Genomic DNA, 57671 nt, shown 5'->3' on the forward strand with positions numbered 1-57671 from the left:
GGACAACCTGCAGTATTTCCACGCCTTTATGCCCAACCAGCGCGAGGCCATGGCCTTCACCGGCAGGGACACGCCGTGGGCGGCACTGTATGCGCTCGCCGACCGGGTTCCCGTGGCGGTGGTGACCCTGGGACCGCAGGGCGCCATGGCCGTGGACTCCGAAACGGGGGAGGAGGAATGGGTGCCGTCGCTGCCCGTCTCGGCCTATGACCCGACCGGGGCCGGGGACTGCTTCGGCGCGGCGTTCATCGTGGGCAGCCTGGCGCGCTGGCCGCTGGCGGACCGGCTCCGGTTCGCGAACCTGTGCGCGTCCCTGGCGGTCCAGGAAGTGGGCGGTTCCCTTGCAGCGCCGGGCTGGGGCGACATCGCCGACTGGTGGAAGCGGGCCAACGCAAGGCCTGAACGGCAAAGCAGCCAGTGGCTGCGGCGCTTCAGCTTCCTGGAGGAGATCGTGCGCGATGTACCCTCGCAGGCGCTGCGCCGGGCCACTGCCACAATCGCCCACCTCTCGGACGCCTAGGCCAATTAAGCCGCCCGGCCCGCCGCCACTAGAATCACTAGGGTGACTTACCAAGCAGCAGCCGGCGACGTCAGGCCCGTCCCGGACTCCGCGTCTGGCCCCGCCAACGAACGCTCAGCAGTAATCGACCTGGACGCTATCCGGCACAACGTCCGCCACGTGGCGGCGGTGGCGTCGCCGGCCAAGGTCATGGCCGTGGTGAAGGCGGATGCCTACGGGCACGGTGCCGTTCCCGTGGCCCGGGCAGCCCTCGAGGCAGGCGCCCGCTGGCTTGGTGTTGCGCATATTTCCGAGGCGCTGGCCCTGCGGGCTGCGGGCATCGAGGCCCCCCTGCTGGCCTGGCTGCACACCCCGGAGAGCAACTTCAGTGCCGCTGTTGCCGCCGGAATCGACATCGGCTGCTCCGGCTGGGAACTGGACAAGATCGTCCTGGCGGCCCGGGAGCAGGAGCGCCCCGCGCGCGTCCACCTGAAAGTGGACACCGGCCTGGGCCGCAACGGCGCAACGCTGGAGGCGTGGGACAGCCTGGTGGGCGAAGCAATGGAGTACCAGGACGAGGGCCTGCTCCGTGTGGTGGGAATCTTCTCCCATCTTGCCGTGGCGGACGAACCGCACCGCCCGGAAACGGACGAGCAGCTGAAGGCCTTCCGCGAAGTCCTGGCAATCGCCGAGGACGCCGGGGTGGACCCCGAAGTCCGGCACCTGGCCAACACCCCCGCCACGCTTTCCCGCCCGGACACGCACTTCGACCTGGTCCGCGTGGGCCTCGGGATCTACGGTCTCTCACCCTTTGAGGGCCAGACCCCGGCCGAGCTGGGACTCCGCCCTGCGATGACCGTCCGCACCAAGGTGTCGCACTGCAAGGACGTCCCGGCCGGCCAGGGTGTCTCCTACGGACTCAATTACCACACCGCAGGCGCCAGCACCCTGGGGCTGATCCCGATGGGCTACGCCGACGGCGTGCCGCGGGTAGCCACGGGCGGTCCCGTCCGTGTGGAGGGCCGCAACTACCCGGTGGTGGGCAGGATCGCCATGGACCAGATGGTGATCGACCTCGGACCCCGCGGTGTGGCGTCCGGCGGAGCCAGCGTGTTGGGAGCCGAAGCGGTCCTGTTCGGCGACGGCGCCGACGGCGGGCCGACGGCGGATGACTGGGCCCGCGCTGCCGGCACCATCAACTACGAGATTGTGACCCGGATCAGCCCGCGTGTTCCGCGGCACTACATCAACGAGGGCCAGGCTGAGGGGCAGGGCGGGGCCGGATGAGCGATCCGCAGTGGGAACTGTCCCTGGCAGTACAGAGCGCCGAGGAAACCCATGCCCTCGCGGCGGCCCTCGGCTCCGTCCTCGAGGCGGGCGACCTGGTCATCCTGACGGGCGAGCTCGGTGCCGGCAAGACCACCTTCACCCAGGGCCTCGGCGAAGGCCTGGGCGTGCGGTCCGGCATCATTTCCCCCACGTTTGTCTTGGTCCGCATCCATCCCAGCCTTCCGGACGGGCCGCGCCCCGGGGGACCCGATCTGGTGCACGTGGACGCCTACCGGCTGGAGTCCGCGGCGGAAATCGATGACATCGACCTGGAAAACACCATGGACAGCACCGTAACGGTGGTGGAGTGGGGCCGGGGCCGGGTGGAACACCTCAGTGACAGCCTGCTCGACGTCGAACTGCACCGGCCGCTGGGCGGCGCCGCCCTACCCGGTACCTCCACCCCGGACGGCGCGGACGGCGCGGACGGTGTTCTGGACTTCGACACGGACGACGACGACGAGCCCCGCACCATCGTGATCCGCGGCTTCGGCCCGCGCTGGGCTGAGCAGCCCCTGCTGCCTGCCGCCTTGAAAGGGAGCCCCTGATGCTCATCCTTGCCATCGACACTTCAGCCGTGGCCAGCGCGGCGCTGGTTTCGGACGATGCGCCCGAAGGAGTGCTGGCGAGTTTCTCCACCGAGGACACCCGCAGCCACGCCGAAGTGCTGGCCCCCGGCATCGACGCACTCCTGGCCGACGCGGGGATCACGGGCTCGGACATCGACGCGATCGTGACCGGCGTGGGCCCGGGGCCGTTCACGGGACTGCGGTCCGGGATCGCCACCGCACGGACCCTGGCCTACGTGTGGGGCAAACCCCTGTACGGCATGATGAGCCTGGACGCCATGGCACTGGAAGTGGCGGAATCCACGTCCGCCGTGCCGGAATTCCTGGTGGCCACCGACGCCCGGCGCAAAGAGGTGTACTGGGCCCGCTACTCCCTCGCTGACGGCCAGCTGCCCCGCCTGGTGGACGGACCGCACGTGGGGTTCGCGGCCGACCTGCCCGACCTCCCGGCTTACGGCGCCGGCGCGGGCATCTACGAAGACGTCCTCCGCGCCGATCCGGATTTCAGTTCCGAACAGCCCGATGCGCTCTACCTGGGGCAGTTCGCCCTGGCCAGGCTCGCCGCGGGGGAGCAGCTGCTGGACTCCACGCCGCTGTACCTCCGCGAGTCCGACGCCCAGGTGCCCGGACCCCGGAAGCGTGCACTGTGAACGGCATCGCTGGCGGCGCAGCCGGCACCGCCCCGGCCGGTGTGACGCTGCGCGCCATGAACGGGGCAGACATCCCCGCCGTGCACATGCTCGAACGCAGGCTGTTCCCCGTGGATGCGTGGCCGCTCCAGATGTTCCATGACGAATTGGCACAGGCCCAGACCCGCCATTACCTCGTGGCCGAAATTGCCGGCGAGATTGTGGGCTATGCCGGGCTGATGTGCATCGAGCCGATTGCGGACGTGCAGACCATCGCGGTGGTACCCGAATGCGAGGGCAAGGGTATCGGCTCGGCCCTGCTGACCGAGCTCATTGCGGAAAGCGCGCGGCGCAGCGCGGCGGACGTGCTGCTGGAAGTCCGGGCGGACAATCCCCGCGCCCAGGGCCTTTACCGGCGCTTCGGCTTCGAACAGATCCACGTCCGGCCGAGGTACTACCGGGACGGCGTTGATGCCCTGATCATGCGGCTCCAGCTGCAGGACTCCAGCCCTGTGTCCGGCCTGGCATCCGGACAGGGGAGCACACAGGCGGCCACAGACCACTTGCCGGCAACGAAGGCAGACACACCATGAACCGAACGCAGCCCCTTGTCCTGGGGATCGAGTCCTCCTGCGATGAAACGGGTGTGGGTATCGTTCGCGGAACCGCCCTGCTCAGCAACACCGTCTCGTCCTCCATGGATGAGCATGTACGGTTTGGCGGCGTCATCCCCGAGATCGCGTCCCGTGCGCACCTGGACGCCTTCGTGCCCACGCTGCAGGAGGCCCTGGCAGACGCCGGGGTAACCCTCGACGACGTCGACGCGATCGCCGTCACCTCCGGGCCGGGGCTGGCCGGGGCGCTGATGGTGGGCGTGTGCGCCGCCAAGGCGCTCGCCGTGGCCACGGGCAAGCCCCTGTATGCCATCAACCACCTGGTGGCGCACGTCGGTGTTGGACTGCTGCAGCCGGACGACGGCGGCCCGCGCCCGTTTACCGGTTCGTCGCCGGAGAACGCGTCGCCGGCCAACCCGCTGCCGGAGAACCTGGGCGCCCTGCTGGTCTCCGGCGGGCACACCGAAATCCTCCGGATCAGGAGCATCACGGACGACGTCGAGCTGCTGGGGTCCACGATTGACGACGCTGCCGGGGAAGCCTACGACAAGGTCGCACGCCTCCTGGGGCTCGGCTATCCGGGCGGACCGGCCATCGACAAACTCGCCCGGACCGGCAACGCGAAAGCCATCCGGTTCCCGCGCGGACTCACGCAGCCCAAGTACATGGGCACCGCGGAGGAACCCGGCCCCCACCGCTACGACTGGTCCTTCAGCGGACTGAAGACCGCCGTCGCCCGCTGCGTGGAACAGTTCGAAGCCCGCGGGGAAGAGGTGCCGGTCGCGGACATCGCGGCCGCCTTCCAGGAGGCAGTGGTGGACGTCATCACGTCCAAGGCTGTGCTCGCCTGCAAGGAAAACGGCATCACCGAACTCCTGTTGGGTGGCGGCGTCGCGGCGAATTCGCGGCTGCGCCAGCTCACCGAACAGCGGTGCAGCGCGGCCGGGATCCGGCTGACCGTTCCGCCGCTCGAGCTGTGCACTGACAACGGTGCCATGGTGGCCGCCCTGGGGGCCCAGCTGGTCATGGCGGGTATCGACCCCAGCGGGATCGGCTTCGCCCCGGATTCGTCCATGCCGGTCACCACGGTTTCGGCGTAGCCCCGGGCAAGGCCGGAGCGCGGCACTGCTTCGCGGCGCCGCCTCAGGGTCGAATGGAGGCGCTGCGCCTCAGGCGGTGGGGCCGTTCCGCATCTGCCTGACGAGGTCGAGCACCACGGCCTGGAGGTTGCCGCCGTGCTCCGCGGCCACCCGGCGCTGCCGCTGGTAGCCGGCTCCACGGCTGATGATCTTTTCCACGTCGGCGAGCTCGTCCGAGCAGCCGAGTTTCGCGGCCACGGGTTCGAGCCGGTTCAGGGTTTCAAGCAGGTGCTCGGTGACCAGCTTCTCGTTGCCCTGGGCATCGAGGATGATGATCGCCTCGAGGCCGTACCGGGCCGCGCGCCATTTGTTCTCCTGGACATGCCAGGGCGGCATGGTGGGAATCGTGCCGCCGTTATCCAGCGTGGTGGAGAATTCGTCCACCAGGCACTGGGTCAGGGCTGCGATGGCGCCGACCTCCTCCAGGGTGGCCAGGCCGTCGCAAATGCGCATCTCGATGGTGCCGAGGTTGGGGACCGGGCGGATGTCCCAGCGGATCTCGGAGATAGTGTCGATCACTCCGGTAGTGAACATGTCCTCGACGTAGGACTCGTACTCCGCCCAGGTGGAGAACTGGAATGGCAGGCCGGCAGTGGGAAGCTGCTGGAACATCAGGGCACGGTGGGACGCATAGCCGGTGTCCTCGCCGCCCCAGAACGGGCTGGACGCGGACAGCGCCTGGAAGTGCGGGAAGTAGTTCACCAAACCGTCCAGCACCGGCAGGACCTTGTCCCGGCTGTCCAGGCCCACGTGCACGTGGACTCCGTAAATCACCATCTGGCGGCCCCACCACTGGGTGCGGTCGATCAGCTTGGCGTAGCGGGCCTTGTCCGTCACCGGCTGCAGCTGGGGAGGGCTGAAAGGGTGGCTTCCGGCGCAGAAGACTTCGACGCCCATGGGGTCGGTGACTTCCCGGACTGCCGCCAGGGAACTGCTGAGGTCGGCTTTGGCCTGGGCCACTGTTTCGCAGATGCCGGTGACGAGTTCCACGGTGTTCAGCAGGAGCTCCTGCTTGATGTGGGGGTGTTCGTCATCCTCGTTAAGCTCGGGATGATTGGCCGCCACACCGCGGAGCACCTCATTGGCCACCGAGGCCAGTTCGCCCGTCTGCGCGTTGACCAGGGCCAGCTCCCATTCCACACCAAGAGTTGATTGCCTGGATGAAGCGAAATCAATCTTCATGTGGTCCCTTCACTGTTCCGCCGTCACCTGCCGAAGCCGCCTGCGGGCGGGCAACGGGTGGTTCAAGTCTAGTGCAGGGGTAGCATCGAGGTGATGGCTTGGACTCAGGGACGCAGTGAAAGTGCTCACAGGAACACAGTGGCCAAAACAGCAGCCAAAACAGCAGCCGCCTTCGCGGTGACGGCGGCAGTGCTTGCATCCGTCTCCTGCACCGGCGTGCCCGCTCCGTCCGGGTCCGGAACGTCGCCGGACACTGCGTCGGCAACGCCGTCGGGTAGCGCCACCCGCTCCGGCCCCGCTGATTCGGGCCGCCCGGCAACCCCGAAACCTTCCACGCCCGCCCCGGGGGAGCGGCAACTGGGCTGGGGCCCGCAGCAGAAGGACGAAGACGCGGCGCGCGCAGCCGTCGCGAAAATGAGCGTTGAACAAAAGGCCGGACAGGTGCTGATGCCGTTCTTCGCCGGCACCGACTTCGCAGCCCACGCGGCCACCATGGAACGGCTGCACCTCGGCGGATCAATCGTCATGGGCGATAACGTGCCGCGCGCCGCCGACGGCACCGTGGACACCGCCGCCATGGCGGCTGGACTGGCACGCCTGCAGAAAGCGGCCAAGGCGGACGGACGTACCTGGCCGGCCATCATGGGTGTGGACCAGGAGGGCGGCGTGGTGGCCAGGCTCCGCGCTCCCTTGACGGAATGGCCGGCTCCCATGAGCTACGGCGCCGCAGCCAACCTCGCGCTGGCAACCGATGCCGGCAAGGCGTTGGCTTCCGAGCTGGCCGGGCTGGGATTCAACGCGGACTTCGCGCCTGCCACTGATGTCACCGCCGGGCCGCAGGATCCCACCATCGGCGCCAGGTCAATGTCCGGGAACGCGGACGCGGCGGCCAGCCTGGGCGCTGGCTTTGCCCAGGGGATGCTGTCGGCCGGGCTTCTGCCCTCGGCCAAGCACTTTCCCGGGCACGGTTCCGTAGCCGTCGATTCGCATGAGAGCCTGCCCGTGCAGAAGGCCACGGTGGAGCAACTCCGGGCGAAGGACTGGAAACCGTTCCAGGCCGCGATCGATGCCGGCCTGCCGATGATCATGACAGGCCACATTTCCGTCCCGGCATTGGAGCCGGGAATTCCTGCGTCGCTGTCCAAACCGAGCTACGCGGCCCTGCGCGGCATGGGCTTCAAGGGCGTTGCCGTGACGGACGCGCTCAACATGGGCGCGGTGCAAAAGCAGTTCCCCGATGAATCAGCCGCGCCACGGGCGCTGGCCGCGGGTGCGGACCTGCTGCTGATGCCCGGGGACGTGGCAGCGGCGCACGCGGCAGTGGTCAGTGCCGTCAAATCCGGCACGCTGCCTCTGCCGCGCCTGGAGGAGGCGGCCCAGCGGGTGGTGACGATGATGATGTGGCGCGCCCGGACCCCTGCGCCGCAGGGCGCCGCGCCGGGCAGCGGTTCCGCCCTCTCCCAGCGTGTTTCCGCGGCCGCAGTCACCGTCCTTGCCGGACCGTGCCGGGGTGCGATGGTGCCCGGCAGCGTCCGGCTGGCCGGAGGCAGTGAACAGGACCGGGCCCGTTTTGTCCAGGCCGCGCGTGCGGCCGGTATCACCGTCGGCGCAGGACCGCTTGTGACCTTGATCGGCTACGAAGAGCCGCCGGCCCAAGGCGACGTTGTGGTGGCCCTCGATGCGCCGTGGTCATTGGCGGGCTCGGCAGCACCGGCCAAGGTGGCGCTGTACGGACGCAGCCAGGAAGCCTTCAACGCCCTGGCTGCCGTCCTGGCGGGAAAGGCGACCGCCCCCGGAAAGCTGCCTGTCGCCGTCGGGCCCTTCGCCCCCGGCAGCGGTTGCTGAGCGCCGCCGCCCCTGAGCGCCGCCGCCCGGCTGCGTACTAATCCCGGCTGCGTAATAGTGCCGTCCCGTCCGTCTTAGTTCGCGACCTGCCCCCTCCTTAAGGGGGATCTGCGGCTGCCGGGCGTTTAATGGACCACGTGCCAATTCTGAATAAAGACATGACCCTGTGCATCTCCCTCTCGGCCCGGCCGAGCAACAACGGAACCCGTTTCCACAACCATCTGTATGAGCAGCTGGGCCTGAACTGGATCTACAAGGCCTTCGCGCCCACGGACCTGGCCCAGGCGATCGCCGGCGTCCGGGGACTGGGCATCCGGGGCTGCGCGGTGTCCATGCCGTACAAGGAAGACGTCATTGCGCTGGTTGACGTCATGGACCCCTCGGCCAAGGCCATCGATTCGGTCAACACCATCGTGAACGACGACGGCAAGCTCACGGCCTACAACACTGACTACACGGCGATCGAGCAGCTGCTGCAGCGCAACGCCGTCCCGACGAACTACTCGGTGCTGCTCAAGGGTTCCGGCGGCATGGCCAAAGCCACCGCCGCCGCCCTCCGCGACGCAGGATTCCGGGACGTCACCATCATCGCCCGCAACGAATCATCCGGTAAGCCGCTCGCGGATCTCTACGGGTTCAAGTGGAGCCCCGAGCTTCCCGCGGCGGATGCAGGCGGCACGGCGGACATGATCATCAACGTGACCCCGGTGGGGATGGCGGGCGGCCCGGATGTCGATTCGCTGTCCTTCCCGCCGGCGGCGGTGAACGCCGCGCAGGTGGTGTTCGACGTCGTTGCGCTGCCCGCCGAGACGCCCCTCATCAGGGCAGCCCGTGCTGCCGGCAAGACGGTCATCACCGGCGCGGAAGTAGCCACCATCCAGGCCCTGGAGCAGTTTGTGCTGTACACCGGCGTCCGGCCCACCGACGAGCAGGTCCGGGCGGCAGAAGACTTCATGCGGGCGCAGTAACGGAGAAGGCCAGGCAACGGAGAAGGCCCGGTAACAGGGCAGCGGGCTAGGCGCCGGGCTGTACCGGATCCACCGAGATGGCCACCCGGTCCTCGCCGATCCTGGTGAGGACCAGGGTGGCTGTCTTTTTGCCTTTGGACCCCTTGCCGCCGTTTTTGCCCCCGGCGAGAAGCTGCTTGCGGAGTTCTTCCGGGGTGACCGACGTGCCCCGCTTCTTGATGTCCAGCACGCCGATGTTGTGCTGCTTCACCCAGGCCTTGAGGGCCTTGACGTTGAAGGGCATGACCTCCAGGACCCGGTAGGCCCTGGCAAACGGCGTATCCACGAGTTCGGGCGCGCAGATGTAGGCGATGTGTTCGTCCAGGAGGTGGCCGCCGAGCCGGGCCGCGACGTCCGCCACGAGGCCGGCGCGGATAACGGCGCCGTCAGGTTCGTAGAGGTAGCCCTCCACCGGGCCCACGGGGGCGACGGGGCCGGCGTCGAACTCTTCTGCGCTGGTGATCTCCGCGGCGCCTTGCGGGCCGAGGAGAAGCGCCGCCCGCCGGATGCCCGGCCGGCTGACCGCGTTGAACCACAAAGTCACCTCGGTGACGTCGCCGCCCACGGAAACCCACTGCGCCTCGCAGCCTGCCGGGACGGAATCATGCGGAATGCCCGGTCCCATCTTCACGCCCACTGCCCGTCCCGACCCTGCAAGGGATTCCACGAAAGACAGCGGCGGGGAGAATTCCTCCGGATCCCAGATTCGCCGCGTCCCGGAACTGGAGGTGGTGCGGCGGGCCGGATCCAGCCAGACGCCGTCCACGCCGTCGAGGGGAACGGAGGTGGCATCGGAGTGAACCACGCTGGCGTGCGGGAAGGGAATCAGGTTCATGGTGGCGCAGGCGGCAGTGGTCTCGTCCATTTCCACGGCGGTGACCCGGATGTCCATCGAGGCCAGTGCCATGGAATCGGCACCGAGCCCGCAGCCGAGATCGGCCACATGTTCAATTCCGGCGGTCGCGAACCGTTCCGCGTGCCTGGCCGCGACGTTGAGTCGCGTGGCCTGCTCCAGCCCCGCCTGGGTGAAAATCATCTGGCGGGCAAATTCGCCGAACTTGGCTTCAGCCTTGGTCCGCAGCCGGGACTGGGTGAGGACCGCCGACACCAGGGCGGGGGAGTGGCCGGCCTTCCGGAGTGATTCATTGAGCCGGAACGCATCGTCCTCCCGGTACGGCCCCAGCGAGGCCAGCAGCTCCCAGCCTTCGCTGGTCAGGAGCGGGGCGATCAGGTCCTGCGGTGCGTCAGCCATGTCATCAAGCCTAATCGAGGCGGCGGACACGCACGGTGCGGATAGTGTGGGAAGCATGGAAGACAGTGCAGGGCCGCAGCCGGAGAGTAATGACCACCAACACCAAACGGGCCTTGCGAAGTACGCCAGGCCGGCGCTGATCGCCGGTTCCGCCATCGCCGTAGTCTGCCTGGCGCTCCTGGTGATCATCTTCGTCCTGGATTCCTTCAACGCGACCGTGTACTCGGTGGGCGGCAAGAACATCCAGGACGCCACCGACGAGGCGCGGCAAATCCGCGAGTCGTACACTGCCGTCCGCGCGGGCGGACTGGTGGTCCTGATTGCCTCGGTGGTCACGGCGCTCGCCGCCGCCGTCGTGCTTTACCGGAACCGCAACATTACGGGAGACGACGACACGGACGACGGCGACGACGTCGACTTTGAGGACCTGGCAGGGCGCTAACCGTTCACCGGGGACGAAATTCTGGCACTCGCCTTGACCGAGTGCTAACCACTTACATAGAGTCATCATTAGCACTCTCCCTAGGAGGGTGCTAACACATGGAGAACTGCCAGCCACGCTGCTGCCGGCACCGCGACGACGGTTTGCACGCCGAGGCGCAACAGTTTTCCAGTCCATGAATTTACTGACGTAGAAGGAGAGGTCCGAGTGTCGGTCTCTATTAAGCCTCTTGAGGATCGTATTGTTGTCCGCCCGCTCGAAGCCGAGCAGACCACGGCTTCCGGCCTGGTTATCCCGGACTCCGCGCAGGAGAAGCCGCAGGAAGGCGAAGTTGTCGCAGTAGGCCCCGGCCGCTTCGAGGACGGCAACCGTGTTCCGGTCGACGTAGCCGTCGGCGACGTTGTTATCTACTCCAAGTACGGCGGAACCGAAGTCAAGACCGGCGGCACCGAGTACCTCGTGCTGTCCGCCCGCGACGTTCTGGCGATCGTCGTAAAGTAACTCTTGGACCCCCGCGCCGCCGATCCGTCTGATGCATGTCTGACAGATCAGCTGCGCGGGGTTTCTGTCTTGAAAGGACAAAACCATGGCAAAGCAGCTTGCGTTTAACGACGCTGCCCGCCGGTCGCTTGAAGCCGGCATCGACAAGCTCGCCAACACGGTCAAGGTGACGCTCGGCCCGCGCGGCCGCAACGTCGTGCTGGACAAGAAGTGGGGCGCTCCCACCATCACGAACGACGGCGTGACCATCGCCCGTGAAGTCGAACTGGATGACCCGTTCGAAAACCTTGGCGCACAGCTGGCCAAGGAAGTCGCCACCAAGACCAACGATGTTGCCGGTGACGGCACCACCACGGCCACCGTCCTGGCACAGGCACTGGTCAAGGAAGGCCTGCGCAACGTTGCGGCTGGCGCCGCTCCGGGCCAGATCAAGCGCGGCATCGAGGTTTCAGTGGAAGCCGTTGCTGCCCGCCTGCTCGAGAACGCTCGCCCGGTCGAAGGCACCCAGGTTGCCAACGTCGCCGCCATTTCGGCACAGAGCGACGAGATCGGCGAGCTCCTGGCCGAGGCTTTCGGCAAGGTCGGCAAGGATGGTGTGATCACCATCGAGGAGTCCTCCACCACGCAGACCGAACTGGTCCTCACCGAGGGCATGCAGTTCGACAAGGGCTACCTGTCCCCGTACTTCGTCACCGACGCGGAACGCCAGGAAGCTGTCCTTGAAGACGCCCTCATCCTGATCAACCAGGGCAAGATCTCCTCGGTGCAGGACTTCCTGCCGCTGCTGGAGAAGGCGCTGCAGAGCTCCAAGCCGCTGTTCATCATTGCCGAAGACGTCGACGGCGAGGCACTGTCCACGCTGATCGTCAACCGCATCCGCGGCACCCTGAATGTCGTTGCCGTCAAGGCTCCGGGCTTCGGTGACCGCCGCAAGGCAATGCTGCAGGACATCGCCACCCTCACCGGTGCACAGGTTGTCTCCCCGGAACTGGGCCTCAGCCTGGACTCCGTTGGCCTTGAGGTGCTGGGTACGGCCCGCCGCATCACGGTCACCAAGGACAACACCACCATCGTTGATGGTGCCGGATCGGCAGAGGACGTTGCGGCACGGGTTGCCCAGCTGCGCGCCGAGCTGACCCGCACCGACTCCGACTGGGACAAGGAAAAGCTGCAGGAGCGCCTGGCCAAGCTGGCCGGCGGCATCGGTGTGATCAAGGTCGGCGCAGCCACCGAGGTTGAGCTGAAGGAAAAGAAGCACCGCATCGAGGACGCCGTGTCCTCCACCCGCGCTGCCCTCGAAGAAGGCATCGTTGCCGGTGGCGGTTCCGCCCTCATCCACGCCCTGAAGGCACTGGACGAGGACCCTGCCGTTACGGCGCTCGAAGGCGATGCAGCAGCAGCTGTGGGCATCGTGCGCCGCGCACTGGTCCAGCCTGTGCGCTGGATCGCCCAGAACGCCGGCTTTGACGGCTATGTCGTCGCTGCCAAGGTCGCGGAATCCGCCATCCACCACGGCTTCAACGCCAAGACCGGCGAATACGAAGACCTCATCGCTGCCGGAGTCATCGACCCCGTCAAGGTGACGCGCGCAGCCCTCCGCAACGCCGCCTCCATCGCAGCGCTGGTTCTCACCACCGAGACCCTCGTTGTCGAAAAGCCGGCCGACGAGGACGAGCACGCAGGCCACCAGCACTAGCTAGTAGCCAACTCGGCAAAAGCCGGTCCGGCCTCCGCCGGGCCGGCTTTTTCGTGCCCTCTTGACCGCTGTTCCCGGCCCCTTTGCAGTAGCTTGTGCCCCCGGCAGGCCCGGCGTACCGTGGCGCTTAGAGATGGGACGCGGACCGCGCCGGCGGGGCCGGCGGATCCGCGGGGAGGCATCATGGCAACATCAGAAGCCGGCCTTGACCGGGGCCGATCCGCCTTCGAAGAGCATCGCTGGACCGAGGCCTTCGAACACTTCCTGGACGCCGACCAGCGGGGAGGGCTACCTGCTCCCGACCTGGAGCGCCTGGCAACAGTGGAAATCCTGACGGGCAAGTCCGCCATGGGAATTGACACCCTCACCCGCGCGCACGAGGAGTACCTCGTCGTCGGCGATGTTGCCAGCGCGGCACGCTGCGCCGGGTGGACCGGCATACATCTCATGAACACGGGTCAGATGGCCCGCAGTTCGGGCTGGTTTGCCCGTGCCGGGCGGCTTGTGGCTGAGCTGGACGAGCCCTGCGCAGTGGAGGGCCTGCTGATGGTTCCCGCGGCACTGGGCATGCTGTACGGCGGCAACCCCGAAGGTGCCCGCGGCCTTTTCGCGGACGCCCTTGCCATCGGGGAAAGGTTCCAGGACAGGGATCTCATCTCACTCTCGCTGCTGGGTACAGGCCAGGCCAGCCTCATGCTCGGCGACACCAACACCGGCCTCGGGCTTTTTGATGAGGTGATGGTTGCGGTAACCGCTGGGGAGCTTTCGCCGGTCCCCTCGGGCATCATCTACTGCGCCGTGATCGGCAACTCTCACTTGGCCTTCGACCTGCGCCGCGCCCTGGAGTGGACAGCGGCGCTGGACCGTTGGTGCGGCGGACGGCCGGACATGGTCCTGTACAGCGGCCAGTGCCAGGCACACCGTGCCGAACTGTACCGGCTGCATGGGGCCTGGGATGACGCCATCAGCGCCGCTAAGAACGCGCAGGGCCTGTCCGCCGCCGGGGACTACCAGGCCCTCTACGGCGGCTACTACCAACAGGGCGAAGTGGAACGGCTGAGGGGTGAGTTCGCAGCGGCCGAGGAATGCTTCCGGCAGGCCGCGCGCAGCGGTTATGAGCCCCAGCCGGGACTCGCGCTGCTGAAGCTGGCCCGTGGAGACACCCCCGCCGCGCAGACCCTCATCCGCAGGGCAGCCGACGCCGCCGACCTCGCCACGCGCCGCCACCTGTTGCCGGCGCTCGTCGAAATCGAGCTTGCCGCGGGCGACGCGGCCGCTGCCCGGAGGTCCGCCGACGAACTGGCCTCTGTGGCGCAGGACTCCGCGATGCCCATGCTGCAGGCTGCCTCGTGCCAGGCCGGCGGCGCCGTCCTCCTTGCCGAAGGAGAACCCGCCCGGGCCCAGCCGGTCCTGCGGCGGGCGTGGACGCTCTGGCGGGAACTGGATGTTCCGTTCGAGGCAGCACGCTGCCGCACCCTCGTGGGCCTGGCGTGCCGCGCATCAGGCGACGACGATTCGGCGGAGATGGACTTCGAGGCGGCCCATGCCGAGTTCCTTGCCCTCGGCGCAGCCCCGGCGTCTGCCTGGGCCGCCTCGCTCCAGCAGGCGCGGGCGCAGGACAAGCACGCCGGACCCCTCACGCCGCGGGAGCTCGAAGTCCTCCGGCTCGTTGCGGCCGGAATGGCCAACCGTGTGATCGCCGGCGAGCTCTACCTGAGTGAAAAGACTGTTGCCCGCCACATCAGCAACATCTTCCTCAAACTTGGGCTGCAGTCCAGGGTTGCCGCCACCAGGTACGCCTACGACCACGGGCTCACGGGGTGAGCCGCGGGCTGCATACAACTACCCAGCCGGACCCGGGCAAGATGCATAATTCTGCCGACGCGGAGCGCGGGGACGCGGACCTACTGTCGAACTATGAACCTTCCCGTCCTGGCCGGCACGTTCTCGACCGTGCTGTTCGCCCTTGGAATGTTGCCGATGCTCCTCAAGGCGGCGCGGACCAAGGACCTGGCGTCGTACAGCCTCAGCAACCTGGTCCTGAGCAATGTGGCCAACGCTGTCCATTCTGTCTACGTGTTCCACCTGCCGGCCGGGCCGATCTGGCTGCTCCACGCGGTATACGTAGTGGCATCCGCACTGATGCTCGTGTGGTGGCTGCGCTACAGGAACGAGCGGCCCGGTCCTGGTGGCGGGCGGCCGGGAATCGGCGGGGCGCCCGGCAACTGACGGGACGGTTCATCGAATGAATCCGCAGCGCCTGAACAGGAGGCACCACAATGAACAACAGGAACGACGACGGCGGGGCACGCGAGGTACTCGACACCCTCGTCATCGGAGGGGGACAGGCCGGCCTTGCCATGGGGCACTACCTCAAGCGCCAGGACCGGAGATTCCTGATCCTGGACGCGAATCCGCGCATAGGCGACGCCTGGCGGCAGCGCTGGGACACCCTGAGGCTGTTCACACCGGCGAAGTACGACGGCCTGCCCGGTTTGCCGTTTCCGGGCGACCGGCTGTCCTTCCCAACCAAGGACGAGCTCGCGGACTACCTTGAAGCCTACGCCGCCACTTTTGACCTCCCGGTCCGTAGCGGCATCCGGGTCGAGAGGCTCTGGCGCGAACAGGGACGGTACGTGGCGGCCTCGGACGGCCGCCGGTGGGAAGCCAGCAACGTCGTTGTGGCCACCGGCTGCACCCAGGCGCCAAGGCTGCCGGACTTTGCGGCAGAGCTTGCGCCGTCCATAAATCAACTGCACTCCAGCGAATACCGGAACCCGGGCCAGCTCCAGGACGGCCGTGTCCTCATTGTGGGGCTGGGAAACTCGGGAGCGGAAATTGCCCTTGAAGTCAGCCGGACGCACCCCACGGTGATCGCGGGCAAGCCGGGCGGCGAGCTGCCGGTGCGGCACGGACGGGCCGCGGCGCGCTTCGCCCTCCCCGTGGTGCGTTTCCTCGGGCTCCATGTGCTCACCCTTGACACTCCGATTGGCCGTAAGGCTGCACCGCACAAGCTGTCCCATGCCGACCCCCTGATCAGGACCAAGAGCAAAGACCTGGCTGCTGCCGGCGTCGAGTTCGTCCCGAGGGTCACCGGTGTGAAGGACGGACAGCCCGTTGTGGCAGGCAGCCCCCTTGATGATGTGTCCAACGTGATCTGGTGCACCGGTTATCGTGAGTCGTTCGACTGGATCGAACCGCGGGTGTTCGACGGCGGCGGGCGGCCCAGGCAGCACCGCGGCGTGGCGACCGACGTGCCCGGGCTGTTCTTCCTGGGCGAGGAATTCATGTACGCCGCGGCTTCGGCTACCCTCCCCGGTTCATGCCGGGACGCCCGATACCTGGCCGGGAAGATCCCGGCCGCCGGCTAGCCCCGGGCACGCAGCGCCTGGTTCCTCAGCCGCCGGGCCATGTTCTCGGGCAGCCGCCTGGTGATCATGCGATAGAAAACCAGGACGGCCAGAGCCGAAGCCACGATTCCCACGAGGTTCAGCAGCAGCTGAACCGCCGATCCTGCCGCTTTCTGGTATTCGCCCAGGACGAGCGCAACTGCCACGAAGCCTGCAGCGGGAACGGTGGTCACGGAAATGAAGACCCCGATCAGGGCGGCCGAGCGGCGGCTGATCAGCGAGAGCATCCCGGCGGCGCCGGCCAGTACGGCAACGATCAGCGAGTAGGGGCCGGGATGGTAGATGAACTCGACGGCGGACCCGGTGTCGAGGGCATTGGCGGGAAAGAGCCCCAGCGGCACCGAAAGCCAGGCGCTGAGGGCAGCCAGGAGCATGGCTACCGGGAAGCCGACGCCCAACGCCAGGGCGGCACTCCGACCCAGCTTCCATTTGCGCTGGGCCAGCGCGACGGCCAGGGCTGCGAGCGGCCCGAACTCCGGCCCGACCGCCATGGCCCCGACAATGGCGATGGTCGAATTTGTGACGATGCCGATGGCGGCCAGCTGGGTTGCCAGGACAAGGAACGCCAAGTAGCTCCACGTGAGGCGCGCATCCTCGCCCGTCTGGCGGGTCACCTCGTCCCAGATCACGGCGTCGGCCCCGTCGCCGGGTGCCGCGGCTTCGGCCTGGTCGGCACGCCGGGAGAGCACCAGCTCCGGCATGGAGATGGAAATGGAACCCATCTCCTGCACCTTCAGGACATGCAGCTTTTCGAGCAGCTCCTCCACCGATTCCCTGGCGACGTGGACCACCACCACATCGCCGGGCGGCCGGATGGACGCACCTTTTTGGACGGCCACTTCCGCCGTCCCGGTTTGTTGTGTGCAGCTTTCCACCACAAGGTCTGAGAGCTCCGCGGGTATGCAGATGCGCACCTGAACGATCACGTTGGCCACTCCTCAGTGTCTGCCGGCTTCACGGTCCGGCCTCGCACCAGCCTAGTTTCCGGACCGGCCGACGGCCGTAGCGCTGCTCTGGAAACTCCCAGCTTGCAGTGACTTAATGGGAGGCGGGGCTCCTTCGCTGCGCCGCCGATTGGCGATGAACATTACGATTCGGTAACATGGATGCTTTGTCTATCCGCTTGAGGGGTTTTTCTATGTCTGTAGCGAGAGCCCTAGCCTCGCCGCGCCGCAATGGCGCCGGCGTTGAGCCGAACCGAAAATCAAAGTTCCGGCCCGAAATCCAGGGACTACGTTCCCTGGCCGTACTGATGGTGGTCAGCTACCACGTCTGGTTTGGGCGGGTGTCGGGCGGCGTTGATGTGTTCCTGCTCATCTCTGCCTTCCTCATGACGCTGCAGTTCGTAGGCAAGTACGAGCAGGGCCGGCCGATGGCCTTGATCAAGCACTGGCTGCACCTTTTCCGGCGTCTTTTGCCGGCGGCCGTCACGGCCATAACCGCCACCTTGGCGGCGAGCTACGTTCTCCTGCCGCGCACCCGCTGGCTGGACATCGTGGACCAGGCCTGGGCGTCCCTCTTCTATTATGAAAACGCATTGCTCCAGGCGCGTGCCGTCGACTACTACGCGACCGACCACAGCCTGGCCAGCCCATTCCAGCATTTCTGGTCCCTGTCCATCCAGGGGCAGGTCTTCATTCTTTGGCCGCTGGCGTTTGCCGGCGCCGCACTCCTCGCCACACGGTTCCGGCTGCACTACCGCATCCTGCTCTGCTACATCTTCGCCGGGGTCTTCCTGGTGTCCCTCACTTACTCGATCGTCTTCACCATCACCAACCAGGCGCAGGCCTACTTCGACACCGGTGCGCGCCTGTGGGAATTCGCGCTCGGCACCCTCGTGGCGCTGATTCTGCCCGGCCTTCGCATTCCCCGGACGGGACGCATCATCCTGGGCTGGGTGGGCATTCTGGCCATGCTCAGCTGCGGAATCCTGCTCAATGTCCAGGCGGCCTTCCCTGGCGTTGCCGCGCTCTGGCCAACGCTCGCGGCGGCCAGCGTTATCGCAGCGGGACAAACCGGAAGCCGGTTCGGTGTGGACAGGATCCTGAGCACCGGCCCGCTTGTCCGGCTTGGGGACAACTCCTATGCGCTGTACCTGTGGCATTGGCCCGTCCTGGTCATCGCCCTCGCCGCAACGGGCCGCGACCACGCCGGACCCCTCTCCGGTGCCGTCATCATCGTCGTGTCGATGGGGCTGGCGTACCTCACCACCCGCTTTGTCGAGAAGCCGTGGCGCGAGTGGAAATGGCCCGAGGTCAACCGCCGACGCGCAACTGTCTCTGTGGCCGCGTGCGTGCTCATCGTTGTGGTCCCCCTGACCGGAGTCCAGATGCAGCAGCATTTCGCGGCCGAGGCGGCGCAGGCCGCTGCCCAGCGGAACAACCCGGGCGCGCAGGCGCTGCTCCCCGGATTTATTGACAAGAGTGACAGCGACGCCGCGATACTGCCGGCCGCGGAGCAGCTGCCCGTGGACTGGGCAACTCTCTCCGGCCCCTGCACGGGTGCGCTGGAGCCTGCCGACGATGCAGTCCGGAACACATGCAGCCAAAGCCGGGAGTCCGACGACTCGTCGAAATCCGTTCTGGTGCTGGGCGATTCGCACGCGCAGCAGTGGCTCGCCGCCATCGCAGCCGTCGGGGAACAAAAAGATTGGACCGTCTACGCGATGCTCAAGGGCGGATGCCAGGTCCAGCCATCGACAGATGAATTCCGTGCAACTAACCCGGACTGCGCCACCTACAACGATGCGGTGCAGGAGCAGATTGCCAAGAACCCTCCCGACGCCATCATGCTGGTCGGAACCGCAGCGGCGCCTTCGTCCCCTGCCGAAGTCCTCACCCCCGGGCTCGAGGAACTGGCCACAACATGGACGGGCCAAGGTATCGACGTTGTTGCCATCCGGGACAATCCACGGTTCGACTTCAACATGGCCGACTGCGTGGTGACGAAAGGCAAAGACAGCCCGGATTGCCGGCCGGCCCAGGCCAACCTGCTGGCCACCGAGAGTCCGTTTGCACCACTGGAGGGAAAAGTCCGCGGCATGACCTTTATGGACATGACCGACCTGATCTGTGACGGCACCAATTGCCCGGGAGTCGTCGGAAACACCTTTGTCTATTTGGACAACAATCACCTCAGCCGCACGTACGTCGCCAGCATGTCATCCGCATTCGGGGATCGGCTGTTGGCGGCAACCGGCTGGAAGGAACAATGACGGCGCAAACACTGACGGAAACTAACAAAGCCAGCGGCGGCAAGGCGGCCAGGAAGGAGTACCGCCCGGAGGTCCAGGGCCTTCGGGCCCTCGCCGTGCTGATGGTGGTGACGTACCACGTCTGGCTGGGCCGGGTATCCGGGGGCGTGGACATCTTCCTGCTCATCTCCGCTTTCCTGCTTACGCTCTCGTTCGTTCGCAAGGTGGAAAACGGCAGCCCCCTCAAGCTGGTCAGCCACTGGCTGCACCTCTTCAAGCGGCTGCTGCCGGCCGCCGTCGTGGTTATTCTGGGAGTCCTCATCGGGACGTGGGCCGTCCTGCCCCAAAGCCGCTGGCCGGACGTCCTGGACGAGGCATGGGCCTCCCTGCTCTACCGGCAGAACTGGCTGCTCGCGGACTCGGCCGTCGACTACTACGCCCAGGACCACTCGGGCGCGAGCCCGCTCCAGCATTTCTGGTCGCTGTCCATCCAGGGGCAGGTGTTCATTCTGTGGCCGCTCGTCTTTGCGGGAGTGGCCTTGCTGCACCGGGTCCTCCGCCGGCCGGCCGTCAGCTACCGGCTGCTCCTGGCCGTTGCCTTCGGGGCGATCTTTGCCGTGTCGCTTGCCTACTCCATTGACCAGACCGCCACGAACCAGGCCTACGCCTACTTCGACACCCGGACCAGGCTGTGGGAATTCGCGCTGGGCTCACTCCTCGCGTTGGCGCTGCCCTACCTGAAGCCCGGAAAAATCGTCCGGGTCATCCTGGGCTGGACAGGCGTCGCGGCCATGGTCTCCTGCGGCCTGCTGCTGACCGTGGACCGGTCCTTTCCCGGGTTTGTGGCGCTGTGGCCCACCTTGGCGGCCGCCGCCATCATCGTGGCCGGCCAGAGCGGCAGCCGCTTCGGCGCCGACCGCCTGCTGAGCTGGAAGCCGCTCGTGTCCCTCGGCGACAATTCCTACGCGCTGTACCTCTGGCATTGGCCGCTGCTGGTACTTGCCCTCGCCGGCACCGGAATTGTGTCACCCAACCTCGTCCAGGGCCTCGCCATCGTGGCCGCTTCCGTGGTCATGGCCGTCCTCACCACCCGCTTTGTGGAGAAGCCGCTGCGTGAATGGCACTGGCCGCAGCGGCGGATCTGGCGCAACGCCGTCGTGATCGTGGCCTGCGGCGCGCTTCTCGCCGGGCCGGTGTCACTCTGGCAGACCAAACTGACTGCTGAAGAAGCAGCAGCCGCCGCGCAGCCCAGGGAACTGACTCCCGGTGCGGCCGCCCTGGCCCCGGAAAACGCCGGGAAGCCGACGCCGGAAGCCAAGATCATTCCGGCGCCGGCTGCCATGAAAGACGAGTGGGCGGACATCGACGGGCTATGCACGGACGGCAACGTGCCCAGTGATCCGCTGCTGTCCGGCTGCCTGCAGAACAGCAAACCGGAAGTTGTCACCAAACGCATCGTGGTGCTTGGCGACTCGCACGCGCAGCAGTACATGGCCGCGCTTGGCCCGATCGCCAAGGAGCACGGCTGGGAAGTGGTGACGCTCCTGAAAGGCAGCTGCCGCTTCGGCGCAGAGTCGGCCGAGCGGGACGCGGAGTGCAATGCCTTCAACAAGGCCAGCGCGGAATATGTACTCGAGCACAAGCCGGACGCTGTGTTCACCGTTGCGTCAATGACGCACGTTGAGGCACCTTTCGAAACCGAAGTTCCGGGTTACCTTGAGGGCATCAAACCGTTCACTGACGCCGGCATGGACGTCGTGGGCGTCCGGGACAACCCGCGCTTCGGTTTCAACATGCCGGAGTGCGTGCAGAAGCGGGGCGCCGCCGCGGAGGAGTGCAATCCTCCGCTCTCTGAATCGCTCGCCGGGTCCTCACCGCTGGACGAATACCGCGGCAAGGTGGACGGTCTCCACCTGATGGACCTCAGCGACTTCATCTGCGCGGACGGCATTTGTCCGGCCGTGGTGGGTAACGTATACGTCTACAAGGATGACAACCATCTGACCAAGACGTACGTGCAGAGCATGATTCCCATGTTCGAGCAGCGGCTGCTCGCCGCCACCGGCTGGACCTGAGCCGGCGGGCACCCCGCCTGGGGCGGTGCCGCCGCGTGGGCCGGGCATGGCCGGCGGTACCCCGCCCGAGCCGGGGCCGGTGGGTGCGGTTCCTCACATTACCGCCGCGGAATATGGGGATCGCCGCCGAGGTTCTAGAATTTATTCAATACTTCCGCGCGAACGTAGCAACCCCCGCACGAAATTCTGCACAGGCCAGTCCCGTAATGACGGGCTGGTCATCAGCTGCAACCCCTACCCGTGAACCCCCAGAAATTAAGGTAAGAGGCGCACTCATGACCCAGCCCGAACACAACCCGTTCGGCTTCATCGGCCTGACCTACGACGACGTCCTGCTCCTGCCCGGACACACCAACGTCATCCCGTCAGAGGCAGACACGTCCTCGCGCATTTCCAAGCGCATCTCCGTCCAGACACCGCTGCTCTCCGCGGCCATGGACACCGTCACGGAGTCCCGGATGGCCATCGCCATGGCCCGCCAGGGCGGCCTCGGCGTGGTGCACCGCAACCTGTCCATCCAGGACCAGGCCGACCAGGTTGACCGTGTGAAGCGCAGCGAGTCCGGGATGATCACCAACCCGCTGACCATCGGGCCGGAAGCGACGCTGGCCGAGCTGGACGAGATCTGCTCGCACTACCGCGTCTCCGGCCTGCCCGTCGTGGACGAGGGCATGCGGCTGCTGGGCATCGTCACCAACCGCGACACCCGCTTCGTGCCGGAAGCGGATTTCCCGATCCGCCTAGTCAGCGATGTCATGACCAAGATGCCCCTGGTCACCGGGCACGTCGGCATCAGCCGCGAGGAGGCCTCGCACAAACTGGCCACCAACAAGATTGAAAAACTTCCCCTTGTTGACGAGCAGGGCCGGCTCAAGGGCCTCATCACCACCAAGGACTTCACCAAGGCGGAGCAGTACCCGCTGGCCACGAAGGACGACGAAGGCCGGCTGCGCGTCGGCGCCGCCATCGGCTTCTTCGGTGACGGCTGGGAACGTGCCATGGCCCTCATCGACGCCGGTGTGGATGCCCTGTTCGTGGACACCGCCAACGGGCACTCCCAGGGTGTGCTGGACATGATCCGCCGCCTGAAGTCCGATCCCGTAGCGGCGCACGTGGACATCATCGGCGGCCAGGCCGCCACTCGCGAGGGTGCGCAGGCGCTGATTGACGCCGGTGCCGACGGCATCAAGGTGGGCGTGGGCCCGGGCTCCATCTGCACCACCCGCGTTGTGGCGGGTGTGGGCGTTCCGCAGATCACCGCCATCTACGAGTCCGCGAAGGCGGCCATCCCGGCCGGCGTTCCGCTGATTGCCGACGGCGGCCTCCAGTACTCGGGCGACATCGGCAAGGCGCTGGTTGCCGGCGCCGATACCGTGATGCTCGGATCCCTGCTGGCCGGCTGTGACGAATCACCCGGCGAGCTCATCTTCGTCAACGGCAAGCAGTTCAAGAGCTACCGCGGCATGGGATCCCTCGGGGCCATGCAGACGCGCGGCAAGAACACGTCCTACTCCAAGGACCGGTACTTCCAGGCCGACGTGTCCGGCGATGACAAGCTCATTCCGGAAGGCATCGAAGGCCGCGTGGCCTACCGCGGCCCGCTGGCATCCGTTGCCTACCAGTTGGTGGGCGGCCTTCGCCAGACCATGTTCTACACCGGCGCTCCGACCGTGGCCGAGCTGAAGGCACGCGGCAAGTTCGTCCGCATCACGCCGGCCGGCCTCAAGGAATCGCACCCGCACGACATCCAGATGACGGTGGAAGCTCCGAACTACGGTTCACGCTAAGCCGACCGGCCTCGCCCGACTGTTGAGGAGGTGGGGAGTTCTCCCCACCTCCTTTTGCGTCCCGCCCATGTACATTCGATGGAGTAACACTCGATCGAATATGGGGGAACGGCATGTCGGACGGGTTTCATGGCGCAGATGTCGCCCAGCTCAGGCAGTTGGCAGGTGCGATGCGTTCAGCAGGAACCACGTTGCAGACCCAGCTGAGCACTTTCAATGCCGGCGTCGCTGCCGCGCAGTGGCCGGGCCCGGATGCGGAGCTCTTCCGCCACGATTGGAAGACCAGCCACAGCCGGGTTCTCCGGGACGCCGTGGTCTTTCTGAACAATGCTGCCGCCGAGCTGAGCAGGAACGCTAAAGAGCAGAATGCGGCAAGTTTGGCGGTGGGAGAACCAGTGTTCCCGCCGAACTCCGCCGGCGTGCACGTGTGGAAACCTGGGCCGCTGGATCTTCAGGGCAAATCCGCGGGGCAGATAAAAGACTGGTGGGCAGGGCTGACGGAGCGCGAGAGGCAGGACTTTATCCGTGACTACCCCGCTCAGGCAGGCAACACGAACGGCATTCCGTTTGATGCGAGAGTGGAAGCGAACCGCATCAATGCGCAAAACCGGATCGATTGGCTCAACCAGAACGACCCCGAGCCGTTGTTCAACCCGCTGCTCATGGATGCGGGCTATCCGCAACGGTTCACCGCCCAACACGAAGCGTGGGAAAAGCGCCAGTCCTACCTGCAAAAAGTGGTGGACGGAGACATCAAGCTGGCCGCATACGACCCGGGCAGAAACTCCATAGTGGAGATGATCGGAGAATTCGACAGCGGCACGACCACCGCCGTGACGTACGTGCCGGGTACCTTGACGAACGAGGCCTCGTTCTACGGCGGGGGACCGCAGGGAGTCCCGAGCTATCTCGTTGAGTCCGACGGGACTGGCGGAACGGTGGCCTTTGTCTACAAGGGGTCGGAGTTTCCTGACGGAAACTACGGTGAAGCGTTCCTGGTGGAAGCCAAGAGCGATCATTTCGTTGCCGACAAGTCTCCCGCTCTCCGGGACTTTCAGGCAGCCGTGGACTTGGAGAAGCCGGCATCCGCCCTGACCGCGGCCATGGGCCACAGCTGGGGGTTCCGGCTGATAGCGGGCTCGGAGAATGACGGGGCACGTTATGACAAGGTCATCGCCTTGTCCGGGGCTGCAATGCCACCCGGCTGGAACCCAAATCAGGGAACCGAATACTCCACCTTCACGTATCCGGACGGCCTGCTGACCGCGGAACTCAGCGGTGTCGTTGGTGAAAACTACCCTATGAAAGAACCGGCCTTTGACAAGCACATCTACGCCCCGCCCGGGGGCTTCGAATGGTCGGACGGCTTGAGCTTCGAGAACCACAGCCTCATTGCGACCACAGGTCCGGATAACGAGAAGGCGCTGGAAGATGTTGAAAAGGAAATTCGTGGTAAATAACGGCAAAGCGCGCAGGACGGCATTGAACTGGCGCACGGCTGCAACTATATTCCTGTCCCTCACGCTGGCAGCGTGCGGTCAGGCGGAGAGCGGAAAAACGATGACAACAACGACACTCGAATCAGCCAAATCAAAGGTCATTTCGCTGCAGCAGGAAATCACGGTGATGGTTCCGGAAGATCTGGTGATCTCGCGTTTTGCCAATGACGTGTCGAGCCTGATGCGTTGCGACGGTGAGCAAAAGAAGTGGACTGGAGCCGTCGAAATTGAGCTCGCCCCCGGCATCGACCGAGAAGTCTTCCTGGACAAGGTACGGGACTCGATTGCGGGCCGCGACGGGTGGAAGGTCTCCGACGACACGGATCAGGATGGAGGCCGCCGGGTGGACATACTCCATGACGACGGAACTCACCTGCTCGTTTCGTTCTACGATTCGCCTGAGACGCTGCGGGTGGCAGGCTTCAGCGCGTGTTTTGACCTTCCCGAATACGAGTACGGCGAAAAGTACTAGCCGCACCACCCTTTCTGCGTGCGGAACTAGGCTGTAGTCATGCCCGAACCACGCCATCCCGCAGAACTTAGCCCCAAGCGGGATCCCAAGCGGAAACTCGCTGTGAGGCCCTACGCCCGGGCAGTGGCACAGGTGCTGCGGGTCAGCTTCCGTGCCTCGCCGGCCGCCGTCGTGATGAAGGTGGTCGGCTCGCTGATCTCCGCACTGCTGCCCCTGGTCACCACCTACTTTGCTGCGCTGACCACCACCGCCCTGGCCGCCGCCTATTCCGGTGATGCCGCTGCCGGCCAGCAGGCCATCATCTACGTGATCATCACGGCCGCCCTGGGCCTGTTCTGGGGCGCCTTCAGCAGTGTGGACCGCTACATCCAGCAGCTCATGAGCTTCAAGGTGGGGGCGATTGTCGGCGACCAAATGTACGAGCGGTTCCTTGCCCTCGAGTTCTGGCGCTACGACGACAAGGAGACGGTTGACCTCTACGACCGCGCCAAGAGGTTCTCCGATTCCTATGCCAGGGTCCTGGACCGGATCGCCGCGATCTTCACGCAACTGGTCTCCGTGATCCTGGCGGTCGGGGCGCTCCTGCTGGTGAGCTGGTGGATCGCCGTGATCGTCCTGGTGGCCATCGTCCCCAGCGTGTATCTGCAGTTCAAGCTGTCCCGGGAACAGATTGCCCACTGGAACACGCAGGTTGATTCACGCCGCCAGCGGCGGATGATCGAGACCAACCTGCTGCGTCCCCAGCACATTGCCGAGATGCGCCTGTACGGGATCGTCGGGCATCTCATGGAGCTGCGCTCCCGTCTCAGGGACGCCGATGAGAAAAGGCGGCTGGATTTCCAAAAGCGCTACATCCCCAAGCAGCTCGCGGCGGACGCCCTGCAGTACGGGGCCGAGGTCGTTTCGCTGATCTGGGTGGTGGGCCAGATCATCGCCCGCGCGCAGCCTGTGGGGCAGTTCCTGTACGTCCAACAGATCGTCAGCAGGGCGCTGTCCACTGCCAACAACCTCGTCTCTTCGCTCAGCTCCATCGACGAGGACCTGGCGAACCTCAAGGACTACGAGCTGTTCATGGCAATGCCGGTTCGCTCGGAGCATGCTCCGCCGCTGCTGCAGGCTCCGAAGACTGTGGAGCTGCGGGATATCCGTTTTACGTATACCGGCAGCGACATCGAGGTGATCCGTGGCATCACCATGACGATCCGCGAGGGCCAGCACATCGCCATCGTGGGGGAGAACGGCGCCGGGAAGTCCACGCTGATCCGAATTCTCGCGGGGCTCTACCGCCCCGATTCCGGGCAGGTGATGCTCGACGGCGTCGACCTCGCCGCCGTCGACGTCAAGTCCTGGCACCGCCATCTGGCGGTGCTGAGCCAGGAATTCCTCAAGTATGAGTTCGCCACGGCCGCGGAAAACATTCTTTTTGGCGATGTCGATTCGCCGCGTGACGATGAGCGGATCCGCCGGTCGGCCTCCGACGCCGAGGCCCTCGAGTTCATCAACAAGCTGCCCAACGGCCTCGACAACCACGTCAGCAACTGGATGGAGGATCCGCGCGGCCGCAAGGGCAGCGGACTCAGCGGCGGCCAGTGGCAGCGGCTCGCGATGGCCCGGAACTTCTACCGGAACGCCACCTTCATGGTCATGGACGAGCCGACGTCGGCCATCGACGCCCTCGCCGAACACCGGATCTTCACCCGGCTCTTTGCCGACCGCAGCAGCACCATCATCGCCATCAGCCACAGGCTCGCAACGATAGAGAAAGCCGACATTGTCTACATGCTCGAAGACGGGCAGATTGTGGAACAGGGGACCCACAAGGAGCTGGTGGCACTGGGTGGCCGCTACTTCCGGATGTTCGAATCCCAGCTGAGCCTCGACGCTTAGAGCGGGCCATAACTCGCGGTGCCGTATGGGTCGCGCCACGTGGCCAGGTCGTCTTCCACCGCCGTGCGTAGAACAGGGTTCGCCCGGACCCTTCGCCGGAAGGACTGACGGGCCCGGCCCAACACCACCGACGGGACGAAGATGCAGGTCACCAGGAGAATCACTATGAGGAGATAGGCGCCGATCACCGTGACGAGCGTAGTGGTTCCCCGGGAAGCGATCCCGGGCAAGGAGACGAACCCGCCACCCAGGGCCAGGACGGGGCCGCAGCCGATTGCGCTGCTCCAAGCTGCCGCCAGGGCGCCTTGGGCGTCGGCCAATTGCCGCAAACGGGAAGGGGCATTCGGTGGACTGATCCGGGCCAGTTCCGGGGAGATCCAGTAATCGAGGGGATGCGCGGGCTGGTCGGCCGCGAAGGGACTTGAAAATGTCATGCCGGACTAGGAACCCAGTCCCTCGCGCAACCGGTGATCCAGGTCTTCCGCAGAGAGGGGACTGGTACGCCCCAGCCACCGGGCGTACAACTCCTCCTGCCTTTAGGCATGAGGGTCACTAAAGCGACCACGACCGCCAGCATCGCAATCGGGGCTGCGGCGGCAACTCCGGGTGCCATACGAATTTGCTGGTGAGTGCGGGCAAAGTCTGTTGCCGGCCGCGGCGGCTTGCGCGAAAACAACGCCGTCGCGCGGGGATTCGTGCCGGCATGTATGCCCGCGGATTCCTCAGTTCAAACTATTTCATGAAGCCGGGCCCCGCGATGGGGACAGTCCCCTCGTGTACGCCGACGGCGTCGGGCGGCACCCTGCAGGCAGGGAACCGCCGGCCGCGCACCCTGCGCGGCCGGCGGTTCCGGGATTTCTCGCAGCCAGGAGCTAGGAGGTGGTCACGGAAGTGTCATCAAGGAAGAAGTACGTCGACAGCGATGAATCCTCGACGCCCAGGAAGCGCACGGTCACGCTCTGGCCCTTGTAGGCGGAAAGGTCCAGCTGCTTCTGGACGTAGCCGGTGGACTCGTTGAGGTTGGAGTACGTGGCTAGCGTGGAGGTGGTGCCGCCGCTGATCACCTGGACTTTGAGGGTGTCGTAGGCGGAACTGGCAGTGGTTTCGTCAGACTGCACTTTCAGGTAGAAGGACAGCGAAGCGGCGGACACGGCGGAGGGGACTGCAAAGGCCTGGTCGAGCTTGTAGGACGTTGCCTGGCCCCAGCCGTTCAGCCCGGCGAAACGGGTACCGGTCCGGGCATTGGTGCCGGTCTCAAACGTGTCGGCGTGATCGGACGTCCAGGAAACCGCGCCCGCTTCGAAGCCCGGGTTCAGCAGGAGATTGCCCGACGGCGGGGGAGTGGTCCCGCCCAGCAGGCCCATGGTCTTGGTGGCGTCCGACAGTCCCGCGCCGCAGCCCGTTGTGCAGCCGCCCGGCATGGCCCGCGTTCCCTGCTTGAGTGTGGACTCAACCTGGGCCGGCGTGAGGGCGGAGGTCTTGGATTTCATCAGCGCCGCCAGGCCGGCCACGTGCGGGGCCGCCATGGACGTGCCCTGGTAGTTTGCGTAGCCTGCCGAAGCCGGTGTGGTGGTGCCCGTGTTGATGGTGGAGAGGATTCCGCCGCCGGCCACCCTGACGTCGCCGCCGGGAGCGGTCATGTCAACGGTGGCGCCGAAGTTGGAGTAGTAGGAGAGGCTGCCGCTCGGATTGCTGGCAGCCACGCTGACAACGCTTCCGCAGTTCGCCGGGCGGAAGCCGGAAGCATCCTGATTGCTGTTGCCGGCAGCGACAACCACTGTGGTGCCGCGGGAAACTGCGGAATCGATGGCTGCCTGGTATGTGCTGCCGCAGGCGCCTGATCCGCCCAGGCTCATGTTGATGACCTTGGCGGGATTGGCGTTGGCCGGGATGCCCGCGACGGTTCCGCCGGCTGACCAGATGATGGCATCGGCGATGTCGGACAGTGAGCCGCCGCACTTGGCGAGGACGCGGACCGGCACCACTTTGGCGTTGGGAGCGACGCCCGCCACTCCGGTGGCGTTCCCGGTGACGGCTGCAATCGTGCCCGCGACGTGTGTGCCGTGCCAGGAACTGTTGCCGGCTGTGGCCTGGCCGCACTCGCCGGCGGCGTACCAGTCGCCCTGGTCCTGCGCATTGGCGTCGCGGCCGTTGCCGTCGCGTGCGGCAGTGGCGTCCGAGACGAAGTCATAGCCGGGCAGCACGTTCGCGTCGAGGTCGGCGTGAGCCGTGATGCCTGTATCGATGACGGCCACGGTGACGCCGGTACCGGTGGCGACGTCCCACGCGCCGGGGATCCGCATGCCGTTCGTGGCCGTGAAATCCCACTGTTCGCCGTAGCGCGGGTCGTTCGGCGTAAGCGCCACGGTCATGCGGGCGTCAGGTTCGACGGACTCGACCGACCCGGACGCTGCAATTTCAGTCATGAAGTCCTCGGCAGCCTGGCCGGAGAGGGCCTGATCCGCCTCAATCAGTGTTCCACCGGTTGCCAGCGTGCGGACCTCCTTCACGGCCACACCCTGTTCCTTGGCCGCCTTGCCCCACGCGTTGGCACGGCCGTTCGCTGTGGCGTTGGCCGCGCTCTCCTTGTAGTCCACGATGAACTTGGTATAGGCCTCGCCGGCGGTCACATCCTGCACCGTAGCAACAGTGGCATTTTGCCCTGCAGTGGCGCGGCCGCCGGTTGCCGCGTCCCCGGCTTCAGTGGTGGCGAAGACCGGTGAACTGGCGAAGGCCAGCGTGCCGACTGCTGCGGCGAGCGACAGGGCCAATATGCGGTGGCGCCTGATTGATGCACTTCCTGCTCTTCTCAAAAGGATCTTCTTTCTCGGATCGGGCACACGGGTGGCCCTGATGATGGAGTGATGGATGGTCACGTGGTGTATCAGGTGGTAACCGAGAGTAAACGTAAAGGTATTTTCATAACTTGTAAATGGTTGACAAATCCTGTCAATAAAGGGTTGACTATCAGTTTCCCCGGTGAGCCCGGGGGAGTCGCCCCGCCGTATCCCGCGTGGTCAAGTAAAGTGGTCACGTGACTTATGAGATTGAGATTGGCCGTGGCAAGCGTGGGCGTCGTGCCTACTCCCTGGATGACATCGCGATCGTCCCCAACCGTCGGACGCGTGATCCCAAGGACGTTTCGGTCTCGTGGCAGATAGATGCCTACAAGTTCGACATGCCTGTGATCGCCGCGCCCATGGACTCGGCGATGTCGCCCGAGACCGCCATTGCCCTGGGCCGCCTCGGCGGACTGGGCGTGCTGGACCTGGAGGGTCTCTGGACGCGGTACGAGGACCCGCAGTCCGTGCTCGACCAGATCGGAGCGCTGGAGGATGAAACCAACAGCCCCGCCGTCACCCGGCGCATGCAGGAGCTCTACCAGGCACCCATCCAGCCGGAACTGATTACGTCCCGCCTGGCCGAAATCCGGGCCGCAGGCGTGACCGTCGCCGGCTCGCTCACCCCGCAGCGCACCCAGGAGCACTACAAGACCGTCGTGGCCGCCGGTGTGGACATCTTCGTCATCAGGGGAACCACCGTCTCGGCCGAGCACGTCTCCAAGGACCACGAGCCGCTCAACCTGAAGCAGTTCATCTACGAGTTGGACGTCCCCGTGATTGTAGGCGGCGCTGCCGGCTACACTCCCGCCCTGCACCTCATGCGCACCGGCGCTGCCGGTGTTCTGGTGGGCTTCGGCGGCGGTGCCACCACCACAACCCGCCGTGCCCTCGGCATCCACTCGCCCATGGCGTCGGCAATTTCCGACGTCGCCGCGGCCCGCCGCGATTACATGGACGAGTCCGGCGGCCGTTACGTTCACGTGATTGCCGACGGCGGTATGGGCTCCTCCGGTGACATCGTCAAGGCCATCGCCATGGGCGCAGACGCCGTGATGCTCGGCAGTGCACTGGCCAGGGCGGAAGAAGCGCCGGGCAAGGGCTGGCACTGGGGCCAGGAGGCCCACCACCTGGAACTCCCGCGCGGCGACAGGGTCAACGTCGGCACGGTGGGCCCGCTCGAGGAGGTCCTCTTCGGCCCCGGCCACCACACCAACGGAACGTCGAACCTGATCGGCGCCCTCCGCCGCTCCATGGCGACCACCGGCTATTCGGACCTGAAAGAATTCCAGCGGGTCGACGTCGTCGTGTCCCCGTACTCCGGAAACTGACGCTCATGCCGGTCCCGGGCTGTCCCGGGACCGGCTGCAAATGAGCCCTGCCCATCCGCATGCCTAGGAAGTAGTCTGTGAACTACGAGGTTTGATGCGGATGGAGGCTTGAAATGTTCAGTTCTTCCGGTGGTTCGTCCTTTGTACAGGGGGCACTCGGCCCCGCCGCCAGGGAAGCATCGCTTGCGGCGCTCAAGGCGACAATGGAGCCGGGCAAGGAACTCGACATCCTCATCGTCGGTGGTGGCATCGTCGGGACCGGCGCTGCCCTCGATGCCGTCACGCGGGGCCTGAGTGTCGGCATCGTGGAGGCCAACGACTGGGCCGCAGGCACATCGTCGCGTTCCTCCAAACTCATTCACGGCGGACTGCGCTACCTCGAAATGCTTGACTTCGGGCTCGTCAAGGAAGCGCTGCATGAACGCGGGCTGCTGCTGTCCGAGATCGCTCCGCACCTCGCCCGGCCGGTACCCTTCCTCTACCCGCTGACCAAGCCATTCTTCGAACGGCCCTACATCGGCGCCGGCATTGCCCTGTACGACGTCATGTCCATTTCCGGCGGGCACAAACGGGGCGTGCCGTTCCACAAGCACCTGAGCCGCCGCGGCACCCTGCGCGCTGCGCCGAGCCTGAAGGATGACGCCTTCGTCGGTTCCATCAGGTACTACGACGGGCAGGTGGACGACGCCAAATATGTGGCCAACCTGATCCGCACCGCCGCGCACTACGGCGCCCACGCCGTCAACCAGACGGCGGTAGTCGACTTCCTGCGCGAAGGCGAGCGGGTGGTGGGCGCCAAGGTGGTCAACCGCGAGGACGGCACCACCTTCAGCATCCGCGCCAAGCAGGTCATCAACGCAACGGGCGTGTGGACCGACGAAACCCAGGCCATGGTGACGGACCGCGGGCAGCTGAAGGTGCGCGCTTCCAAGGGCATCCACCTCGTAGTGCCGCGCGACCGCTTCCAGTCAACCGTCGGACTGATCCTCCGGACCGAGAAATCCGTGCTCTTCGTTATCCCTTGGGGCCGGCACTGGATCATCGGCACCACGGACACCGACTGGCACCTGGACAAAGCCCACCCGGCGGCATCCAGCAAGGACATCGACTACATCCTTGAGCACGTCAACAAAGTGCTCAAGCGGCCCCTGACCAGGGAAGACGTGGAAGGCGTCTACGCCGGGCTGCGTCCGCTCCTGGCCGGCGAGAACGACTCAACCGCCAAGCTTTCCCGCGAACATGTGGTGGCCCACCCGGTGCCGGGCCTCGTGGTGGTGGCCGGCGGAAAGTGGACCACCTACCGCGTCATGGCCAAGGACGCCGTCGATGAGGCCACCCGGAGCATGGACGAACGCGTGCCGCCGAGCTGCACCGATTCCATCCCGCTGCTCGGAGCCAACGGCTTTAAGGCGGCCTGGAACCGCCGGAACCGGACGGCCGAGGAGTCCGGCGTGCACGTGGCCCGGATTGAACACCTGCTCAACCGGTACGGCTCCATGGCCACCGAGGTCCTCGCGCTCATCAAGGAAAACCCGGCACTGGCCGAGCCGTTGCCGGGCGCCGACGACTACCTCCAGGCCGAAGCCGTCTACGCGGCCACGCATGAGGGGGCCCGTCACGTGCACGACGTATTGACGCGCAGAACCCGAATTTCCATAGAGTCGTGGGACCGGGGTGTGTCCGCTGTCCCGGTTGTCGCTAAGCTGATAGGAGAAATTCTTGGCTGGAGCGATGCGCAGCGCGAAAGCGAAATCAAGCATTACCTTGCCCGGGTGGAAGCCGAACGGCTCAGCCAGGAGCAGCCTGACGATGAATCTGCCGACGCCGCGCGCCTGGGCGTCGAGGACATCGTCCCGTTGCGGTGACAAGGTGGATGACTGACGTGCGCCTCCTGCCTCACTGAAGGGACACATCTTGGCGGAACCACTGGACCGGTACGATGCCGAACTCACCACACCGGACATGGTGATTCTCGAGCTTGATGCCGCTGACAAGGCGGACGCGGCAACCCAGCTGGCGGAACGGCTCTATGCGGCAGGGCGCGTAACGGACCTGGAAGGCTTCCTGAAGCACGTCAATGCCCGCGAGCACCAGCTCGCCACCGGGCTGCCCGGCGGAGTCGGGCTGCCGCATGCCCGCAGCGAGTTCGTGTCCCGGACCTCCATTGCCGTTGGGGTCACCAAATATGGCAGGGCCCTGGACTTCGGCGCGACGGACGGACCGGCAACCGTGATCCTGCTGATCGCGACGCCGGCAAGTTCGTTCTCCGACCACCTTGAGGTTCTCGCCACGCTGGCCCGCTCGCTGTCAAAGGAATCATTCCGGGAATCCCTGCGCCGCGCTTACGATGCCGAAGTCATCGCCGAGCTCATCAACTCAAGCCTGGTGTTCTTCGACCACTAGAGGGGATCCGGCTGCCCCGCAATAGCCGCGGTTCGTTGTTCTACACGAGGACGAAGTACGGTTAATGTGTGTTGAAAACTGCCCTCAAACCCCGCTGGATCGCAGGCCTGGTCTTTGCGATCGTCATTTCCGGGGTTTTTGTGCTGCTCAGCCAGTGGCAATTCGGCCGATCAACCCAACCTGAGGCCCCGGTTTCGACCGGGACCGAAGACACCAAGCCGCTTGTTTCGGTGCTGCAGCCGGGTGATTTCTTTCACGGCACCGCTGCCGACCAAATGGTCGCGGCAACAGGGTCCTACGATCCCGACAAGCAGGTTCTGGTGCCGGGCCGGCTCCACGACGGCGCTACCGGATACTGGGTGGTGTCGGCATTTTCGGTGCAGGATGCTCCGGTGCTGAGCGGTGTTGCTGCGTCACCCGGGACCTGGATCCCGGTGGCCCGCGGGTGGGTGGCCGCTCCCGCGGACGCGAGCCCCCCGCCGTCGGGCACTATTGAACTGACCGGACGGCTCCTGCCGTCCGAGGCGCCGCTGCCCAACACCGCCCCGGAACCCGGACGCGCCACTGCCGTATCCGTGGCCGAACTCATCAATGTCTGGGACATCAGCAGCTATCCGGGGTTTGTGGCGGCCACATCCGAGGTCGTCGGTGGCGCCGACGTCAGCGCTTCGGTCGTCAGCGGCGAGCTGAAGCCCCTGCACATCGGCCCGCAGCCGCCGGCGCAGCAAGTGAACTGGCTCAACCTGTTCTACTCCGTGGAATGGATCGTGTTTGCTGGCTTCGCCCTGTTCATCTGGTGGCGCATGGTGAAGGATGACTACCGCCGCGACCTCGAGGACGAGTTCGACGACGAGGACGACGAGCACCACCAGCACACCGAAGAAACGCCGCAGTCAGCACAGCAAGCCAACCCGTCAGAAAAATCCAGCACGTCTGAACAAAAGGTACAGCCATGATCGATCCCAAGCCGGCCATCCAGCCGCAGCAGTCCAAGACCAGCGGATCAGGCACCGTGAAAAAGCGTCGGTTCGGCGGGACGGAAGCCCAGATCCGGTCCGCTCTGAAGTTCTATAAAGTCCTGGCATACCTGACCGGTGGGATGCTCCTGCTGCTCTGCGCCGAACTGGTTGCGCGGTACGCCTTCGGCCAGTACCTGTTCGCAGGCGGAACCAACGCGGTCACCGGCCAGCCGTTCGGCTTCGGGTTCGCCGACGCCGAGCCGCAGGGCGTGCTCGGGGGAGTGAACCTCTCGGTGGCTGTGCTGATTGTCCACGGCTGGATGTACGTCGTGTACCTGATGTCCAACTTCCGCCTGTGGTCGCTGATGCGGTGGCCGTTCGCGAAACTGATCCTCCTGGCACTGGGCGGCGTGATTCCGTTCCTGTCGTTCATCGTGGAGAAGAAGTTCCACGCCGAGGTGGAAGCCGAACTCGCTGCGAATCCGCAGGCGTCCAAGCGCTACTGACCGAACCCGGGTCCTGCCGGCGTTCAGGCGTTGCCCGCACGATGCCTGCACCGGCGTTGGTGTGAGATCGCTAACGCCCGGGGCCGATTCGGGCCGCGGACGGCCGTCTCAACGTGCGACTCGGCAAGCGCCCAAGTAGTCTAGGACGGTGACTACTCCCACTGCATCCCAGACTTCCCAGAAGCCGGTGCTGGTTGTTGACTACGGTGCCCAGTACGCGCAGCTGATTGCCCGCCGCGTCCGGGAAGCGAATGTGTATTCGGAAGTGGTTCCGCATACCTACTCCACCGAGCAGCTCCTGGCCAAGAACCCCGCCGCCATCATCCTTTCGGGTGGCCCCTCCAGCGTGTACGCGGAAGGGGCGCCGAGTGTTGGTGCCGACCTGTTCGAAGCCGGAATCCCCGTCTTCGGCATCTGCTACGGCTTCCAGGCCATGGCCAACGCGCTGGGCGGGAAAGTAGACAAGACAGGCCTGCGCGAGTACGGCTCAACGCAGACCACCATCCTCGGGGAGGGCCGCTCCGTCCTTGAGGGGATGCCGCAGCACCAGACAACCTGGATGAGCCACGGCGACTCCGTGCACGAGGCGCCGGAAGGCTTTGAAGTGCTGGCGACGACCGCCGGCGCGGAAGTGGCGGCATTCGCCAACGAAGAGAAGTGCCTTTACGGCGTGCAGTGGCACCCAGAGGTGAAGCACTCGGCCTACGGCCAGCAGGTCCTCGAGAACTTCCTGTTCAAGGGCGCCAAGCTTGAACCGAACTGGACCACGGGGAACATCCTCGAGGAACAGGTTGACCGTATCCGCAAGCAGATCGGTGACGCCAGGGTTATCTGCGGCCTCTCCGGCGGCGTCGACTCCGCCGTGGCGGCAGCCCTGGTCCAGCGCGCGGTGGGCGACCAGCTGACCTGTGTGTTCGTGGACCACGGCCTGCTGCGCGAAGGCGAAGCAGAGCAGGTTGAACGCGATTTCGTGGCCGCCACGGGCGTCAAGCTCTACGTCGCCAACGAGCAGGAGCGGTTCCAAGCTGCCCTGGCCGGGGTCAGCGATCCCGAGACCAAGCGCAAGATCATCGGCCGCGAGTTCATCCGTGCGTTCGAGGAAGCCGAACTGGCCATCATTGCCGAGGCTGCTGCGCACGGCGAAAAGATCAAGTTCCTGGTGCAGGGGACCCTGTACCCGGACGTCGTCGAATCCGGCGGCGGCGAAGGTGCAGCCAACATCAAGAGCCACCACAACGTGGGCGGCCTGCCGGAAGACCTGCAGTTCGAGCTCGTCGAGCCGCTTCGTGCGCTGTTCAAGGACGAGGTCCGCGCTGTCGGTGCCCAGCTGGGATTGCCGCAGGAAATCGTCGGCCGCCAGCCGTTCCCGGGTCCGGGACTCGGCATCCGCATCGTCGGCGAAGTGACTAAGGAACGTCTGGACCTGCTCCGCAAGGCCGACGCGATTGCCCGTGCCGAGCTGACCGCCGCCGGCCTGGACAACGAAGTGTGGCAGATGCCGGTTGTCCTGCTGGCAGACGTCCGCAGCGTCGGCGTTATGGGCGACGGCCGCACCTACGGCCACCCGATCGTTCTTCGTCCCGTTTCGTCCGAGGACGCCATGACCGCCGACTGGTCACGGCTTCCGTACGACCTGCTGGCGAAAATCTCCAACCGCATCACCAACGAGGTGGAAGGCGTCAACCGCGTGGTGCTGGACGTGACCAGCAAGCCGCCGGGAACCATCGAGTGGGAATAGCACTTTGAGTGGCCGGTCTCAGCAATGAGGCCGGCCACTTTGCTTTATTCACGCTAAATCCGGCGCAATTTTGCCCCGTCCCAGTGTTGCGGTCTCTCACTGGGCCCCGATTCGGGCTACGCTCGAAAGTATGCCGGTATGGTCCAGGGCGTCACGTGCAAGCGCAGAAAAGAAGGCAGTAGTGTCAGTTGGTCAAGGCCTCCCAGAGGGCTCCGAGGAGCTCAAAAAGTGGCTGTCGGGGCTTAAGCCGGTCACCGGAGCAGACACGATGCTGCGCTTTACGAAGACGCCGGAAGGGTCCATCGACCTCACGCATGCCCATCCGTCCGGTTTGGCCCAGCTCATGGCTGGACGGCGTACGCGCCTGTCCACGCTGATCCGCGACCACGATCAGTACGTTGTCGCCGCGAGGGCTTCGCGCAACCTCCGCTCCAAGATTTTCGAACTCGGGAACGACCGCGGCATCGATGCAGGCTACTTTTCGGCCGGGACGGTGTCCTGGACATCGGCCGTCGGCGGAAAGCCCCAGCGGGTGTCTGCGCCGGTGATGCTCACCGCGATTTCCCTGACCGTCCGCCCGGGCGAGGATGACTACGAGCTCCAGCTGACTGAGCAGGCCCACATCAACCCGGCTCTCATCCGGCACCTGAAGAGCATCCACGGCATCGTGTTCGACGTCAACGCCGTGACCCGGATGGCCTACAGCACGGCCCGGTTCGATCCCCTGCCCGTCCTGGACCGCCTGGGCACCCTCATCAAACCCATTCACGGGGCGGACGTGGAGCACAATCTGCTCGTTTCAACGTTTGCGGACCTCTCCGGGAACCTCGACGACCCGTGGATCAACCAGAACAATGCCGTAGTGGCAGCCCTGGCCCGCGCCGCCGCCGGGGAGGCCGTGGACGTTGCCGAACTGGCGGAAGACCGCTTCCAGGACATCGACCAGCGGGATCCTGCCGACGAGCTGTTGCTGCTCGACGCCGACGCCGACCAGCAGTATATGGTGGACGCCGTGCGCGCCGGCGACTCCCTCGTTGTCAGCAGCCCGCCGGGAACGGGCCAGACCCAGACCGCCATCAACACCATCGGCGCGCTGGTGGACGAAGGCAAGACCGTCCTGGTGGTGGGCGACCGCCGTGCCAGCCTCAGCGAGATTGCCGGCCAGCTGGAGACGCTCGGCCTGGAGTCCATCCTGTTTGCGCTGTCCGGAACGGCGTCGCCCCTGCAGCTCAAGGGTCAGCTGGTGCGTGCCATTGTGCGGAATGAGAAGTCACTTCAGCCCCAGCTCGAGAACCTGCACACCACCCTGGCCGAGCACCGGCACGCGCTCATGGACCACGTGGCATCCTTGCATAACGTCCGCCAGCGGTGGGGGTGCTCGCCTTATCAGGCCATGCAGTCGCTGGCTGAACTGACGTCCATCCAGCCGGCTCCCGCCACGACCGTGCGGCTGAAGCGGAGCGTCCTGGACAACATCCGGGACCGTGAGGAGCTGGCCGGCCGCCTGCACCGGGCGGCCGAACTCGGCAGCTTCAGCCGGGCATCCACCACCAGCCCCTGGCACGGCGCACGGCTCCTGACCCGCAAGGAAACCGAGGAGGCGCAGGAGGTTGCGCGCTCGGTTGAGAAGAACCTGCCGGTGCTCCGCAACCGCATGAACGAGGTGGCCGAGCACGCCCAGATCCGCCTCGGAGCCACATTCGCGGAGTGGGGCGCCCAGCTGGAGCTGCTGATGGCCGTTCGGGAGAGCCTGGATAAATTCACTCCGGATATCTTTGACAGGCCGGTCCACGACCTCATCTCCGCGACCGCCACGTCCCCGTGGCGTCGTGAGCGGAACATCGAGATGCCGTCCATGCAGCGTTCGCGGTTGCGCCGTGTCGCCAAGGAATACGTCCGTCCCGGCGTGCACATTTCCGACCTCCACAGCTCATTGGTGCTGGTCCAGGAGCAGCGGGCGCTTTGGGCGGGCTACGCGACCACGCAGCGACACCCTGCAGTGCCCTCCGGCCTGGGCGAAGTGAACGTGATGTACCGCAGCCTTGAGCGTGAACTGGTCCAGCTGGGTGCGGCCGTGAAGTACACGGCCGCCGGCGGCGACCTCCAGCACACACCGTATGAAGAACTGATGGGGCGCCTGGAGCGGCTGGTGGCGGACACCCGGACGCTCAAGACGCTTCCGGAGCGGACGTTGCTCATTGAGAACATGCGTGAGCACGGGCTCGGGGAACTGCTCGCCGACCTGGCTGACCGCGAAGTACCCGCGGAGTCCGTCGCGTCGGAGCTGGAACTCGCCTGGTGGCAGTCCGCCCTGGAAGCGATGATCAGCGGCGATGACTACCTGGCAATGTCCGACGGCGACGCTCTCCGGCAGCTCGAAGCCGAGTACCGTTTGGCGGACAATGCGCACATCGCCAGCGGGGCGGCGCGGCTGCGGTGGGCCCTCGCCGAGCGCTGGCGCGCCGGCATCGGCGAAAACCCCCGCCAGGCCGACCTGCTTCGGAGCCTCCTGAAGGATGGCCGGGTCACCCTGGCCGCCCTCACGGCACAGGCCCCCGCGCTGGTTCCCATGCTGGTGCCGGTCTGGTCCGTCAGCCCCTACCTCATGACGGGATTGCTGCCGGCCGAGCAGAAGTTCGACGCCGTGGTTATCCTCGATGCGGAGGCGACGTCCCTGCAGGCCGTCCTTCCGGCGATCGCCCGGGCAAGGCAGGTCATCGCGTTCGGCGACGACAAGATCGCAAGCCCCCGCACGTTCACCGTGGGCGTCGAACGGCTCGCTGCGGGCGAGACCGCCCACCAGAGCGTTGAGAGTGCGTACACCGCGTTGTCCGCAGTGCTGCCCACGCGGAGGCTGACTTCCGTGTACCGGGCGGTCGACGAAGACCTCGTGCTGCAGCTGAGCAAGAGCTTCTACGGCGGCCGCCTCCGCAGGCTTCCCGAGGGACAGACAGCCACCGGACTGGACCGGGCCCTGCTGGTGGAGTACCTGCCCGACGGCACCGGCCTTCCGAGCGCTGACCAGGAAGGCGTGGAATCGGCGGTCGCCGAGGTAAACCGGGTGGTTGGCCTCGTGTTTGAGCACGCCCGGCTGCGGCCCCGGACCTCGCTCGCCGTGGTTACGGCGAGTCTCCGCCACGCTGCCAGGATCGGTGAGGCCATCCGGCTGCAGCTGCCCAACTACCCGCTGCTGGCAAGTTTCTTCACGGCCGGAGCCGAATCCTTCCGTGTGGTGGATTTGGAACGCGCCCAGGGCCTGGTCCGCGACCACGTGATCTTTTCCCCGGGGTATGGCCGCACGCCGCATGGCCGTGCGCTCCACAATTTCGGTCCGTTGTCCGCCGAAGGCGGGAGGGAGAAATTCGCGCTGGCCATGACCCGTGCCCGGCGTTCCCTCCACGTACTCAGCTGCTTCAAACCGGAAGACCTGGACGTCAGCCGCCTCAGCCACGGCGCCGTCGACTTTTATGAACTCCTTGACCGTGAGATTGCCGGCAACACTGATCTCGGGACCCCTGCGTCCCGTGCAGCCGCGAGCGAACAGGCACTGGGTGCCGACCCCCTCGTGGCCGACCTGGGCGACAGGCTGCGTGCCCGCGGCGCCAGGGTCTGGCACCAGTACGACGGCGTTATCGACGTGGCTGCGGCCGCGGACCCGGTGAATTCCATCGGTCAGGATGATGCTGAAATCCCCAGGCCCGTCGCCATTGAGTCCGACGGCACGGAGCAATACCGGCGAATGAGCGTGCGGGAACGGAGCCGGCTGCGTCCGCAGCTGCTGGAACGGCTGGGCTGGCGCTACATGCCTCTCTGGACCATCGAAGTGTTCACTGATCCTTCCGCTTGTGCCGACCGGATCGGCGGCTACTTGGGGCTGGAGAAGCCGGCAGTCACCGGATTCGCACCCGCTTCGCAGGGGTTTTTCGAGGACGATGTGGACAACCTGACGCTCACCAGCACCGAGCGTGGCAGCGAGGCCTTCCAGGAGGACGCATCCGGGACCGAGCCTCGCGACGAGGACCGCAGCGGGTCCGGGACCGTGGCATCGACGGGCAATCCCTCGGTACCCTTGGAACAGGGCGGCGCGGGCGGGGATGAGCCCATGACTGCCGGACCCGGTTCAGTGGAGTACAGCAAGGAAGACGGCATGGAGAAGAACAGCAGCGAAGCGGCCAACCAGGGCGGCGTCCCCGGCTCGAGGGCCGACGAGGCCAACCGGAGCCGCCAGACCGCGGGCGTCGGCGTGCCCGCCGGAGTGCTGCCGAACAAGGCCGCTGAGGACGATCCGAAGCGCTGGGGCGATCACGCCTCGGATTACGACCACGATGCATGGCTTCAGGAACAGAAACCGCCGCACTGGGGCTGACAGGCGTGCTCCTCGGGAGCGGGCCGGCCGTTGACCGGCTAGCAGTACAGCTAGCCCGGCGCTCCCACGAGCACGAAGAAGAGTTTGCCCTGCGTTGAGGCGCCGGCAAGTCGGCGGGCCTGGTCAGGATCCGCGGCGACCACCATGAGCCCCTCGGTTTCTGCCGTGCCCAGCCACTGACCGGTCTGTCCGCCCTGTCCGGAAGTCCACAGGACCGGGACAGAGGCCGCCAGCACCTCCGATTCCGCCGCCTGGCCGTAGTCGGTGCTGTTGGTCATGACGATGTTGACCAGCTGGCCGGGTGCCACCAATTGGATGGACGACGGATCCGCCATCCTCAGGGGCACCGCCGCCGAACCGGGTGCGGTGCCGGCCAGCAGCCCGGGTCCAAGTAACTGGGTGTCGGAGATCAGCTGGCCTTTCCGCAGCGGGGCTGCGAGCTGTTTGCCCTGGATCGCGGCGGTGTCGGTGAAGGCGCCGGCGGGAATCATCCCGGGCGGTACCCTGACGGCCACCACCTCATTGCCTGAGAGGGTTGCCCCGACAGGAAGATCCCTGGCTGAGGCCATGGCGGTCACTGTGTGGGCGGGCGCCGGTGTCAGTTGCTGGACGGCGATGCCGGCGGCGGCGCACAGCAGGAGCGCGACGGCGAGCCTGCGGTTGCGGTTGAGCCAGGCAGCGAGGCGACGCCTGGCAGATGGTCCCGAACGGCCAGGGCGTCCTGACCGAAAGCCGTGCCTGCGTGACGAGAATCCGTTGGTGCGGAGGGTGGATGGCATACCGACACGCTAGAAGGGCCCGCGTGGTGCGGACAGCCTGATGAAGTCCTATGTGGACAACCCGTTGGTGCGGTCGGGGCCGCTAGGGTGCGGCAGGGGAGTGGCGGGGTTCCGTCAGCTGGCGGCTGCGGCTGCGGCCGGTGCGGGAGCCGCCGCCGGGGCGGACGAGACGCTGCTGCCCTTGGTGTCACGGGAGTCGGTCCGGTAAAAGCCTGAGCCCTTGAAAACGACGCCGACGCTGTTGAACTTCTTACGAAGCGTCCCCTCGCACTCGGGGCAGGACGTGAGGGAGCTGTCGGTGAACGACTGCACGATCTCGAAGGCGTGGCTGCAGTCCTTGCAGGCATATGCATACGTGGGCACTGGAAATCCTCCTCTGGGACAAACGAACAGGTCCCGTGCTGCGGGGCGCGGTGTACCGCCGATGTTTCCGTCGGCGTGTTCCGTCCCTTAGCAGTCGCAGGGCCTGAGTGCCAATTCTATCATCAGCGGCAGGGGAGCATTACATCAGCTGTGTGAGGCCTGACGGGGTGACTGCAACGGGAACCCGGCGGTCATAGGACTCTGCGGCAATGCTGCCGGCCTGAAGGACTTCGCTGTCGTAGACCACAGCTGCCGCAGGCACCGGCAGGCCCTCTGCCTCCAGCCCCGCCAGGAACTTGTCGTAGTAGCCGCCGCCCTGGCCGATCCTGTTGCCCGACAGGTCCACGGCGGTGGCGGGGACGAAGATCCCGGCCACGTCGCGCATGACCTCAATGCCGTGCTGCTCTCCGACGGGTTCCTCGATGGGTGCGTAACTGCTGCGCACAAATTCGGTCGCGGGGGTCCAGTAAACCCAGGTCAGGGTGAGCGACGGCCCGCAGACCGGCAACAGCACCCTGTGTCCGGTCCCGTGAAGTGCGGCGATGAGCGGGAGGGTCGGGGGTTCGAATCCCACACCCAGGTACGCGGCAAAAGTGCTGCGCTCACCGGCTGCAACCATGGTGGCCCACTGGAGTCCGTGGCGGGCGATGCCGGCGCCGGCGGCTTCCAGCCCGGCGGCGGAGGCAGCGGCACGTTCGGTCCTGTGGGCGGAGCGGATCTCTTCCTTCGATGGCATCAGCGGCTGTCCTTCCATGCCCGGAGGCCTCAGTGCGGGGCGAAACCGGGCGGTCCGTGCAATTACCCAATGTTTGGTCCCTGACGTTAGATTAGTCCAGTGACTACCACCAATACTTCCGTCCGCAAGGCTGTCATTCCTGCTGCGGGTCTCGGCACCAGGTTCCTTCCGGCCACCAAGGCCATGCCCAAGGAAATGCTGCCCGTAGTGGATAAGCCCGCGATCCAGTACGTCGTGGAGGAAGCGGTCCACGTTGGCCTGAACGACATCCTCATGATCACCGGCCGGAACAAGCGCGCCCTGGAAGACCACTTCGACAGGGTTCCCTCGCTGGAGGCAATGCTGGAAGCCAAGGGCGACACCACCAAGCTCGAATCCATCCAGGCTGCCAGCAACCTCGGCGACATCCATTACGTCCGCCAGGGCGACCCCATGGGCCTTGGCCACGCAGTGCTGCGGGCCAAGCAGCACGTTGGCTACGAGCCCTTCGCCGTACTGCTGGGCGATGACCTCATCGACGCCCGGGACGAACTGCTGAGCACCATGATCGAGGTCCAGGCCAAGACCGGCGGCTCCGTGGTTGCGCTCATTGAGGTCGAACCTTCCCAGATCAGCGCGTACGGCTGCGCCGACATCGACGAAACCGACATGAACGGTTTCGTGCGGATCAGGAAGCTCGTGGAAAAGCCCGACGTCGATGAAGCGCCGTCGAACCTGGCCGTGATCGGCCGGTACGTCCTCCACCCTGCCGTCTTCGACGTCCTCGAACGTACCGAACCGGGCAGGGGCGGGGAAATCCAGCTCACCGATGCACTCCAGGAACTTGCCGCGGGAACCGGTGAGGGCTACGGCGTCTACGGCGTTGTGTTCCGCGGCCGCCGCTATGACACCGGTGACAAGCTCAGCTACCTCAAGGCCTGCGTCCAGCTCGCCTGCGACAGCGATGACCTCGGCCCCGGGTTGCGCGAATGGCTGCCGGAATTCACTGCCTCGCTGGTCAAGTAACGGCCCATGCGGGGCAGCATCTGGCCGGTGACGCTGGAGTGCGGCGACCTTGTGCTGCGGCCCATCCGGTACCGCGACCGTAAGGAATGGATGGCGGTCCGGTCCCGCAATTCCGAGTGGCTGGCTCCGTGGGAGGCGTCCAACCCGGCTCCCGGAGGGGCGCTTCCCGACTACCGGCAGATGGTCAGGTCCCTCAACGCGCAGGCGGCCCAGGCCACGGCATTGCCGTTTGTGATTACCGAGCGGACGCCGGGGCAGCGCAATCCCGTTATCGTTGGGCAACTGACGGTGTCCTCCATCATCTGGGGCTCGGCGATGATGGCAACGCTGGGCTACTGGGTGGACAGAACGTGTGCCGGCCGGGGGATTGCGCCCACGGCTGTGGCCATGGTTACCGATCACTGCTTCGGCACGCTCGGGCTGCACCGGATGGAAATCAACATCCGGCCCGAAAATGCGCCCAGCCTCAGGGTGGTGGAAAAACTTGGTTTCCGTGACGAAGGCTACCGGCCACGGTTTCTGCACATCAACGGGGAATGGGCAGACCACAGGTCCTTCGCCCTCACCGCCGAGGAGATCCCTGAAGGGCTGCTGGCCAGATGGTTGAGAAACCGCCCGTCCTGACCCCTTTTTGCCGCCAGTCCTGACGCGCTCCTGCTGCCCTTCCTGCGGCTGCCCTGACGGTCGGCTGCAGTGTCCTTCGTCATAAATCCATTGATTTGCCACCTGCCCCGCGACACACCGGAGGTAATGCGAGTGCGGGGGGCGAAATGCTCATACGGTTTTGATTGTGGACTTCCCCCTTAGCAGCTCAGTGATCCTTGTGGTCGCTGTCGTGCTCTGGATTGTTTGGGTGGCCCCGTACGTACTCCGGAACCGCCGGCATCAGCTGCAGCCCGCCGTCGAGCTGATGCCCGAACTCAACTTCGCTGAACCCGCAACCCCCCAAGCCGGAAACGTCATGAAAATGGCCGCCCAGCAGGAGAAATCAATGGAAACCAAGCAGGCCACCGGATCCGCCCAGGGATCCCTGACCCCCGCCGCCGGCCCGGGGCCGGCGAAGGCGCGTCCGGGTGTACTTAGGATCCGTTACGGACGATGTGCGATCGCGCTCATGGCGCTCGTGTCCCTGCTGACCGGGATCGTGTCGGGTGTCCTCCTCATGTTCGGGATTGGGGGGCCGTGGCTGCCTGTCGTGTCCCTGCTGACGGCTGTCGTGGCTGTGGCGTCGCTTCGGCGGTTGGCGGTGCGGGACCGGCGCGTCAGGATGAATGCGGCCTTCCGTGCGGCCATGACTGCCCCGGAGCGCCAGATGCGCGCTGCTGTCCCGCGTCCCACCCGGGAACCGGCCGTGGACGCCCCGGAAAGCCAGCTTTTCGACGCTGAGGCGGGCAACAAGCCCAAAGTAAAGCCGCTGACGGCCCAGGAACTGCGTGAGGCTGCCCTCGCCGAGGCCAAGGCCTCGGGCGATACCGCCCTGCGGACCGCCACTGCACCGGGATCTGCTGTCAGCACTGAATCCAGCTGGGAGCCGGTTGACGTTCCCAAGCCCACCTACGTCGAAGCCGCCAAAGCCGAACGGGCAGCCCCTGAGCCGCTTGACCTGCCCGAGGCCCCCAAGGCCGCCGGGAAGCCGTCCCTCAAGCAAGGTCCGGCGGCAGCTCCGGCAGCCGGCGCGGCCTCTGCCAAGCCCCTCACCAAGGCGCAGAGTGCCTTGAGCAACCTGGACGACGTCCTGCAGCGCCGCCGCGCCTGAGTGTGAACTTTAGCCCCGGAGCATGACTCACATCTGCGTTGCCGGCGGCACCGGACAGGTTGGCCGCGAGGTGGTCCGCCAAGCGCTGACGCTGGGCCACGAGGTTTCCGTTATCAGCCGTCACCCGCCGGCTTCCGTCAGTTCAGTGGATAACGACGGCGCCACCTACTTCCGGGCAGACGTCACCACCGGGAACGGGCTATCGGCCGCGCTGGCCGGTGCCGCCGTCGTGATTGATTGCCTGGAAGGCAAGTCCGGCAGGGCCCTCAGGAACTTTGCCGACGGCGGCGCCCGATTCCTCCGGGCGGCGCACGCCGCCGGTGTCCGCAAGGCCGTCCTGCTTTCCATCATCAATTGTGACCAGGTGCCTCTGCGGTTCTACCGGTCCAAGGCGGACAAGGAGGATGTCTATGCGGGGTCGCTCCTGGAGACTGTCACCGTGCGCACGACGCAGTTTCACAGCCTCCCGGTGCAACTGTTCGCTGCCGGCGCCAAAGTAGGGTTCATCCCGGTGATCAAGGGCGCCCGGTTCCAAACCATCGCGCCGGCTGATGTGGCGGCGGCACTGCTCGAAGCAGCCCTCGAGGAGCCCTCGCAGGAACTCCACAGGCTCCAGACCATGGGTGGACCGGAAGTCATCACCATGGGCAAATTCCTGCGGGAGGGCCGGAACCTGGTCCCGGAGCAGCGCTACGGAAGCGAGACATTCGGTAGCTGGCTGGCGAAGCACGCAGATAGTTTGTAGCCTAGGGACACCGGTTGCCTGTTTCTGGGGAACATCCCAAGGAATAGCGGCGGCCCGGGGGCTATAGCTCAGTTGGTAGAGCGCTTCGTTCGCATCGAAGAGGTCAGGGGTTCGAATCCCCTTAGCTCCACAGAGTAAGCTCCCTCATCCGGCGCCAGTGCTGGGTGAGGGAGCTTTCTGTTTCCCGGGCCGGTACTGCGCGCCCACGCACCACCCCCTCGAGAGGACAGCAATGAGCCTTATCCGGCTGCACGACGTCAGCGTGCGATTCGATAGCACCCAGATCCTGCGCGAGGCGTACTTCCGCCTGGAACCGGGTGACAGGGTGGGGCTCATCGGCAAGAACGGTTCCGGCAAGACCACCATGCTCCAGCTGATCCTTGACCGGATCACGCCGGAGTCCGGAACCGTCACCGTGGAACAGGGAACCACGGTGGGCTACTTTTCTCAGTTCTCCGAACTGAACGGGGAGTCAACCATTACCGACGTCCTGGACGGGCTGTTCGTGGAGATCAAGGCCGTCGAAGCCGAACTGGCATCCATCGATGCGGCCATCGCCGGGGATCCCGCCGCAGCAGAACTCGACCGGCTGATCTCCCGCCAGGCCGAACTGTTCGAGGATATGGACCGCCTGGACGGCTGGGACTACCCGCGGCGCATCGACAAGGTCCTGACGACGCTGGGGTTCAGTGACGCCCACCGGCTCTGCGCCATCGACGAGTTGTCCGGCGGCTGGCGCAACCGTGCGGCCCTGGCGAAAATCCTCCTGGAGGATCCCGATGTCCTGCTGTTGGACGAGCCCACCAACTTCCTGGACGTGGCCGGCGTCGAATGGCTCGAGGGCTGGTTCCGGGATTTCAAGGGCGCGGCGATCATCGTCTCGCACGACCGGAAGTTCCTCGACGCCGTGGTCACCCGGATCATCGAAGTGGAAAACTTCCACCTGCACGAGTACCCGGGCAACTTCGGCGAATACATTGTGCAAAAGCAGTTCCGCCTCAAAACCCTCGAGCAGCAGTTTGTGCACGAGTCCGAGCTGCTGGCGTTCGAGGCTGAGGGCATCGCCGACCGCCGCGAGGCTGCCAAGGCGGCCAGCCGCGGGCTGGGCAACCAGCTGGCAAAAATCAAGAAGTCCCGCACACCCCGTCCCGTGGACCAGATCGTCACCGAGATCTACGGTGGTCTGCACGTCAAGGACGTCCTCTGCCGCGTGGAAGGGCTGGGCAAGTCCTACGGCGACAAGGCGCTCTTCTCCGGCCTTGGCTTCGAGATCAGGCGCGGCAACCGGATCGTGGTCCTGGGCTCCAACGGCAGCGGCAAGTCAACCCTCCTGAAGGTGCTGACCGGCGAGGAACAGGCGGACACCGGCGTCGTCTCCTGGGCCAAGGGACCCGGCTTCGTGTCCTACAACCGGATGCTCGAGGAACTCGACGACGCCGACACTGTTTCGCATGCAGTCAACGCGCTGCCGGACAGCCTGGCCTTCAGCGCCACGAAGAAATCAGTCAACCGGTTCCTGGCGATGTTCCAGTTCTCCGAGGCGGACCTCAAACAGAAAATCGGAAACCTCTCCGGCGGGCAAAAGGCACGCGTCGCCATGGCCCAGTGCCTGCTGTCCGGCGCCTCGGTCCTGCTGCTGGATGAGCCCACCAACCACCTGGACCTGTCCAGCACCCAGGTCATGGAGCGGGCGCTCCTGCATTTCCCCGGAGCCGTCGTGGTGGTCAGCCACGACCGGTTCTTCAGCGAGAAGATCGCCAACCGCTACCTCGTGTTCGGTGCTGACGCGGGGCTGCCCGGCGAGGTCGAGGTGCGCGCCGCGTAAGCGTCCCTGGGTGGCAGACTGCCCGCCCGGGTCCTCATACCCTTGACGCCTGCCTGAAGGGAGGGGCAGAGTAATGGTGCTGCGACTGGGGGCAGATGTGTGATCTCCGGGAACCTGAGGTTCGTGTTGGTTCCTTCACCACATCCGCGATATACCTCCAGGCAATGATGAGGAGCAAACCTCATGCGCAACGGCAACCTCACGCAGACCCAGCCCCGCAACGGCGGCACGATCCCGGCACGCCCCGGACGCCGGCGCCGGCGGCTCGTGACGCAGCTGCTGTCGGCGATCATCACCGCGGCCCTCACGGCCGCAACGGCCACGCCCGCCTTTGCGGTGTTCAAAGGCGGCAGGGCGGCGGATTCGGACGACTACGCGTGGGCGGTCAGGGTGCAGCTTGCCTATCCGGAAGGCATTGCATCCTGCACCGGGTCCCTGATCAATGACGACACTGTCGTCACGGCGGCACACTGCATCCGGAACAACGGTCGCAGCCCCTCCGCCATCGACGTGACGTTCCACTATGGCGAAAAACGCAACCAGTACACCGTCGGGGTTGCAAGGGCCGTGCCCATGCCGCACTACGATCCGGCACTGATCAAGGACGACATTGCGCTGCTCTTCCTGCAGTCGGCCGTTTCCGAGCCGGCCATCGAATTGGCATCCACACCCGCGCCGGTCGGGGCTGAGGTCACGGTGGCGGGTTACGGCTGCACCGGGGATCCATTCATCGCGGCGGAACCCTGCGACGCTGCACGCCGGCTTATGGAAACCCAACTCACCACGGTCCCCGCGGAGGCATGCCCGGACATCGCCGGACCCTGGCAGTTCTGCACGTACTCGCCGGACACGTCAGCGAACCGCGGCGACAGCGGCGGACCCGTCATCTGGTCCGATCACGGGGAGCAGAAGCTGGTTGGGGTTACGAACGCCCTTGAACTGCCGCCGGCCCCCGCCTACCTGAACCTGTCGGCTTCGGTACCCTACGAGCTGGACTGGATCAAGGCTACCGCCGGTTTGCGCTGACGGTCTTGAGTACCCCCCGGATGGACATCCCCACCGCACACACCACCGGGACCAATCCCGCCAGGACCATAAGCGTGTTTGCCCGGAACACCACCCGGCCCTGCCCGTTCCTGGTGTAGACGCCCAGCGGGAGCACGAAGCCCCCGCCGCCGCCGCCCTCCGCGGCCCCGGCTGTGCCGTCGGACCCGGCGTCACCGCCGCCGCCGAAACCGAAGGACACCAGCGCCACGGGAACCAGTTCCTCGCCGCCGATCTGCACGGGAGCCCCGTAAGCCCTCGATACACCCACGTTCCTGAACGTCTCCACGAGGGAGGAAAAAGCATCAGCCATGGGACCCACACTAGGGACTGGGGCCGGGCAGGGGAAGACCCCGGACCAGGACCAACATCGGCATTGCCTGCCATGGCCTGATGCCACCGCTCGTGCCAAGATGTTGTGAATCCGGGGCAACAGGGCAGCCCCGGCCGGACAGGAGGCCGCTCGCTCATGGGCTACATCAATGATTTCAGCGTGGTCGGCCGCGACGACGTCGCGGTGGCGGGCGGCAAGGGTGCCGGACTGGGCGAACTCGTTCGAGCGGGCCTGCCGGTGCCCAGGGGATTCCTGCTGAACACAGCCGCCTACGAGCTGTACGTCCGGGACAACGGGCTGACCAAGCACATTCAGGCGGAAGCCGCCTTGCCTCTTTCCGCCACAACCCGGGAATACGAGGAGGCCTCCGGGCGCATCCGCGGGCTCTTCGCCGGCGGCGTGATGCCGGCGGCGATAGCGGAGGAGCTCCGCGACGCCTACCACCAGCTGGGGGCCGGCGAGGGCGGCGAAGCCGCTGTGGCCGTCCGGTCCTCCGCCACGGCCGAGGACCTCGCCTCGGCCAGTTTCGCGGGCCAGCAGGATACGTACCTCAACGTGCGCGGCAGCGATGCCCTCATCGAGGCGGTCATCAGCTGCTGGGCGTCCCTCTGGACCGCCCGCGCGATGGCCTACCGTGCCCGGGAGGGCATCCGGCCGGAGGACGTCCGGCTGGCCGTCGTGGTCCAGCAAATGGTGGCTGCCGACGCCGCCGGAGTCCTGTTCACTGCCAACCCTGCCACGGGCCGCCGCGACCAGATTGTGATCGGCGCTGCCTGGGGCCTGGGCGAATCCGTGGTCAGCGGCGCCGTGTCCACCGATGACATCGTCGTCGACGCCCCGACAGGCCGTGTGGTGTCCCGGCGGACGGCCGACAAGGAAACCATGACGGTCTATGCGGACCGGGGTACTCGCGAGGAACCGGTACCGGCGTCCCGCCGTCTTCAGCCCGTTCTGGACGACGCCGGGGCCTTCGCACTGGCCGGGTACGCAACACGCATCGCACAGCACCTCGGCTCCCCGCAGGACATTGAGTGGGCACGCTCGGACGGCGAATTCTTCATTCTGCAATCCAGGCCCATCACGGCGCTGCCCGAGCCTGCGGGTGAAACGCCGACTGACTGGAGCGTGCCCTACCCGAAGGGGCTCTACTTCCGCGCGAGCATCGTCGAACAGCTTCCCGATCCGCTTTCGCCGTTGTTCGCGGACCTGATTGACGGCTCAGTGTCGCGGTCGCTGAATGCCTTGCTGGACGAAGCGTTTGGCAAGAGCAGCCTCCGGGACGGCGATCTGGGGCTGCCCGCCATCAACGGCTACGCCTATTACTACTACCGCACGTCCGGGTTGTGGCGGCTGATGGGCAAGATGCCGGCCGCCGTCCGCGCCCTGATCCGGGGGGAAGCCCACATGGGAATCCCGGGCTGGCGGGACTATTCCCATCCGCGCTACGTGCACGTGGTGGAATCCTGGTCGGCCAAGCCCGTCACGGAGCTCACCGGGCAGGAGCTGCTGGAGGGCGTGTCAGCGCTGCTTGATGCCGGGACGGTGTACTACACGGCCGTCCAGTCCATCATTCCCATCGCGTCGTCCAGCGAACTCGCCTTCCAGAAGTTCTACGAATCGTTCGTTCGGCGGGACGCGGATCCACCGGCCCAGACGTTCCTGCTCGGCTACGAGAGCGAACCCATCCGGGCTGAGACGGCCCTCTTCGACCTCGCCGGGTGGTCCCGTGGAGTCCCCGGGCTCGCAGACGCCGTCCTGGGAACGCCAACAAAGTCCCTGGCCACGGCGCAACTGTCAGGGACACGTCCGGCCGGGATGGACGCAGGACTCTGGGAGCAGTGGGAACACCGGTTCCAGCTCCACCTGGACCGCTTCGGCCACACGGTCTATAACCTGGATTTCATCAATCCCGTGCCGGCCGATGACCCCTCCCCGCTGCTGGATACGCTGAAGTTCTACCTCCGCGGCCAGGGCAACGATCCGCACCGGAGACGGGAGCTCGCGGCCGCCCGCCGCGAGGACAGCACGGGTCGGATACTGGCCCGTCTGCACCCTGCGCGCCGGGCCGCTTTCGTACGGCTGCTCCGGTGGGCGCAGGGGTCGGCACCGATCCGCGAGGATGCGCTCGCCGACGTCGGACTCGGCTGGCCGCTGATGCGGCGGATGCTGCGTGAACTGGGACGGCGGCTGGTCGCTGCCGGACTCATTGCGGAACCTGATGACGTGTTCTGGCTCCGATACCAGGAAGCCAGCAGCGCCGTCGGATTCGGCCTTGCCGGCCCCAGCGGGCCGGCGGCCATTACCGGCGCTCAGCGGCCGGTGCTGGCGGAGGCGGTCGGGGAACGCCGGATGCGCTGGCGGGGCCAGCGCCAGGCCGCAGCCCCGCAGATGCTGCCCGAAATCCGGTGGCTGCAGCGGTCCCTGGCCGGGATGATGCCGGAGGGGTCCCAGGACCAGCAGGGGAACACGATCAAGGGTGTGGGTGCCAGCCAGGGCCGGGTCAGCGCTCCGGCCAGGGTGCTGGCCGGCCCCGAAGACTTCGCCCGGATGCAGCCGGGGGAGGTGCTGGTGGCCCGCATCACCACTCCGGCGTGGACCCCGCTGTTCGCCATGGCCTCGGCCGTGGTCACGGATGTGGGCGGCCCGTTGAGCCACAGCTCCATCGTGGCCAGGGAGTACGGCATCCCCGCGGTGCTCGGCACCGGGGTGGCGACCCGCCGGATCGCGAGCGGCCAGCAGATAGAGGTCGACGGCGACGCCGGCACCGTGACATTGGTACAGCCCGGCACGGCCTAGCTCCCGGACGACTGCCCGGCCGGGAGTTCCTCGTCCGATTCCACGCGGAGCAGCAGGGACAACGGGCTGTCAGCGCCGAACTCCGGCAGCGCCGCGCCGATCAGGAACAGGGTGACGTCCGCAGCAAACAACCGGTCCACAATGTCCAGGAACTTCTGCCACTCCGGCGAACCGGCAACGGGACCGGCCGGTGCCGGGATGCCGTCCACCACCCACTGCCCAAACCGGGCGGCCAGCGAAGCCATATCCCCGGCGGCCGCCCCCCTGAGTTCCGGGAAGCCGATCCACAAGAGGTCACCTTCGGCGCTTTTCACCGCCAGCGGCTTGCCGGCCACTTCCAGCGTGCGGCGCTGGCCGGGTGCAGGGACGAACAATCCGAACGTGCCCAGCTGCCGGGCCGTGCCGGGGATGATGATCCGCCCCGGCCGGAAGGCGGACTGCGGGCCGCCGGACAGTGGTTCGGTCATGGCGCAGGCTCCTAGAGCCAGCCCTTCCGTTTGAAAATGGCGTACATCAGCGCCGCCGTACCGGCCATCATGGCAATCGCAAGCGGATAGCCGAGCGTCCAGTGCAGTTCGGGCATATGGTCGAAGTTCATGCCGTAAACGCCGGCCACAAAGGACGGCGCGAAGAAGATGGCAGCCCATGACGAGATCTTCTTGACCTGCTCGTTCTGCCTGGCGCTCGCCTCATTTTGCCGGTTGGCAGTCAGGGTGCCGTCCAGGGTGAGCGCGTTCTGGAGGATGTCGCGGAAGGTGTCCGCGCGGGAGATCAGCCGCTCCACGTGGTCCTCGACGTCGCGGAGGTGGTGCTGCAGCTCCGTGTTCACTTCGTATTTGTCGAACCCGCGCCTGAGCAGCTGCATCATCCCCGGCAGCGGATGGATGGCCCGCTGGAACTGGATCACTTCGCGGGCCAGTTCGTAGATGCGGCGGGAGACCGAGGAATCCCCGCTGAACAGCTGATCCTCGATTTCATCGATGTCGTTCTCCAGTCCGGCAACAACGGGAACGTAGTCGTCCACCACCTGGTCCATCAGGGCGTAGAGCACCGCTTCCGGCCCGTGGCACAGGAGTTCGGGCCGGCCCTCCAGCCGCTGCCGCACCTGGGCCACACCGGCTGTCTCCGCATGCCGGACCGTGATCACGAAGTTCTTGCCCGTGAAGACGTGCAGCTCGCCGAACTCGACCGTTTCCGTTTCGTCGAGGTAGCGGGCAGGACGGAGCACGGTGAAGAGGACGTCGTCATAGCGTTCCAGCTTGGGACGCTGGTGGGCCGAGATGGCATCCTCCACGGCGAGCAGATGGAGTCCGAACTCCTGGGCCACCGCGGACATTTCGGCCTCGCTGGGCCGGTACAGGCCGATCCAGGCCATGCCGCCATGGTCTGCAATGGTCTCAAAGGTCTGTTCGAGGTTGTGCGGCTCAGCCGTCCGGTAGCCGTCCACGTATACGGCGTTGTCGATGATGGTCACGCGCCATTATCCCAGTGACTTGGCGCGCATGGCGGGCGCGGCGCTCTGGGCGAGCCTGCTGATGAGCGGTTCCGTGCGGTAGGGGATGTGCGTGTGCAGCGCGAGGACAGTCTCCGTGCGGATCACGCCCTTGATCCTGAGGATCGAGCGCAGCGCCGTCTGCAGGTTATGGGTATCCGTGGCCACCACTCGGCACCAGACGTCGCCCCGCCCGGAAATCTCGTGGACTTCCAGGACCTGCGGAATAAGGCGCAAGGCGCCCACCACGCCATCGAGCTCCCGGTGGCTGACTTCGATCGTCACGAAGGCGACGACGTCGTACCCCACCGCCTCGAGGTCGATCTCCCGTCCGCCGTCGTGCAGCAGGCCGGAGCGCAGCATCCGGCGGATCCGGGACTGGGCCGTGTTGCGGGCGATGCCCAGCGAGTCGCTGAGCTCGCCGATCTGGACCCGCGGATCGCGGATCAGTTCCAGCAGGATCTTCAGGTCCGTACTGTCCAGGCTGTTCAAATCATCACTCCGGTTCATCATCACCAGGCACCATTGACTGTTTTGATCAATTTTGGCATGAATTTTGGTATTCAGGATCAGATATGTCCCATTCTGTAGGTATCAATGTTTCGCCCGGACCGCGTCTGTTCCCACAAGGAACGGTCAGGCCGGCACTGCACGCAAAGGCACGCACATGACTGTCTTCAGCGAACTCCGCATGCGTCCGGCCACCGCCGGAGGCTGGGCATGGGACGCTTCCACCACGGCACGGCTCGTTATGGCGGGCGTTGTGATCTTCACGCTGCTCGTCGGCGCGAACCTCGCAACCCCGCTGTACCCGCTGCTTCAGGCGAATCTTGGCATCGGGTCATTCGGCATCACGGTGGCGTTCTCGGTGTATGTGCTTGCCCTCGTGTCCACGCTGATGCTTGCCGGGCACTGGTCCGATCACATCGGCCGCCGGGCGGCACTGCTCCTGGCCGTCGTCGTGGGACTGGCGGGCGGCCTGGTGTTCGCCAACGCCCACAGTCTGGCGATGCTTTCCGCCGGACGCGCCCTCCAGGGCATCGCCGTGGCGCTGGCCACCGGGGCCAGTTCCGCCGCGTTGCGCGAACTTCTGCCCGCCCGTCCCGACTGGGCCTCACGGTTCACCCTGCTGGCATCCGCCGGGGGAGTGGCCGCCGGTCCGGCCATTGGCGGAATCCTGTCCCTCCTGCCGGGGCCAACGTCCACGCCGTACTACCTTCACTCGCTGGTCCTTATCGCCATGCTCGTCCCGCTATACCTGCTCAAGGCGCGGCCGGCCATCACGTCCGTCGCGGGCCCGCAGCCGCTCAAGGTGCTGGCACCGCGCCGTCCGTCCGTTTCGAGCGAGGCCCGCGGCGCCTTCTGGCTTGCCTCGGCCGTCGGATTCCTCAGCTTCACCGTTTTTGGCTTCTGCCTTTCGCTCGCTCCCGGCTACTTTGCCCAGATCGTCGACGCCGATTCCCGCCCTCTTATCGGCGTGCTCGCCGGATTGACGCTCGGCGCTTCGGCCCTTAGCCAGCTGCTTGCAGTCCGCGGGAAGTTCGTGGTGCCGGCCGGCCTGGCCGTACTTGGAGTGTCGGTGCTCCTGATTGCCGCGGCCGCAGCATGGAGCAGTCCGTGGCTGCTGATCGCGGCAAGCTTGGCCGCGGGCGTGGGCCAGGGGGTGTCCTTCCGGACCGTGTTCAACGACGTGGCAGGAAAAGTGGAGGCCTCGAGGCACGCGCAAATCATCAGCACGGTCTACGTGATCACCTACCTCGGCAGTGCCCTCCCCGTAGTCGGCCTGGGCATGGCAACGGCGGCATACGGCCTGCAGGCGGCGGTAGCCGGCTTTGTGGTGCTGTGCGCACTCCTGGCGTTCGCCCTGGCCGCCGTGACGCTGGCTGCCGCCGTCCGCCGGCCGGCCTGAGCGGAGTAGTCCGGAGCAAGGCCGAGGACCGGGAGCCGAGCCGGACTTAGCGCGCTCCCGGAGCCCTCCGGGGCCTCAGCAGCTGTCGGCGTGCAAAGAAACTGTTGCAAACAAAGTGTTGCAAAGAAATGCTTGCAAAGGTTTCTTTGCAAGAGTATTTTTGAGGTATGAACAGTTCACGGGAGACGGCGTCACCCACAGCCCACGCCGCCGAAACAGCCCACGCCGCCGAAGTAGGCCGCGCCGCGGAGGCAGCCCACGCCGCCGAAGCGGGCCGCGCCGCGGCAGCCGGTTCAGCTGACGCCGGCCTCACGGCGGGGGAGGACCAGCCGTTCCCTGTCCGCCGGGTGGACACCGTGTCGCTGAAAGCGCTTGCGCACCCGCTGCGCGTGCAGATCCTCGAGATGCTCTCGCGCTACGGGGCGCAGACGGCCTGCAGCCTGGGCGAACTGCTCAACGAGTCCAGCGGTTCCACGAGCTACCACCTTCGCCAGCTGGCCAAGCACGACTTTGTCAGGGAAGTGGAAGGCAAGGGCACCGCGCGGGAGCGCTGGTGGGAACGCCCCCGCGGCGCCATCCAGATCACGTCCCCTGAGCTGGCAACGTCGCCGGCTACGGAGGAAGCCTCGCGGCTGGTCACCCGCGAGTTTGAACACAGCAGGCAGGCCGTGCTGGCGGACTTTATGGCACACGGCAGCGAAAGCCTTGACGCCGAATGGCTCCATGCGGCCCTCATCAGCACTGCGAATGCACGCCTGACTGCGGACCAGTTGGCGAGGTACACGCACGCCCTGGAGGCCTACGGCCACCGCCTGTTGGAGGATATCAGGAGCGAAGGCGAGCAGGAAGGCGCCCGCCCGGTGCAGATCCACCTGAACGCCTTCCCCATCCTTGGCGTTCCCGCTTCGGCGGGCGGCCGGGGCCGCACATCGCGGAACGCACCAGAGAACGCACAACCAGGAAGTCCTGAAAGGAAAGTGCCATGAGCACAGTCTCCGCCACCGGTTCGGCAGCCTGCAGCCCTTACCGCCGCCCGACCGTCGTCGAGTCGGCTGCGGCAGGACTGGGCTCCGCCCTGGTCCGTTGGGCCGAACGCCGGCGTGTCATTCTCTCCGACTGGGCCCAACGTGAACGCGCCGCAACGCTTCGCCGCGAGCAGTTGGACGTGCTGCGGACCGACATTATGGGCGCCGCGCATTCCGGGCTCTACATCTGGCACTAGGGGTTAGCGGCACCCAGGAAACTCAGTCGGGCAGCGGCCCGTGGTTGCCCTGGATGTGGTCGAACACCAGCGTGGTCTCGGTGTGGCCCACCACGGGATCAGTTGCCAGGTTGTCCAGGACCCAGTCGCGCAGGTCCTCGGTGGTCGCCACGGCGATGTGCAGCAGGTAATCCACCGAGCCGGACGTGTGGAAAGTGGAAAGCACAGCCGGAAGCCTGGGTACCCGCGACGTAAACCGGTCGATCTGTTCGCGGTCGTGGGCACGGAGCCTGACCGCGATGAGTGCCTGGACCGAACGGCCGATGGCGGACAGGCTCAGTTTCGCCTCGAACCCCTGGATGATCCCGCGTTCGGACAGTGCCCGGGTACGCATCAGTGCGGTGGACGGAGCTATGCCCACGAGCTCGGCCAACTGCTTGTTCGAAATCCTGGCGTCTTCCACCAGGGCGGCCAGCAGCCGCTCATCGATGGCGTCCAGCGGTTCGGTTCCCGCTC

At 66.1% G+C, this 57671-nt stretch carries 50 protein-coding genes and 1 tRNA gene (2 of these 51 running past the window's edge); 38 read left to right on the forward strand and 13 right to left on the reverse strand.

All coding sequences use genetic code 11. The features are described from left to right. The 6 genes in view from CXQ91_RS01120 to tsaD are tightly spaced (at most 56 nt apart) and all read left to right on the forward strand, a layout consistent with a single transcriptional unit that may run on beyond the window. A protein-coding gene (locus CXQ91_RS01120; RefSeq protein WP_104172088.1) for a PfkB family carbohydrate kinase crosses the window boundary here: on the forward strand, positions 1 to 520 show its end. It extends 572 nt beyond the left edge of the window; only the last 520 of its 1092 coding nucleotides appear in the window; its start codon lies beyond the left edge, outside the window; its stop codon occupies positions 518 to 520. A 42-nt stretch (positions 521 to 562) separates the two neighbouring features. Continuing rightward, the gene (alr, locus tag CXQ91_RS01125; RefSeq protein WP_104172089.1) at positions 563 to 1786 is read left to right on the forward strand and encodes an alanine racemase; all 1224 of its coding nucleotides are present in this window, start codon (positions 563 to 565) and stop codon (positions 1784 to 1786) included. Beyond that, positions 1783 to 2376 (forward strand): tRNA (adenosine(37)-N6)-threonylcarbamoyltransferase complex ATPase subunit type 1 TsaE, encoded by a 594-nt coding sequence (gene tsaE, locus CXQ91_RS01130; protein ID WP_104172090.1) that lies wholly within the window; start codon positions 1783 to 1785, stop codon positions 2374 to 2376. Before alr ends, tsaE begins: the two co-directional genes overlap by 4 nt. Continuing rightward, the gene (tsaB, locus tag CXQ91_RS01135) at positions 2376 to 3047 is read left to right on the forward strand and encodes a tRNA (adenosine(37)-N6)-threonylcarbamoyltransferase complex dimerization subunit type 1 TsaB (protein ID WP_104172091.1); all 672 of its coding nucleotides are present in this window, start codon (positions 2376 to 2378) and stop codon (positions 3045 to 3047) included. The genes tsaE and tsaB overlap by 1 nt, the downstream gene beginning before the upstream one ends. A gap of 56 nt (positions 3048 to 3103) precedes the next feature. Next, positions 3104 to 3619, forward strand: a complete 516-nt coding sequence (gene rimI / locus CXQ91_RS01140) for a ribosomal protein S18-alanine N-acetyltransferase (protein WP_104172400.1) — start codon at positions 3104 to 3106, stop codon at positions 3617 to 3619. Further along, positions 3616 to 4740, forward strand: a complete 1125-nt coding sequence (gene tsaD / locus CXQ91_RS01145) for a tRNA (adenosine(37)-N6)-threonylcarbamoyltransferase complex transferase subunit TsaD (RefSeq protein WP_104172092.1) — start codon at positions 3616 to 3618, stop codon at positions 4738 to 4740. The genes rimI and tsaD overlap by 4 nt, the downstream gene beginning before the upstream one ends. Positions 4741 to 4809: 69 nt before the next feature. Here the strand turns inward: tsaD and CXQ91_RS01150 are convergent, their stop codons facing one another. Beyond that, on the reverse strand, positions 4810 to 5961 hold the full coding sequence (locus CXQ91_RS01150) for a glutamate--cysteine ligase (RefSeq protein WP_104172093.1): 1152 nt from the start codon (positions 5959 to 5961) through the stop codon (positions 4810 to 4812). 414 nt (positions 5962 to 6375) lie between these two features. Here CXQ91_RS01150 and CXQ91_RS01155 point away from each other — a divergent pair, with 414 nt between their 5' ends. Both CXQ91_RS01155 and CXQ91_RS01160 read left to right on the forward strand, forming a co-directional pair. Then, positions 6376 to 7806, forward strand: a complete 1431-nt coding sequence (locus CXQ91_RS01155) for a glycoside hydrolase family 3 N-terminal domain-containing protein (RefSeq protein WP_181038746.1) — start codon at positions 6376 to 6378, stop codon at positions 7804 to 7806. A 137-nt stretch (positions 7807 to 7943) separates the two neighbouring features. Further along, positions 7944 to 8774 carry a shikimate 5-dehydrogenase gene (locus CXQ91_RS01160; protein WP_258073779.1) on the forward strand — a complete coding sequence of 277 codons (831 nt, stop codon included), beginning with the start codon at positions 7944 to 7946 and terminating at the stop codon, positions 8772 to 8774. Between the two features lie 46 nt (positions 8775 to 8820). Here the strand turns inward: CXQ91_RS01160 and CXQ91_RS01165 are convergent, their stop codons facing one another. Next, positions 8821 to 10065 (reverse strand): class I SAM-dependent methyltransferase, encoded by a 1245-nt coding sequence (locus tag CXQ91_RS01165; RefSeq protein ID WP_104172095.1) that lies wholly within the window; start codon positions 10063 to 10065, stop codon positions 8821 to 8823. A 55-nt stretch (positions 10066 to 10120) separates the two neighbouring features. Between CXQ91_RS01165 and CXQ91_RS01170 the strand changes: the two genes are divergently transcribed. The 6 genes from CXQ91_RS01170 to CXQ91_RS01195 all read left to right on the forward strand — a co-directional run bounded on the left by CXQ91_RS01170 (position 10121) and on the right by CXQ91_RS01195 (position 16075). After that, positions 10121 to 10507: a hypothetical protein gene (locus CXQ91_RS01170; protein WP_104172402.1), complete on the forward strand. Its 387-nt coding sequence runs from the start codon at positions 10121 to 10123 to the stop codon at positions 10505 to 10507. A gap of 207 nt (positions 10508 to 10714) precedes the next feature. Continuing rightward, a complete protein-coding gene (groES, locus tag CXQ91_RS01175; protein ID WP_003805290.1) occupies positions 10715 to 11008 on the forward strand; it encodes a co-chaperone GroES in 294 nt (97 codons plus the stop codon). A gap of 85 nt (positions 11009 to 11093) precedes the next feature. After that, entirely contained in the window at positions 11094 to 12704 is a 1611-nt protein-coding gene (gene groL, locus CXQ91_RS01180) for a chaperonin GroEL (protein WP_104172096.1), read from the forward strand. A gap of 183 nt (positions 12705 to 12887) precedes the next feature. Beyond that, positions 12888 to 14528 (forward strand): response regulator transcription factor, encoded by a 1641-nt coding sequence (locus tag CXQ91_RS01185; protein WP_104172097.1) that lies wholly within the window; start codon positions 12888 to 12890, stop codon positions 14526 to 14528. A 93-nt stretch (positions 14529 to 14621) separates the two neighbouring features. Beyond that, on the forward strand, positions 14622 to 14933 hold the full coding sequence (locus CXQ91_RS01190) for a hypothetical protein (RefSeq protein WP_104172098.1): 312 nt from the start codon (positions 14622 to 14624) through the stop codon (positions 14931 to 14933). Between the two features lie 50 nt (positions 14934 to 14983). Then, positions 14984 to 16075, forward strand: coding sequence for an NAD(P)/FAD-dependent oxidoreductase (locus CXQ91_RS01195; RefSeq protein ID WP_104172099.1), 1092 nt, complete (start codon positions 14984 to 14986; stop codon positions 16073 to 16075). On the opposite strand, the gene CXQ91_RS01200 is transcribed toward CXQ91_RS01195, so the two are convergent. Then, positions 16072 to 17040 (reverse strand): DUF389 domain-containing protein, encoded by a 969-nt coding sequence (locus CXQ91_RS01200; protein ID WP_104172403.1) that lies wholly within the window; start codon positions 17038 to 17040, stop codon positions 16072 to 16074. The genes CXQ91_RS01195 and CXQ91_RS01200 overlap by 4 nt on opposite strands. Before the next feature lie 212 nt (positions 17041 to 17252). Here CXQ91_RS01200 and CXQ91_RS01205 point away from each other — a divergent pair, with 212 nt between their 5' ends. The 6 genes from CXQ91_RS01205 to CXQ91_RS01230 all read left to right on the forward strand — a co-directional run bounded on the left by CXQ91_RS01205 (position 17253) and on the right by CXQ91_RS01230 (position 27027). Continuing rightward, entirely contained in the window at positions 17253 to 19328 is a 2076-nt protein-coding gene (locus CXQ91_RS01205) for an acyltransferase family protein (RefSeq protein WP_104172100.1), read from the forward strand. After that, positions 19325 to 21382: an acyltransferase family protein gene (locus tag CXQ91_RS01210; protein WP_104172101.1), complete on the forward strand. Its 2058-nt coding sequence runs from the start codon at positions 19325 to 19327 to the stop codon at positions 21380 to 21382. Before CXQ91_RS01205 ends, CXQ91_RS01210 begins: the two co-directional genes overlap by 4 nt. A 275-nt stretch (positions 21383 to 21657) precedes the next feature. Beyond that, positions 21658 to 23169, forward strand: a complete 1512-nt coding sequence (gene guaB, locus CXQ91_RS01215) for an IMP dehydrogenase (protein ID WP_104172102.1) — start codon at positions 21658 to 21660, stop codon at positions 23167 to 23169. Positions 23170 to 23360: 191 nt separating this feature from the next. Further along, positions 23361 to 24629, forward strand: coding sequence for a hypothetical protein (locus CXQ91_RS01220; protein ID WP_104172103.1), 1269 nt, complete (start codon positions 23361 to 23363; stop codon positions 24627 to 24629). Next, positions 24619 to 25140: a hypothetical protein gene (locus CXQ91_RS01225; RefSeq protein WP_258073781.1), complete on the forward strand. Its 522-nt coding sequence runs from the start codon at positions 24619 to 24621 to the stop codon at positions 25138 to 25140. The genes CXQ91_RS01220 and CXQ91_RS01225 overlap by 11 nt, the downstream gene beginning before the upstream one ends. A gap of 39 nt (positions 25141 to 25179) precedes the next feature. Further along, complete coding sequence (locus CXQ91_RS01230; protein ID WP_104172105.1) at positions 25180 to 27027, forward strand: ABC transporter ATP-binding protein; 1848 nt, start codon at positions 25180 to 25182, stop codon at positions 27025 to 27027. Here CXQ91_RS01230 and CXQ91_RS01235 read toward each other — a convergent pair. Both CXQ91_RS01235 and CXQ91_RS01240 read right to left on the reverse strand, forming a co-directional pair. Then, complete coding sequence (locus CXQ91_RS01235) at positions 27024 to 27461, reverse strand: hypothetical protein (protein ID WP_104172106.1); 438 nt, start codon at positions 27459 to 27461, stop codon at positions 27024 to 27026. The two genes, CXQ91_RS01230 and CXQ91_RS01235, sit on opposite strands and share 4 nt — an antisense overlap. Before the next feature lie 438 nt (positions 27462 to 27899). Beyond that, a complete protein-coding gene (locus CXQ91_RS01240; protein WP_258073783.1) occupies positions 27900 to 29798 on the reverse strand; it encodes a S8 family peptidase in 1899 nt (632 codons plus the stop codon). Positions 29799 to 30061: 263 nt separating this feature from the next. On the opposite strand from CXQ91_RS01240, the gene CXQ91_RS01245 reads away from it, so the two are divergent. The 7 genes from CXQ91_RS01245 to CXQ91_RS01275 all read left to right on the forward strand — a co-directional run bounded on the left by CXQ91_RS01245 (position 30062) and on the right by CXQ91_RS01275 (position 41170). Further along, positions 30062 to 31198, forward strand: coding sequence for a GuaB3 family IMP dehydrogenase-related protein (locus CXQ91_RS01245; protein WP_043482875.1), 1137 nt, complete (start codon positions 30062 to 30064; stop codon positions 31196 to 31198). 113 nt (positions 31199 to 31311) lie between these two features. Next, positions 31312 to 33063, forward strand: coding sequence for a glycerol-3-phosphate dehydrogenase/oxidase (locus tag CXQ91_RS01250; RefSeq protein WP_104172107.1), 1752 nt, complete (start codon positions 31312 to 31314; stop codon positions 33061 to 33063). Between the two features lie 49 nt (positions 33064 to 33112). Next, positions 33113 to 33601 carry a PTS sugar transporter subunit IIA gene (locus CXQ91_RS01255; RefSeq protein ID WP_104172108.1) on the forward strand — a complete coding sequence of 163 codons (489 nt, stop codon included), beginning with the start codon at positions 33113 to 33115 and terminating at the stop codon, positions 33599 to 33601. Between the two features lie 68 nt (positions 33602 to 33669). Next, entirely contained in the window at positions 33670 to 34557 is an 888-nt protein-coding gene (locus CXQ91_RS01260; protein WP_104172109.1) for an SURF1 family protein, read from the forward strand. Beyond that, positions 34554 to 35066, forward strand: coding sequence for a DUF3817 domain-containing protein (locus CXQ91_RS01265; protein WP_104172110.1), 513 nt, complete (start codon positions 34554 to 34556; stop codon positions 35064 to 35066). The genes CXQ91_RS01260 and CXQ91_RS01265 overlap by 4 nt, the downstream gene beginning before the upstream one ends. Before the next feature lie 148 nt (positions 35067 to 35214). Beyond that, entirely contained in the window at positions 35215 to 36804 is a 1590-nt protein-coding gene (guaA, locus tag CXQ91_RS01270) for a glutamine-hydrolyzing GMP synthase (protein ID WP_104172111.1), read from the forward strand. A gap of 130 nt (positions 36805 to 36934) precedes the next feature. Then, entirely contained in the window at positions 36935 to 41170 is a 4236-nt protein-coding gene (locus CXQ91_RS01275) for an AAA family ATPase (RefSeq protein WP_104172112.1), read from the forward strand. A gap of 50 nt (positions 41171 to 41220) precedes the next feature. Here CXQ91_RS01275 and cpaB read toward each other — a convergent pair whose 3' ends face one another. From cpaB to CXQ91_RS01290, 3 genes are all read right to left on the reverse strand, one after another. Continuing rightward, on the reverse strand, positions 41221 to 41949 hold the full coding sequence (cpaB, locus tag CXQ91_RS01280; protein WP_104172113.1) for a Flp pilus assembly protein CpaB: 729 nt from the start codon (positions 41947 to 41949) through the stop codon (positions 41221 to 41223). A gap of 114 nt (positions 41950 to 42063) precedes the next feature. After that, on the reverse strand, positions 42064 to 42312 hold the full coding sequence (locus CXQ91_RS01285) for an FmdB family zinc ribbon protein (RefSeq protein WP_104172114.1): 249 nt from the start codon (positions 42310 to 42312) through the stop codon (positions 42064 to 42066). 139 nt (positions 42313 to 42451) lie between these two features. Beyond that, complete coding sequence (locus tag CXQ91_RS01290) at positions 42452 to 43048, reverse strand: 5-formyltetrahydrofolate cyclo-ligase (protein ID WP_104172405.1); 597 nt, start codon at positions 43046 to 43048, stop codon at positions 42452 to 42454. Positions 43049 to 43147: 99 nt separating this feature from the next. Between CXQ91_RS01290 and galU the strand changes: the two genes are divergently transcribed. The 7 genes from galU (at position 43148) to CXQ91_RS01325 (ending at position 49405) form a co-directional block, all read left to right on the forward strand. Beyond that, positions 43148 to 44053: a UTP--glucose-1-phosphate uridylyltransferase GalU gene (gene galU, locus CXQ91_RS01295; RefSeq protein WP_104172115.1), complete on the forward strand. Its 906-nt coding sequence runs from the start codon at positions 43148 to 43150 to the stop codon at positions 44051 to 44053. A gap of 6 nt (positions 44054 to 44059) precedes the next feature. Beyond that, positions 44060 to 44677, forward strand: coding sequence for a GNAT family N-acetyltransferase (locus CXQ91_RS01300; protein ID WP_104172116.1), 618 nt, complete (start codon positions 44060 to 44062; stop codon positions 44675 to 44677). 166 nt (positions 44678 to 44843) lie between these two features. After that, positions 44844 to 45809 (forward strand): hypothetical protein, encoded by a 966-nt coding sequence (locus tag CXQ91_RS01305; RefSeq protein WP_258073784.1) that lies wholly within the window; start codon positions 44844 to 44846, stop codon positions 45807 to 45809. 22 nt (positions 45810 to 45831) lie between these two features. Further along, positions 45832 to 46554, forward strand: a complete 723-nt coding sequence (locus CXQ91_RS01310; RefSeq protein WP_104172117.1) for an SDR family oxidoreductase — start codon at positions 45832 to 45834, stop codon at positions 46552 to 46554. 57 nt (positions 46555 to 46611) lie between these two features. After that, positions 46612 to 46684, forward strand: a tRNA-Ala gene (locus tag CXQ91_RS01315). 102 nt (positions 46685 to 46786) lie between these two features. Then, a complete protein-coding gene (locus CXQ91_RS01320) occupies positions 46787 to 48379 on the forward strand; it encodes an ABC-F family ATP-binding cassette domain-containing protein (RefSeq protein ID WP_104172118.1) in 1593 nt (530 codons plus the stop codon). A 183-nt stretch (positions 48380 to 48562) separates the two neighbouring features. Then, on the forward strand, positions 48563 to 49405 hold the full coding sequence (locus CXQ91_RS01325) for a trypsin-like serine protease (RefSeq protein WP_104172119.1): 843 nt from the start codon (positions 48563 to 48565) through the stop codon (positions 49403 to 49405). Here CXQ91_RS01325 and CXQ91_RS01330 read toward each other — a convergent pair. Continuing rightward, a complete protein-coding gene (locus tag CXQ91_RS01330; protein ID WP_104172120.1) occupies positions 49386 to 49736 on the reverse strand; it encodes a hypothetical protein in 351 nt (116 codons plus the stop codon). The genes CXQ91_RS01325 and CXQ91_RS01330 overlap by 20 nt on opposite strands. Before the next feature lie 156 nt (positions 49737 to 49892). Between CXQ91_RS01330 and CXQ91_RS01335 the strand changes: the two genes are divergently transcribed. Next, positions 49893 to 52553, forward strand: coding sequence for a PEP/pyruvate-binding domain-containing protein (locus CXQ91_RS01335; protein WP_104172121.1), 2661 nt, complete (start codon positions 49893 to 49895; stop codon positions 52551 to 52553). Here CXQ91_RS01335 and CXQ91_RS01340 read toward each other — a convergent pair. Genes CXQ91_RS01340 through CXQ91_RS01350 form a run of 3 tightly spaced genes read right to left on the reverse strand, consistent with a single transcriptional unit; the run spans position 52550 to position 54537 of the window. Further along, positions 52550 to 53020, reverse strand: coding sequence for a cell division protein ZapE (locus CXQ91_RS01340; RefSeq protein ID WP_104172122.1), 471 nt, complete (start codon positions 53018 to 53020; stop codon positions 52550 to 52552). The two genes, CXQ91_RS01335 and CXQ91_RS01340, sit on opposite strands and share 4 nt — an antisense overlap. A gap of 11 nt (positions 53021 to 53031) precedes the next feature. Further along, a complete protein-coding gene (gene corA, locus CXQ91_RS01345) occupies positions 53032 to 54027 on the reverse strand; it encodes a magnesium/cobalt transporter CorA (protein WP_104172123.1) in 996 nt (331 codons plus the stop codon). A gap of 6 nt (positions 54028 to 54033) precedes the next feature. After that, entirely contained in the window at positions 54034 to 54537 is a 504-nt protein-coding gene (locus tag CXQ91_RS01350; protein ID WP_374953604.1) for an Lrp/AsnC family transcriptional regulator, read from the reverse strand. A gap of 175 nt (positions 54538 to 54712) precedes the next feature. Here CXQ91_RS01350 and CXQ91_RS01355 point away from each other — a divergent pair, with 175 nt between their 5' ends. The 3 genes from CXQ91_RS01355 (at position 54713) to CXQ91_RS01370 (ending at position 57176) form a co-directional block, all read left to right on the forward strand. After that, positions 54713 to 55954 carry an MFS transporter gene (locus CXQ91_RS01355; protein ID WP_104172124.1) on the forward strand — a complete coding sequence of 414 codons (1242 nt, stop codon included), beginning with the start codon at positions 54713 to 54715 and terminating at the stop codon, positions 55952 to 55954. A 167-nt stretch (positions 55955 to 56121) separates the two neighbouring features. Then, entirely contained in the window at positions 56122 to 56940 is an 819-nt protein-coding gene (locus tag CXQ91_RS01365; protein ID WP_258073785.1) for a helix-turn-helix domain-containing protein, read from the forward strand. Then, on the forward strand, positions 56937 to 57176 hold the full coding sequence (locus tag CXQ91_RS01370) for a 2-nitropropane dioxygenase (protein ID WP_104172126.1): 240 nt from the start codon (positions 56937 to 56939) through the stop codon (positions 57174 to 57176). The genes CXQ91_RS01365 and CXQ91_RS01370 overlap by 4 nt, the downstream gene beginning before the upstream one ends. Positions 57177 to 57198: 22 nt before the next feature. On the opposite strand, the gene CXQ91_RS01375 is transcribed toward CXQ91_RS01370, so the two are convergent. Then, a protein-coding gene (locus CXQ91_RS01375) for an Lrp/AsnC family transcriptional regulator (RefSeq protein WP_104172127.1) crosses the window boundary here: on the reverse strand, positions 57199 to 57671 show its 3' portion. Its footprint extends 31 nt past the window's final position; only the last 473 of its 504 coding nucleotides appear in the window; the start codon falls outside the window, past its right edge — the gene reads right to left on this strand; its stop codon occupies positions 57199 to 57201.

Source organism: Arthrobacter sp. Y81 (genome assembly GCF_002929335.1).
In the GTDB taxonomy this organism is placed as follows: domain Bacteria; phylum Actinomycetota; class Actinomycetes; order Actinomycetales; family Micrococcaceae; genus Arthrobacter.

Coding starts and splice junctions, on each gene's coding strand:
- CXQ91_RS01205 (WP_104172100.1), top strand. CDS start 17,253: ATGTCTGTAGCGAGAGCCCTAGCCTCGCCGCGCCGCAATGGCGCCGGC.
- groL (WP_104172096.1), top strand. CDS start 11,094: ATGGCAAAGCAGCTTGCGTTTAACGACGCTGCCCGCCGGTCGCTTGAA.
- CXQ91_RS01235 (WP_104172106.1), bottom strand. CDS start 27,461: ATGACATTTTCAAGTCCCTTCGCGGCCGACCAGCCCGCGCATCCCCTC.
- CXQ91_RS01355 (WP_104172124.1), top strand. CDS start 54,713: ATGACTGTCTTCAGCGAACTCCGCATGCGTCCGGCCACCGCCGGAGGC.
- CXQ91_RS01320 (WP_104172118.1), top strand. CDS start 46,787: ATGAGCCTTATCCGGCTGCACGACGTCAGCGTGCGATTCGATAGCACC.
- CXQ91_RS01170 (WP_104172402.1), top strand. CDS start 10,121: ATGGAAGACAGTGCAGGGCCGCAGCCGGAGAGTAATGACCACCAACAC.
- CXQ91_RS01165 (WP_104172095.1), bottom strand. CDS start 10,065: ATGGCTGACGCACCGCAGGACCTGATCGCCCCGCTCCTGACCAGCGAA.
- tsaB (WP_104172091.1), top strand. CDS start 2,376: ATGCTCATCCTTGCCATCGACACTTCAGCCGTGGCCAGCGCGGCGCTG.
- CXQ91_RS01190 (WP_104172098.1), top strand. CDS start 14,622: ATGAACCTTCCCGTCCTGGCCGGCACGTTCTCGACCGTGCTGTTCGCC.
- CXQ91_RS01325 (WP_104172119.1), top strand. CDS start 48,563: ATGCGCAACGGCAACCTCACGCAGACCCAGCCCCGCAACGGCGGCACG.
- CXQ91_RS01370 (WP_104172126.1), top strand. CDS start 56,937: ATGAGCACAGTCTCCGCCACCGGTTCGGCAGCCTGCAGCCCTTACCGC.
- tsaE (WP_104172090.1), top strand. CDS start 1,783: ATGAGCGATCCGCAGTGGGAACTGTCCCTGGCAGTACAGAGCGCCGAG.
- CXQ91_RS01365 (WP_258073785.1), top strand. CDS start 56,122: ATGAACAGTTCACGGGAGACGGCGTCACCCACAGCCCACGCCGCCGAA.
- CXQ91_RS01340 (WP_104172122.1), bottom strand. CDS start 53,020: ATGACCGAACCACTGTCCGGCGGCCCGCAGTCCGCCTTCCGGCCGGGG.
- guaB (WP_104172102.1), top strand. CDS start 21,658: ATGACCCAGCCCGAACACAACCCGTTCGGCTTCATCGGCCTGACCTAC.
- CXQ91_RS01290 (WP_104172405.1), bottom strand. CDS start 43,048: ATGCCATCGAAGGAAGAGATCCGCTCCGCCCACAGGACCGAACGTGCC.
- CXQ91_RS01155 (WP_181038746.1), top strand. CDS start 6,376: ATGAGCGTTGAACAAAAGGCCGGACAGGTGCTGATGCCGTTCTTCGCC.
- CXQ91_RS01150 (WP_104172093.1), bottom strand. CDS start 5,961: ATGAAGATTGATTTCGCTTCATCCAGGCAATCAACTCTTGGTGTGGAA.
- CXQ91_RS01185 (WP_104172097.1), top strand. CDS start 12,888: ATGGCAACATCAGAAGCCGGCCTTGACCGGGGCCGATCCGCCTTCGAA.
- CXQ91_RS01310 (WP_104172117.1), top strand. CDS start 45,832: ATGACTCACATCTGCGTTGCCGGCGGCACCGGACAGGTTGGCCGCGAG.
- tsaD (WP_104172092.1), top strand. CDS start 3,616: ATGAACCGAACGCAGCCCCTTGTCCTGGGGATCGAGTCCTCCTGCGAT.
- CXQ91_RS01330 (WP_104172120.1), bottom strand. CDS start 49,736: ATGGCTGATGCTTTTTCCTCCCTCGTGGAGACGTTCAGGAACGTGGGT.
- CXQ91_RS01230 (WP_104172105.1), top strand. CDS start 25,180: ATGCCCGAACCACGCCATCCCGCAGAACTTAGCCCCAAGCGGGATCCC.
- rimI (WP_104172400.1), top strand. CDS start 3,104: ATGAACGGGGCAGACATCCCCGCCGTGCACATGCTCGAACGCAGGCTG.
- CXQ91_RS01335 (WP_104172121.1), top strand. CDS start 49,893: ATGGGCTACATCAATGATTTCAGCGTGGTCGGCCGCGACGACGTCGCG.
- cpaB (WP_104172113.1), bottom strand. CDS start 41,949: ATGCCATCCACCCTCCGCACCAACGGATTCTCGTCACGCAGGCACGGC.
- CXQ91_RS01195 (WP_104172099.1), top strand. CDS start 14,984: ATGAACAACAGGAACGACGACGGCGGGGCACGCGAGGTACTCGACACC.
- CXQ91_RS01275 (WP_104172112.1), top strand. CDS start 36,935: ATGCCGGTATGGTCCAGGGCGTCACGTGCAAGCGCAGAAAAGAAGGCA.
- CXQ91_RS01265 (WP_104172110.1), top strand. CDS start 34,554: ATGATCGATCCCAAGCCGGCCATCCAGCCGCAGCAGTCCAAGACCAGC.
- CXQ91_RS01210 (WP_104172101.1), top strand. CDS start 19,325: ATGACGGCGCAAACACTGACGGAAACTAACAAAGCCAGCGGCGGCAAG.
- CXQ91_RS01250 (WP_104172107.1), top strand. CDS start 31,312: ATGTTCAGTTCTTCCGGTGGTTCGTCCTTTGTACAGGGGGCACTCGGC.
- CXQ91_RS01300 (WP_104172116.1), top strand. CDS start 44,060: ATGCGGGGCAGCATCTGGCCGGTGACGCTGGAGTGCGGCGACCTTGTG.